The following is a 57,671-nucleotide window of genomic DNA, read 5'->3' as shown; positions in this document are numbered from 1 at the left end:
AGCGTGCTCGCAGCGGTGACAGCACCGACTCCTGCGGCGGTCTGCAGGAAGTGCCGACGGGAAAATTCAGATATATTTTTAGGTGAAGTTGCCATAGGCATCTACGTTAAGAAGCGCAGATTACCAGCTGGAAAATTGCGGTTTAAATTTCCTCAATAAACTGCTCTAGACGGTCAACCACAGCCTGTGGCTCACGCGCCCAGCGATTGTGGCCCAGCCGCTGCTCAATGAACTCGTACTTTGCCGAATTCGGCAGCATCCGTGCCAGCGCCTGTGCGGAAGCCTCCGGGCAGTCACGGTCACCACCACAGTTCAGCAGCAGCGCCGGGGTGGTCACCTTCGGCATCTCAGCGGCGTAGTCGATATCCGCACCGCGCGGTCGCAGAAGACCCGTGCGCGAGAACCGCGCCCACTCCACCACATGGTTACGAGCCTGGCGGCCATAGCCGGCCAAATCAAGCCTGCCCGCTGGCCAATAGCCCAGGATCTGGGACACCACCTGCATAAACGGTGCACCGTAGCGAAGCCGCTTGTACTCGTTGCCAGTAAAACAGTTGTAGTGCGGAGTACCGGAGCCGACCATCACTACGCCGGCCACGTCCGCTTCCGGTCGGGCCAGATACAGCGAGGCAATCTGACCGCCCATGGAATGACACAGCAAGTAGACGGGTAGCTTCTCCCCTGTGCTCTCCCCTGCCGCGAGGTGATCAAACTCCTTGCGAGCCCGCGCCACGGCCAGCGGGTAATCCACCGATGCGAGATCCTGGTAGCCCCAATTGTGACGGCGGGTGGCCACCGCAGTCTGGTTACCCTGGCCGCGCAACTCCGAGGTCAGGACGCAAAAACCTCGACGCTGTAACTCTTGGGCAATCGGCCGGTAGTAGCGAGCACCCATGCCAAAGCCCGGCCAAATAACGACAATGCCCCGAGGCGAACCTTCGGGAAACCGAAGCGCCATCGGGGTCACGGAGCCATCTGGCAAAGTCTCCTGCACAATACGTGGCTCGACTGGCGGTTCCCCGTTGACCATGCTTCCCCGAGTATCTTCCATTTCATAAACATTAATGGCTGAACTGAGGTTTTGTCAGGGGAACCGACAAGGCGAAAACTAAAACCAGGTACCGGCTTAAACGTCGAGGAAGCGAACGTCCTTCGCATTACGGGTGATGAACGAACGTCGTGAAGCGACGTCATCGCCCATCAGAATGGTGAACAGTTCATCGGCCTTCTGCGCGTCCTCGAGGGCGACCTTACGCAGCACGCGGTGATCCGGATCCATGGTGGTATCCCACAGCTCAGCGGCGTTCATCTCACCGAGACCCTTGTAACGCTGAACACCATCGTCCTTGTTGATCTTGCGGTTGGCAGCCAGCCCCTCTTCCAGCAGCTGATCGCGCTCAGCATCGGAGTAGGCGTAGCCCGGCTCACCCTTGGCCCACTTGAGCTTGTACAGCGGCGGCTGGGCGAGGTAGACGTGCCCTTCATCAATCAGCGGACGCATCAGACGGAACAGCAGCGTCAGTAGCAGCGTGGCAATGTGCTGACCATCGACGTCGGCGTCGGCCATCAGCACAATCTTGTGGTAGCGCAGCTTCTCGATGTCGAATTCGTCGTGAATACCGGTGCCCAGCGCCGTAATAATGGCCTGGACCTCGTTATTCTTCAGAGTCTTATCCAGGCGCGCCTTCTCGACGTTCAAGATCTTACCGCGCAGCGGCAAAATGGCCTGGAACAGCGAGTTTCGGCCTGCCTTTGCAGAACCACCTGCGGAGTCACCCTCCACGATGAACAGCTCGGACTGCTTCGGATCCTTCGAACGGCAGTCCGCCAACTTACCCGGAAGACCGCCAAGATCGGTCGCGGACTTACGACGTACCAGGTCACGGGCCTTACGAGCCGCCTGACGGGCATGCGCCGAAGCAATGGCCTTGTTAACAATGGCCTTGGCCTCAGCCGGATTGGCCTCCAGCCAGTGACCGATGTGTTCATTAGTCATGCGCTGGACGAAGGAACGCACCTCGGTGTTACCGAGCTTCGTCTTCGTCTGGCCCTCGAACTGCGGATCGGCGACCTTCACCGAAATCACGGCAGCGAGACCTTCACGGCAGTCCTCGCCGGAGAGGTTGTTTTCCTTCTCTTTCAACAGGCGGTGCTCACGCGCATAGCGGTTCATCAGCGATGTCAACGCAGAACGGAAGCCCTCTTCGTGCGTGCCACCCTCAATGGTGTTAATGGTGTTGGCGAAGGTGTGCACCGACTCGGAGTAACCCGAGTTCCACTGCATTGCAATCTCGACCTCGTGGCCGTCACCTGCAGCATCGAAGGAAATGATGGTCGGGTGGATGATGTTCTTCGACTTGTTCAGAGTCTCGACATAGTCCCGCAGACCATTCGGGTAGTGGAAGACCTTGCGGCGCTCCTTCGGCTTGGTGGTCTTCTCTGCCTTCTCCTTCTGCTCCTCAACCGCATCCTTGGCGATTTCAGCGGATTCGGTCTCCGCCTGCTCCGCCAGAGCCTCGGCCTCGAGCTCCTCCTCGGAGACACGCTTGTCCACCAACGTGATGGTCAGGCCCTTGTTCAAAAACGCCATCTCGCGCAGGCGGCGAGAAATGGTGTCGAACTTGAAATCGGTGGTCTCAAAAATCTCCGGGTCCGGCCAGAAACGCTGCGTGGTACCCGAACCGCGAGTCTTCTTACCTCGGATAATTTCTTCCGGAACAGCCTGGTCGAAGTTCTGGTACCAGGTGTAGCCATCGCGGATGACCTCGGTTTCCATGCGCGTCGACAGCGCGTTAACCACCGAAATACCCACACCGTGCAGACCACCGGAAACAGCGTAGGACTCGGAGTCAAACTTGCCGCCGGCGTGCAGCTGAGTCATAACCACCTGCACCGTCGGCATACCCGACGGGTGCATTTCGACAGGAATACCACGGCCGTTATCGCGGACCTGAACGCCGCCGTCTTCCAGCAGAGTGACCTCAACATCGGTGGCGTAACCCGCCATCGCCTCGTCGACGGAGTTGTCTACAACCTCCCACACCAGGTGGTGCAAACCACGCTCACCAGTCGAGCCAATGTACATACCCGGCCGCTTACGCACGGCCTCGAGGCCCTCGAGGATGGTAATCGATGAGGCGTCATATTGATGTTCGGTAGCAGCCACGGTTCGGCGCGTCTCCTATTCTTGGTTCTCTCCCCGCGCAACATTCGTCAGCGCGCGAAAAATAGGCCGGCGGTCAAGTGCTATCAGCGCCAGCCAGAACCACCTAGGACTACTAGATAGGTCTGGCTAGTTTGGAAGTCGATAACGTCTCAAGAACCGCCTGCCGGTTTTCTCCTGCCCATCTTACCCCAACGTAGTCCCCTACTGTGGATATAGCCGATGCGCTCAAAGGACCAAATTTCGCAGTTTTACGCATACCGACGGCTAATCGTAGACCGTTTACCGACCTTTACCCGTAAGTATCACGCGGTCCTCGGCCCTCGATGTGCAATTTGCCCTTGCGCCAATTCGGCGCTTTTGGCCCAAGCACCTTAATTTCCTCAACCACTCCATCCCCGACGCGTTCCGCAATCGACTTCAAAACCTGTCGCTGTGCTAGCCGCAGCTGTGTTGCCCATGCTGTCGATTGGCACTCGACCACCAAAGTGCCGTCCTTGAACTCCTTGACCTGGGAGTGTTCCGCGACAACCTTGCCGACCATCGAATCCCACTCCGTCATGATCACACCGTGGGCAATATGGATCTGCCAGCCGCGATCAACTACTGCCTTATTCAGCACCGCACCAATCGGCGCAGGTCGACGGTCATATTTCCGGTACAGCCGAATCCCCGCCTCCTTCAATAGGCTCGGCGAAATCACCGTACCGGCACGATCTCGTACCACTGCTTGCGCTGCCCGCTGCTTATCGACGTCCGCAACAATCCCCTCCGCGGCCTTCACAGGCACACGGCTATCGAGGCCAGACCACGAGCCCTTCTTCTTCGGTGGCCGCTGGAGATTCGGTAACTTGTGACCGCCCTCCTTAGCGGCATCGCGCATGCGGAAGAAAGCGTCGCTAATCAGGTCCTTTTCTTCTTCCGGTGAGTTATCCGGCTCCATGTTCTCGACCATACCCGTCACTCTTCCGCGACTGGGTTTTCATCCAGCAGTGAGATTCGCCCCTGCTCAGTCTGCGCCACCGTCACCGTGTGATGAGTGACAGAAGAATCCTCGACCAGTGCCTGAGGCAACTCCTCCCCCACCGCCGAGGTGATCAACACCTGCTCAGCCTGCTGCGCGATTTCCATGAGAGCTTCCCGACGATGCCGGTCGAGCTCCGCAAACACGTCGTCAAGCACCAAGATCGGGTCGGGTCCATCGGCCCGGAGCAAAAAGTACGCGCCGAGACGCAGCGCGAGTGCAAAAGACCAGGTCTCGCCGTGGCTAGCGAAGCCCTTGGCGGGGTCATTGCCGAGAATGAGGTTGAGATCATCGCGATGCGGACCAACGAGACAGGAACCGCGCTCAATCTCCGCGGTGCGGCGCTCCGCCATCTTCGTCAGCAGCAGTGCCTCGAGCAGCTCCGGTTCGCTGGGCAATGGCCCGCCATCCAGACTGTCGACCTTCGGCGCATAGGCAATCGTGGCTGGGCGCGAGTGCGGGGCAAGCGTGGCATAGGCCTCGCTGACGTGTTCCGACAGTTCGGCAATCAAATCCATGCGTGCAGCCATTAGTGCCGCTCCCACCTGCGCCAATTGCGCATCCCAGGTGTCCAGCGTGCTCAGTGCGGCCTGCCCCTCCGAGGAAGAATAGCCACGGCGCAGCGTCGAGCCCGCCGACTTCAGCAGCGCATTTTTCTGACGCAAGATCTTGTCATATTGAATGCGGATACCTGCGGACAGTGGCCGTCGTAAAGCGAGCAAATCATCGATGTAGCGGCGACGGGACGCGGGCTCGCCCTTGACCAACGTGAGATCCTCGGGCGAGAAAAAGACCGACTTGACGATCCCCAGCAGCTCCCGCGGAGACTTCAGCCGCGTGCGATTAATCTGCGCCTGATTCGCGCGATGCGGATTGATGAGCAGATGCGCCGTCAGCTCTCGGCCATCATTGACCGCCGTCGCCGAAATGCGTGCCGACGGGGTCCCCGAACGAACCAGCGGAGCATCCGTAGACACTCGATGCGAACCGAGCGTGGAGAGATACCCAACGGCCTCGACGATATTGGTCTTGCCGTAGCCATTTTGCCCGGTAAATACGGTAATTCCAGGCGTGAACTCGACTTCCAACTCCGGCCAGGAGCGGAAGTCCCGCAAGGACAAATACCGAATGTGCATAGCCGCAGACTAGCCCGGCAGGCGCACAGGCATCAGCAGGTAAGTGAAGTCGGTCTCCGGCGTTGGGTAGAAGCCGTCCTCACCGAGCTCCGGGATAGCTTCCGGCTCTGGAATGAGAATCGCGGGACGCGACGGCTGCGTAAAGCCCAGCAGAACGCGGTGGGAGCGAACAGCGCTGAGCCCCTCGAGCAGGTACTGCGGGTTGAAGGCGATCAGAAGTGGTTCCCCATAGAAGTTGCAGGCCACAGTCTCTTCTGCGTGACCGACCTCGTCGCCATGAGCGGAAAGGACAACCTGGCCGTCGGAGAAGTCCATGCGAATCTGCGCACCGTGATCCGCCATCAGAGACACACGACGGATGGCATCCTGCAGCTGGTCAACACGAGCAACAGCCATGGAGGAATGCTGCTTCGGCAGCAGCGGACGGAACTTCGGGAACTCGGCGTCCAGCAGTCGCGTGGTAGTGCGACGAGGATCGGCGAGGATAGCCAGCAGACCTTCGGAGCCGACCTCACGATCATCAGATCCGTCGCCGAATGCCAAGGTCACTGGCTCGCTGGAAGTGGTATCGAGAGTGCGGGCAGTCTCCGCGAAGGTCTTTGCCGGGATGAGCAGCTTGGTCTCCCCCTCCGGGATCTGCTCCCACTCGAAACTGCGAACCGCCAGGCGGAAACGGTCGGTGGCAGCGAGAGTGACCTCGTTACCTTCGGTTTCCATCCGGATGCCGGTCAGCATCGGCAGCGACTCATCCTTGCCGGCAGCGATAGCGACCTGACCAATAGCCTCAGCCAACAGAGCGGCATCGACAGTGCCGGTAGCAGCCGGAGCTTCTGGTAGCTGAGGGTAATCCTCCAAGGTCAGGCTTGGTAGCTCGAAGCGGGAAGAACCACAGCGAACGATGACCTTCGTGCCATCAAAGTGCATCTCTACCTGCTTATTCGGCAGCTTAGAGACAATGTCAGAAACCAACTTGCCATTGACGGCGAAGCGACCGGGCTCATCGACCTCTGCGCTAATACGAATCTGAGTCGAGACCTCGTAGTCATAGCCAGCGAGCTGCAGACCATTGTCATCCGCGAGAAAAATCATGCCACGCAGAATCGGCTGAGTCGGGCGTGCAGGCAGGTTACGAGCAACCCAGCTCACCGCACCCGCGAGATCGTCCTTAGCCGCGCGAATACGGACTTCGGTCTGCTCCATCGTTCCTCCACCGGTATTGGATGTCTGTTATTAGCCGTCTTTTGTGTTGTCAGCACGCTATGTCAGCGCACATGACTGGAGTTACAAAGATTCCATCGTACAACTCTACTGCAGACTGCCAAAGACCTCACTGGCATTCTTGTAGTCCGTCTAGTGCTTAATCCTAGTTCTTGCTCGTTCTTGGCATTTATGAAGTTGTGCGCGAGAGGTTGCTTGCCAGAGGTTGTGCGCTGGCCCCCTTTTATCTAGAAGTTTCTAGAGATTTTTAAAGTCGGGAGTAGTAATAGGGGGTGTGCACATTGTGAAATTACATGATTCCCGCTGGTCTTCACTGATTTCGCGCTGTGGATAACCAGTGCGTCTAACTGTGGATAACTTGGGGTGTCTGTGGATAGTGTTCGGGCTTCATCTTTCATCCACAAAATTTACGAGTTGTCCACAGCTCTGTGCACGGAAAAACCGCAGTTAATAACAAGAATTCCGCACGCCGAGCCCAAGGTTTTTAAGCCGTGCCGCGAGCTCGGTCTCGAATGCGTGTAGTCAGGTCGTTGACCTGGTCCTTTGAGGGCTTCTTCTCCTGAATTTCCTTAACAATCTTGCGTTCAGCGTGCAAAACCGTCGAATGGTCACGATTTCCGAACTCCCGGCCAATCGACGGCAACGAAAGCTCAGTGAAGGACCTTGTCAAGTACATCGCGATCTGGCGAGCATGAGCGACCGGGCGAGTCTTACCCGGGCCCACCAAATCCGCAACCGTTAGGTCGAAGTACTCAGCGGTGGTGGAGATGATGATCTCCGGGGTAATCTGCACCTCGATTTCGTCGGCACCGAGGATCTCCTGCGCAAACTTCAAGGTCACAGGCTCATGAATCATGGATGCGTGAGCGCTAATCTGCAGTAGACGCCCCTCGAGCTCACGAATAGAAGACGAGGTGTTCTCCGCGATGTACTGGAGTACATCATGCGGAACGACCAAATCAGACAGCTGTGCCTTCTTCGACAGAATTGCGATTCGCGTCTCCAAGTCCGGGTATTGCAGATCCGGATTGAGCCCCCACTGGAAGCGGGTACGAAGGCGATCCTCCAGGGTCTTAAGCTCGCGTGGTGGGCGGTCCGACGACAGCACAATTTGGTGATTGGACTGGTGCAGGGCATTGAACGTATGGAAGAACTCTTCCTGTGTACCTTCCTTGCCCTCCAAGAACTGGATGTCATCGATGATGAGCATGTCCAAATCGCGGTAGCGACGCTTGAAGGATTCCTGGGCGTCGTCACGCACGGAATTAATGAAGTCGTTGGTGAACTCTTCCGAAGAAACGTAACGAACCCGCAGGTTAGGGTACAAATGCTTGGCGTAGTGACCAATGCCGTGGAGCAGGTGCGTCTTGCCAAGACCCGAACCGCCGGAGATAAACAGCGGGTTGTAGGTGCGCCCCGGAGACTCTGCAACAGCGACGGCGGCTGCGGCGGCGAACTTATTCTGCGGACCAATAACAAAGGTTTCGAAGGTGTAGTTCGGGTTGAGGGTGGGCTCCTCGAAAGGCATGCTCATCTCGGTTGGAGTGCCGTGGCTCTCGGAGCGGAAAGGACTTGTGACCTGGCGCTGATCAGCAATAGTCATCGGATTCTCGGCAGATGAGTGCGAAAGCCCCTGCGCCATTGAATCCACTGCGTCCATCGATCGGTGCTGTGACTGGGCACTCTGCTGATTATGGACATTCTGCTGGTGTGTCTGCGGCACCTGTGGCGTCTGCGTCGATCCCTGGTGCTGCTCGTGGCGATTGAAGTCATTCGCATCTGCACTGGGGAACGGGTAGTTGCGGCCAGATTGCTGTTGGTGCTGCTGGTTTGGCTGTTGACGCTGAGCCTGCTGCGGACGCGAAGCTGCAGATGGCATCTGCCCCGAGTGCTGTGCAGATGGTTGAGTGGTCTCTGCTGCCTGGCTATCTTCAGCGTCGTCAGCAGGATCGGCAACGGTGATGACCGTTTCCAACTCCTCGCCGGTCAGCGAGGCTAAGACGGCCTCGATAATGCCCTTGAGCTCTTCTTTTACCAGTGCCTGCACCACTGGCGATTGAGTGCTGAGCAGGAAAAAACCTGGAAAGTCACCAGTGTGCGTCACTGACCGCAGCAGTGCCTTGTGTGGCGGGCGTAGTGGTGCAATGCCCAACTCCGGCGCACCTTCTGGTGAAGTCAGGATAGAAACGACCTGCTCCCAGAGTCCACCTGGCAATTCTGGTTGTTCGCTCACTGTGTGAATGTCCTTTTACATGTTTACGTTCATCAAATTTATCGAGGCGACCTGTTTTTGTGGAGTGTTTTTGGCATGGCGAGAGCGCCATATCTGCCCATTTGGGGGCTATTTCTTGTAATTCGCCCTGTGGGGTGTTTCTACACAAGGTGCTATACGCCCCGAGCAGGACTTCCACATGTTTGTCCACACCTGTGGATAAACCTTGTCGCTAATTGACTAACAGTTTATCCACAGTTTGCCCACAATGAAAAGTAGCCCCCTAGTCTGCGTTTACCTAGGTAAACACGTTATTTCCCCTGCTCGCTGTGATTCATGGTGTGGAAGTTATCCACAGCTGATGGGATAAACGCCCTGTGGATTGCAGTGCATAGGTTAGTATTTCCACAGGTCAACATCGGTACCGTCGGAAAACTTGGAAAATGATTCTCCAGGTAAATCCGGCGTGTTGATTTGAATTTCTCGCTCGATTCGACGTAACCTATCTGGGTGTTTCATATCCATTGAGATATGAGTCCGAGCTTGTGCTTGGACCCGACAGAACGCATGTAGCTTTCAATCTGTCGGTAAGTAATTTTTCCGTGCATCACGGGAATGCGTCAGACGCATCGCTGCCTCGCACTCGAAGCGAGGAGTTTACTGCGGTGTGTTCAGCGTGGACTCGTGGTCGTTTGAGTTTCAAGGAGTGTCAACCGTGTCGAAGCGGACGTTCCAGCCGAATAACCGCCGTCGTGCACGCGTGCACGGCTTCCGTACCCGTATGCGTACCCGTTCCGGTCGCGCCGTTGTGGCAGCACGCCGCAGCAAGGGCCGTGCCCGCCTGTCCGCTTAAGCAAGAGGACACCGATTTCGGTGCTCCCTCAGAGCAATAAGCTGCGTTCTTCGCGTGACTTCACGGTCACCGTACGACGTGGACGCCGAATCGGACGCAAGACCTTGGTCTTGCATATTCGTGACACCGCCGCTTCTGGCGGTGAAGATAAGACCGATACGCAGATTGCCAGGTTTGGTGGTCCGCGTGTCGGTCTTGTCGTATCTAAAGCTGTGGGCAACGCCGTGACTCGTCACGCTGTATCCCGCAGGCTCCGCCATGTTATGGCCGCGGCCGCGCAGAATCTTCCGTCCACCATGGACATTGTCGTTCGCGCGCTGCCTGCATCTGCCACAGCCACCAGCCAGGAGCTGTCCCACGATGTGCAATCGGCACTCGCCACATACGAACGTCGGCGCTAATTCGCTTGACGACGGCCCCCTCGCTCAGACCCCCGGCGCACGTGTGGCTGAGAGGGCGATTCTCTTCTACCGCCGTCGTATCTCTAATCTGAAGCCCACGAGCACATGTCGTTTTGAACCGACGTGCTCCGCATATGGTCTTGAGGCTGTGCGCCGTTTCGGAGCTATTCGTGGCCTGTGGCTGACTTTCTTGCGCATCTTCCGTTGCGCACCCTGGCATCCGGGTGGCTGGGATCCAGTTCCTGCCACATTCCCCGGCCTGGGTTCGTGGTTGAGGCGAATGCACAGGTAACCTCTAGTAATGCTTAGCCTTTGACGGGGCTTTGTAGACGAAGGCGCGAGTGCGCTGTCCCCTAAAGAACGGAGTGATCTTAGACCGTGCTCAATTTCGTGTATGTGCCGATTTCGGCCATCCTGTGGTTCTGGCATAAGGCCTCAGGTTTCCTATTCGATCCCTCCTCGGGTATCTCCTGGGTGCTGGCCATTATTTTGCTTGTGGTCACCATCCGTATCCTCCTGTTTAAGCCGATGCTGAACCAGCAGCGTTCTGCCATCAAGATGCAGCAGCTCGCTCCTGAGATGCAGGCCATCAAGGAGAAGTACAAGAACGATCAGCAGGCTCAGGCTCTTGCTATGCGCCAGCTACAGAAGGAAATGGGTGTCAACCCGCTCGGCGGCTGTCTGCCGATTCTGGTTCAGATGCCTGTGTTCATTGGCCTTTTCCACGTGCTGCGTTCGTTCAACCGAACGGGTACGACGGGCAATGCGCTCGGCATGTCGGTGGAGCAGAACTGGAATACGCCTAACTACGTCTTCGGTGTAGATGAGGTGCGGTCCTTCCTGCTGGCTCGTGTGCTCAATGCTCCACTGTCCAGTTCGGTTGGTATGGGTGAGGATCAATACGCAGCCTTTACTGTGCCTGGTACGCCTGCGGACTTCACCCGCATGGACATCATGATCGTTGCCATTCCGCTGATTGTTATCGCGGCACTTGCAACGCACTTCAACGCTCGCATGTCTGTTGACCGCACGCGTGCCCGCCAGGAAGCCGGTCTGGTGAAGCGCCAGGAAGGCGTTATGGGTCAGCAGATGGACATGATGAACAAGATGATGCTTTGGTTCTTCCCAATCATGATTCTTGTTACCGGTGCTTTCTGGCACATCGGCCTTCTTGTCTACATGGTGACTAACAACGTCTGGACCTACTTCCAGCAGCGCTACATCTTCGGCAAGCTGGATGAGGAAGAGAAGGAAGCTGTCGCAGCTAAGAAGGCTGCCAAGCGCGAGGCACAGGAGAAGCTCGCTCCGAAGGTTGGCCAGAAGCCAATCAATCCGAAGAAGGGTGGCAAGCGTCAGGCAGCGCAGAATGCGCAGCAGGCGCAGTCCGGTCAGGCCTCTGCAGCGAACAAGGCTTCTAGCCATCTTCCGGATGGTAATTCGGGGAAGGGACAGCAGGGCCCAGTCTCGAAGCCAGCGCCAGGACAGAAACCCGCAAATCGGAAGAACCGGAAGCGGAAAAAGAAATAGCTGAAGTGGAATCGCCCTTCGTCTACATAAGTTAATTAATCGAAACGCCCCGCAGTTGATGCGGGGCGTTTTTGCTTGCCTTGGTACTCTATCGCGCAGACAACGTCGCTGTTATTACAGGCATGTAATTTTCTGTGGGGCCTGGAGTTTGGCATCCAACTCCGGTCAATGTTTCACGTGAAACATGGCTGTTGCACTGTCGTACACTAGGGGTAATGAAAAGCTCGACGGGTGACGGCACAGCTGCCCCATTGGAAAGGTTAGTGGAACTGTTGAGTAACTCCGCGAAAGACGTCGATAATCAAGAAGCCTCCGCAGGTTTGGTCGATCCGGATCTGCGTTCGGTGATAGATACCGTGTTTGGAGGGAATGCCGATCGAGCATACCGCTACCATTCATGGTTGGCTGAGGAGGCTACAGTCCGAGGTTTGATTGGGCCACGTGAAACTCCAAAGCTGTGGGATCGGCACATTATCAATTCTGCGGTAGTTGGAGAAGCGATAGGCAAAGGGCTTCTAGTTGCGGACATTGGTTCGGGGGCAGGCTTGCCCGGGATTCCGCTTGCTCTTGCACGACCAGATTTGAAGGTGGTTCTTGTGGAACCATTGCTGCGCCGTACGACTTTCTTGAACGAGGTTGTGGAAGATCTCGAGCTGGACAATGTGACCGTGGTTCGCGGCCGCGCTGAGGAGAAAGTGGTTCGCGCTGAGGTTGGCCAAGTAGATGTCGTCACTTCTCGCGCTGTTGCCCCTCTTGGGAAATTGGCGGGCTGGTCGCTTCCTTTAGTTAAATCCGGAGGCGCGATGGTTGCACTGAAGGGTGGAACTGCGCAAGAGGAGATTGATCGGGACGCAAAGCTTATTGCCAAGGCGAAGGGAACTAATCCCCGCGTTGTAGAGGTTGGCGGTTCCGTGTTGGGAACTTCGACGTACGCCGTGATTATTCAGAAGAAGTAGGTTGTAAGTCCCCCTCCCCTACTCCACTGCCGGTTCGCTTGTGTTTTGGTTTCGACATTGAGGCGCGTAGTGCCGTCGGGCTAGAGTGGGATAAGTATCGCGGTATGGCAAAGTCCTACCGGCCAAGGTGGATGTTTCACGTGAAACATTTCCACAATCGTCGGCGTCTAACGCTTGTTGGGGCTTGATGATTACGCTTTTGCAGATAGTTACTAAGTTTTTATTCGCACTCCAGTGGCCATGATTGGTGATTGCTGTGCTTGTAAGGGGAATAGTTAATGAGCCGGAAGTCCTGGCAAGACACACCCATCGCTGCGGCAGCTCAACGGGCAGCGCAAGTTAAGGCCCCGAACCGTTTATCGCTTCCACGCCCCGAACGCCCGCGCCGTATTACTATCGCCAACCAGAAGGGTGGCGTGGGCAAGACCACTTCGGCAGTCAACATCGCGTCGGCGCTCGCGCGGCATGGTCTCAAGGTGCTAGTCATCGATAATGACCCGCAGGGAAATGCTTCTACGGCCCTGGGGATTGAGCATGTTTCCGGGACCCCGTCGACGTATGAGCTTCTAATTGGCGAACTACAGATTGACGATGTCATCCAGCGTTCCCCTGAATCTGAGAATCTCTTTTGTGTGCCAGCGACATTGGACTTGGCGGGCTCCGAGATTGAGCTGGTCTCGCTCCTGAACCGTGAGCGCCGACTTCTCGATGCAGTGTCAGATCAGTACCTGATTGACAACGGCTTTGACTTTCTCATTATTGACTGCCCTCCTTCGCTCGGTCTGTTGACTCTGAATTCGATGACTGCCGCCAACGAGGTTTTGATCCCGATTCAGTGTGAGTTTTACGCCTTGGAGGGTGTGACTCAGCTGATGAATAACGTGCAGATGATTCGTCAGCATCTCAATCCGGAGCTACATATTTCTGCTGTGCTGCTCACTATGTTCGATGGCCGCACCAAGCTTTCGGAAGAAGTTGCCAATGAGGTTCGTAACTACTTCGGTGAGGTTGTGCTACGTAATCTCATCCCTCGATCTGTGAAGGTATCGGAGGCGCCGGGATATTCGCAGACCGTAATTTCCTACGATCCAGGGTCTCGGGGCGCAGTTGCTTATCTTGACGCCGCGAAGGAATTGGCAACGCGTGGCGACTATTCAGCAGTTTCGGGTGGAAGTGCGATTGGGCAAAAACCAGCTTCCTCCCCTACCCCGTCCAATTCCACTGAGACAAATTAAAGCCACTAGGAGTAGTTACCGATGTCGAATCAAAAAAAGGAGAACCGCAAGGGAGGGCTCGGTCGCGGTATCGCCGCGCTGATCCCAACTGCTCCGGCGGCTAACCCCTCGGTAGGTGAGAGTGCCGCGGATATTATCTTCGGTCCCCGCCGTACCCAGGGGACGAAGCAGCCTGGAAGTAGCGGAGTTGCCGACGTACTGGGGGCAGCCGCGACGGGATCCGGCACCTCGTTGACTGAAGGGAAAAACGCCGGAAAATCTGCAAAATCCGGCCAGAGCAAACCTCATACCAATGAGGCGCAGAAACGTCACAGTGACAATAAGACTATTGGTAAGTGTAGCGATGTTTCACGTGAAACATCGCCCTCGACGACATCGGGAGTAGCGGACCATAGCGGCGCCAAGCCGACCGATGTTGACACTTCGGCCGCAAACGAGTTTGGCGCGACCTATCGCGAAATCAACTTGAAGCTGATCACGCCGAACCCGAAGCAGCCACGAGAGGTCTTCGATGAGGAGCCCCTAAATGAGCTCGCTCACTCTATTCGTGAGTTCGGTCTATTGCAGCCGATTATCGTACGACCAATCTCTGAGGATAGTCGTGCGGCCGCACTCGAGGCAGCGCGCAAGGAAGATCCGAACGCGCCGCAACCCGAGTTTGAAATCATCATGGGTGAACGGCGCTGGCGTGCTTCTCAGCGAGCTGGGGTCGACACGATTCCCGCCATCGTTCGCGATACTCCAAACCAGGACATGCTTCGCGATGCCCTACTAGAGAACATCCATCGCGTTCAGCTGAACCCACTCGAAGAGGCCGCTGCGTACCAGCAGCTACTCGAAGAGTTTGGTGTAACTCAGGCAGAGCTGGCGGATCGAATCGGTCGCTCGCGGCCCGTTATTACCAACATGATTCGACTCTTGCAGTTGCCGGTGGAGGTACAGCGACGAGTAGCGGTCGGTGTTCTGTCGGCTGGTCACGCACGTGCCTTGCTTGGAGTTAAGGCAGGTAAGGAAGAACAGCAGCGCCTCGCCGAGCGAATTGTTGCTGAAGGACTATCCGTCCGTGCGACCGAAGAAGCAGTGACATTACTCAATGCCGGCGAGCGACCGAAAAAGCAGCACCGCGAGCCCACTCCGCAGCCGGAGGTCCTTCACAATTGGGCTGACCGCCTGTCCAATTCTTTTGATACGAAGGTGACTGCCCAGATGGGCAAGCGTAAGGGCAAAATCGTTATCGAATTCGGCAACCTCGAGGACTTTGATCGCATCATGTCACTGATGCATCTCGACGAAGAGTAAACCCGGTTACTGTGACTGAAGTATTCATCGAGAAAATTTCGCTGGCCGACATCGAAGGAATCTATCCAGAGACGATGTTAAGCCTGTTTTGGGAACAGGGCATGGAGCATATCCGTACAGCAACTGCCCTACCCCAGTTCTCGACTGAGCCGCGCGAACCTAATTTGGACCCCAGCACGCCAGAAGAGGATGAAGCGCTCAACGGTGATTTAAAGCATTCGGACGGCCAACCCCCTACTCGGCCAGGCGGAGCTAGTGAAAGCCTCTTAAATGGCGATTTAAGCCCTGATTTAGCCGCCCAGGTGCGCTTGGAGAAGGAAGCATGGCTCAATACCGTCTACCTTTCCTGGGGACCGTGCGGATATTCACTACGACGAAAGCCACCGGCATCACTTATCGATGGGAAACTTGAGACCGTCGGCACGCTGCTCTTTGCTCCGCCACGCTTCTGCCCGACGACATTTTCCATGCCTTCCGGACCAATATCGCCGGATGCGATTGCGCTGACGAGTCTGCATTACAACGCTTTAGAGGTTGACGATGACATGCTCCGCGTGCTCATTGTGACCGCTCTGCACAAGCTCGCGCTGCGCGGGATTTCAGCGGTAGAAGCGTTTGGTTGCAGTGGCACGGCGGATTCTATGTCGGCATCCACGCCGTCGTCGCCAACGCCTGACGACGGTACGGAGAATCTAATCGCTGATTTCGAAGCGCAACTCGAAGAAAAGCTGAATCCAAAGCCGTGTATTTCAGATTCGTTGGCGGCGATTAACCATAACGCCGGTGATTTGATTCGTACGCGAACCCTTCTTGACTCCGGGTTTCGGGTGGTGACTCCACATCCGATTCATCCGAAACTCCGTATCGAGTTGGATGCGGAATTGGACTGGGACGAAGAAATCGGCCATGCGTTGGATCTAAGTGCGAAAGAACCCTTTATGCGCTCAAAGCTGTTCAGTCTTTAGCGCTGGGTTTCATTGGTCAGCCGTGTTTAGGCTTTTTCCTCTTCAATCAGCTGCGCAAAGCTGTAAGCGCCGGTCATTGGCTGCTGCTCTTCATCGCCCAGGTACAGACGCTTTACAGCGACAACGATAGATTCGGCAATTACGTCCCGCTGATCTGGGGAAGAAAGAATTGCGACGTCATCCTCGTTGGTCAGGTAACCAACGGCGACTTCCACCGTGGGCATCCTGGTCAGACGGAGGAGATCCCAGGTACGGGCGTGCGAGCGGCAGTCTACCAGGCTCGTACGGGCAACAATCTCTCGCTGGATAAGGCCAGAGAGCTGTTCGCCCAGAATGGAGTTGGAGCCCTTCATCGAGCCAAAGTAAAAGGTCGCAATACCGCTGGCGCGGTTGTTGTGATAGTGGTCAGCCTGCAGGGAGATGAAGACGTCAGCGCCAAATGCGTTGGCCATCTCAGCGCGATCCTCGATGGACGGATTGTCGGTACGAGGACGAGACAGAATAGTCTCTGCACCTGCCGCGACAAGGCGACCCTCAATGCGAGAGGCCAAATCCCAAAGAATCTCTTCTTCAGAAATCTGACCGTAAGGGCCGTCGACCACAATGCCGGGCTCCCCTGCCCCAAGACCTGGATCAATGACAATGCGCTTTCCAGAGAGCTTCGGCCCCATCGTGCGCAGTATTTCCTTCTCGTGGAAGGCGTTTACAGAGCCACCAGTAACCCTCCTGCCCAAGTAGCTGAGCGCCCGGAGAGTAACGGGACCACAGATACCGTCGGGCTCCAGCCCGTAATTGAGCTGGTATTCACGTACAGAGGCATCGGTCTTCGGGCCAAAGTGGCCGTCTACTCGGGCATCGTGGAAGCCGAGTTCCTGCAAGGTAGCTTGGAGAACGCCTACGTCCTCACCGGTCATTTGTGACAGTGGATCGTAGGACAGTACGCGGGTGCCCAGAGTGTACGAGGCTTCTCGCAGTAGGCGCAGGGTGCTGTCGCGGATAATCCCGTCGGCATAGACACCGCGGGACTGTTGGAACGCCAGAAGAGCGTTGCGCATGTCCTCATCAAAGAGGTCATCGTCACCAGACCACTGAGGCGAGTTCTCCTCCGCGGCTGAGCCCTCCCAATTGGGCAGAAGCCCAAGACGAGCCAGGGTAGAACGTACCTCGGCTACACGAGGTGACCTATCGCCCACCTTCAGAAACTCTGGCACGAAAACTCCCTTCCGAACTCCACAATTATGTTTAGGCCGTTGTGGGTCCTCACAACACTTAATCAGTATTACTGGCCAGTGAGCTAAACGAAACTTCAGTTAAGAAATCCCGCGCACTCTCAGAGGATATGGTCAGCAATACCTCTCAAGTTGGCGGCAACCTGGTTCCTTCACGGTATTAAGGAAGACGTAAACCGCCATTTCCAGCAAGATTACCAGGTCGCAGGCGCGAATTGATTGTTACGAGGGCGCGTCGGCTAGCCCGACGGCAGAACCCCAGGACTAACTCTAAATCACAACCACAACTTCAGTCACATCATAATGGGGTGTGTCCAACGAAGGTGGCAGTGGCGAAGTGACGGGTGGGCAGTCGTAACCTCGTATCGGATAAGGAGCAACCCCAAGTTCTTTTAAAGGTGCTTTTCGATGAGCGACGTGATTTCGCCCTTCGGGCGGACTCCGCGAATCTCTTCGACCTTCTTGCCGTCCTTGAATAGGAGCAGGCTTGGGATGGACATAATCTGGAACATGCCAGCCAGTGCACGCTCCTCATCGACGTTGACCTTGGCGATGACGGCCTTGCCATCGAGCTCGGTCGCAACCTCGTCCAAAACGGGAGCAATCTTCTTACACGGGCCACACCACTCTGCCCAGAAATCAACAAGCACCGGCTTATCGGATTCGAGGACATCGGACTTAAAGGTGTTGGCGGTGACGGTTACCGGAGCCATGAAATTCTTCTCCTTAGAATGAGCTCGTTTGAGTTCTTAGTGGTTTTGTTTTGTGGTCTTGATTCTAATTTTTCAACCTAGCTTCTTCAGCCTCGCGTACGGATTTGGCGCTCAAGGCGTCAAAAATTAGGGCTTCCGGTGGTGCGAGTGAAGTACTAAATTGTTAATTAATGGTGTTCTTGAGAACGCTGCAAGTGCTCGATGAGTACGGGGCGTACCGGGCTATAACACGTCCCGCTGCACCCTGATTGAGCTACAGCTAACAACAATTGGGCTTACCGACTATCGGATATTCCCCATAGTTGGATATCTGCAATCGTAGGGCTTATCCAACAATTGCGATACCCCAACTATTAGGTGTTTATCCAGCTAGTGCGACTGCCCTGCTGTCATCTACCGAGTAACAGTTTCCAAGTAGTGCTCAGCATCCAGCGCAGCCTTGCAGCCAGAACCAGCGGCGGTAATTGCCTGCTGGTAATGCGAGTCAACAACATCGCCCGCCGCAAAGACGCCCTTGAGAGAGGTCTGGGTGCTCGGAGCGGCTACCTGAATGTAGCCATTCTCATCGCAATCCAGCTGATTGCGAACCATCTGCGAACGTGGCTCGTGGCCAATTGCTACGAACATGGCAGTCACATCCAGGACGGACTTCTCACCAGTGACGGTGTCTTCCAGCTCGAGACCGGTAACCGAACCCTTGTCCTCACCAAGAACCTGGGACACAACCTTGTTCGTCGCAAAGCGAATCTTGTCATTGTTCTGCGCGCGCTCGACCATGATCTTCGACGCACGGAACTCATCGCGGCGATGGACAATCGTCACCGAGCGGGCGAACTTGGTAAGGAAGGTTGCCTCTTCCATTGCGGAGTCACCGCCGCCGATGACGGCGATATCGTGGTCGCGGAAGAAGAAACCATCACAGGTGGCACAGGCGCTGACACCATGACCAAGCAGCGCCTGCTCACCCGGAGCACCGACATAACGCGGAGCGGCACCGGTTGCCAGGATGACAGCGTGAGCCTTGTGCTCTTCTTCGCCAACCCAGACAGACTTGATATCGCCGGTGAGATCCATGCGATCGACAATCTCCATGCGCAGGTCAGCGCCGAAGCGCTCTGCCTGTGCGCGCATCTGATCCATCAGCTCTGGGCCCATGATGCCCTCGGAGAAACCTGGGTAGTTCTCCACATCGGTAGTCGTCATAAGCAGGCCGCCAAACTCGATGCCCTCGAACACCACAGGCTTCAGGTCGGCACGGGCTGCGTAGGTGGCAGCCGTGTAACCGGCGGGACCGGAACCGACGATGATCAGGTCGTGAACGATATCGCTCATGAAGACTCCTATAATTTTTATCTCTCACATCACATGGCGCACAGTGATGCTCAGTAGTAAGCAAATTTTTCAGCTCCGGGAAAGAAATTACCGGAACCAGCCACCTCAACCAACGTGAGGTTAGCCATCTCTATTCCCCCAGCCTCTCCCCTGCTCCGCAGTTGTTAGGCCACCTGCACTTCTTCCAATTGTCGCCGAAGCGTACGACGCGCCCGCGCCCGCCGAGACTTCAACGTCCCGCTCGGCTGCCCAATACTGCGAGAGGTCTCCTGCAGCGAATATCCAAAGATGTCCAAGTACAGCAGGGCATCCCGTTGATCCGTTGGCAGCTGCTCCAATGCGGCGGCCATAGTCACACGTAGCGGAACATCCGGGCAGGGAATCGGCTGTGAACTCATAAACGTCTCAAAATCCTCCTCCTTATCGCAGAGAGGGATCTCCCCGAAACGACCGCGGTTGTGGTCAATACACGCATTCTTCACGATGCACGTCAGCCACGTCGCCACCGTCGAACGCCCGCGAAAATTCGCCGCCCCCGCAATTGCCCGCGCCAGCCCCTCCTGTACCCCATCCAAGGGATCGAAATCATCCCGACGATAGCGCCGCGCCATCGCTACCAACTGCGGATAATAACGCCGTGCCAACACCGCGAACGCGCGACGATCCCCCGCCAGGTGCGCCTTCAATAATTCACGATCGACCTCGTCCGCAGATGCATGCTTTTGCATACCGACGACGCCACAATCCCCCAGTCGCCGACCCATGCGGGCCTTACGGTGACTGTCCCCAATTCGATTTCTTCCCCCAAAGTTCATGGCTCCTATGCAAACACGAAACCCGCGCTCTCCGCTTGGCAAAACTGCCGTGGAGACCGCGGGCTGTGGATGAATTTCAAAACGTCCCAGTAGCTGTGGATAACTTGGGACAACTTGAACTGTTGCCACCTAAGGCAAGCTCAGAGCGTTATTCCGTACCACGCACCTGAATGTCGCCAATAGCAACTGGCAGCAACGAATCCGGAGATTGCTCAGCCAGATTGCGGTCGCCGACAAGTGGGTTGTCCGCATCGGAATTCTGCGACTCAGCATCTGTATCAGCATCTGTATCAGCGTCAGTGTCTGAGTCGCTGTCGGCTACCGCTTCCGCAGCCGTCGGCAAGCCGGAGATCCAGACAACAAGGTTCTTCCACTCAGTGTCGCGGCTATCGATTTCGATGGTCGTCGTACCTGAGGTGGCAGTAGCGCTTCCGAGAACCGTTGTGTCATCCAAGTTCGTCGAGTCAGCATCTCGTAGGCCGCGAACTTCAATGTGTGCGCCCGGGGTCGCCGCGACCTTAAGCTCTCGAATGGTTGCCGGTTCATCGAGAGTGACCCGAATACCAACGCCAGGTTTGAAGTCCTCTGGGCGATTGCCGAACTGGCTGAGGTAAGTAGAAGTTACCCAGAAGCTTTCCTCGTCATTATCGATGGTCAGCTCAGCCATGTCCGGATTGTCCGGACCTGCTGCAGGGTTGTCGGTGTCGGCTTGCCACTCGCTAGCGTCGGCAAGCGAGAGCGTCGTGACCGGAGCCGGACCGCGTCGTACGGACTCGGAGTTAATCGGTGCGTCCGAGGAACGGTTAACCAGACCAAAGATGCCCGCGGCGACGAGTGCACCGACAATGACTACGCCGACAACGACTGCGCCGGTGCTGAATGCGCGGGTGCGATTCTTGGTGTGATGAGCGTTTGATTGGGCTGCACCGCCGGCATCGACGGATTCGCGCGCACCGGTGTCGGGGTCGATTGCGAGAAACTCCGAAGAATCGGGGCCCAGCGCTGCGGCGCGCAAGTCCTCGGCGAGCGTGCGAGCTGGCGACTCCTGCCCATTGAAGTCCTCCGGGCGTGTTTGCTTCGCGCGGTCGATAGCAGCAGAAATATCGGAGGGGATGTTCGTCACGCTGTAGAACAGCTCGTCGATGACAGAAAGCAACGCGCTGTAGTCCGAACGTTGCGAGCTATCGGGCAAAACGACGGGGAAAGCGTCGTAGATGTGGCCGTCGCTGCTGATGCGCAATTGTCCAGGCTTGTTTGTCAGGCCAAGGCAGCGCCCAGATTCGTGGGCGTCGGCGATTGTCTCGGCAAGTGATGCTATTGCGAGTGCCAGGGCATCCGGGTGGGCGGCCTGATCGAACCGCTCAATACCGATACTGCTGGTCCAGTCGGCGACGATGAGCACCTCGGTGCGTGTCTTCGCCACACTATGAATGCGGGACATCCCGGTGCCAGCCAGGTCACGCAGCTCATTGGTCGTCGTGGCAATCTTCTGGGCGGCAACCGATGGCGAAGTGTCGTAGTACGGCAGTGCAATCGTGTCGACGAAGACAAGTGCGACATCTGAGTTGTCGGGATCTCCCATATCCATGGCGCGCCACAGGCGCAGACCTGGGTAGGTCGCGACTTCAGAACGCAGACGGAAACGACCACCTGAGACCATCTCGCCGGGTACATAGCGGGTCGGGCGAGAACCCTGCGTCGGCATCGGCGGCAACAGCGGCGAAGCGGTGAAGCCCTCGTTTGCCAGACCCGTGGCCTCGCCAATCAGGTTCGACGGGGCAATCGAGAAAGCATCAGCGGCGAAGCCACGTTCGCGCTCCATATCCTCACGGTCGGCGACGGCATTGTCGGCTGCATGAGGCTGCGGAGCAAAGCGACGTAGACCCGGAATGCGGCCGAGGAAGCCACCCAGAACGCGGACCTCTTCCAATGGAGCCTGAGCGAGCACCAGGCCGGTACCGATGAGGAAGACCACGCCGGTGACGATGGTCTGCAGTAGCACACCGAAGGAACCGAAGAAATCGAACAGCACAAGGTCGGTCAATGCGAATGCGCCCCAAGCAACGGCGACACCGACAAGCGACGCCCCCAGTGCCCACAGCACGGTGTGGACGGTCGCCTTACTGTCCAAGTGTCCGAGAGTGCGGCGCAAGAGCAAGAAGCCAATTATTGCGCCGGCGACGAAACCGAAACCGTTGGCGGCACCGAGCAACACGACGACGGTCTCATCGTCAGAAGCCAGACGAGGAGCGAAGAACGACAGAATCACCTTGACGGTGGTAATGCCGAGGATGATGAAAGTCGGGGTCCAGGCCTCTTCACGGGCGTAGAAAACACGCAAGTGCAAAAGCACAATGGCGTATGGAATAAGCGAGAACGCCGAGAAGGACAGCGTCCAGCCGAGAATCTCTGCGGTTTCGCGGGGGAACTCCAGATACGCGAAAAGACCGACGGCGATGGGGCGGCCGAATGCGGTGAAGAAGGCAACGATCGGCACCAGCGCAATCATGGTCAGGCGGGTACCGATGGACAGATCTCGGACCACTGCCCCATCGTTGCCGTCGGCTGCATTGCGGGACAGTCGCGGCATGATGGCGGTCAGCAAGGTAACGCCGATGATGCCGTAGGGCACCTGCAACAGCAGCCAAGCCTGCTGGTAAATCGTCGGCGCTGCCTTGGAGGCAGTCGAGGCAATATTGGTGGTGATGAAGTAACCAGCCTGGGAAATTGCCACGTAGGTGATAATCGCGACACCCATGCCGGTGAACTGTTTGATGCGGTCGTCGATACCCCACAGCGGACGCAAATCAATGCCCGCGCGCTTGAGGTAGGGAATCATGATGGCTGCCTGAATGACGACACCCAGGGTGGTACCAAGACCCAAAAGCAGGATGTGCGGATCGGAGAGTGAACCGTCCGAATCCGGACTCAACTGGCCGGGCAGGAACAGATATAGCAAGAGCGTGGCAATGGCCACGACGTTGTTAGCGACAGGTGCCCACGCACCGGGTTTAAAGATTCCCTTGGTGTTTAGCACCGCCATGAGCAGCGCAAATATGCCGTAGAAGATAATCTGCGGCAATAGTAAGAACGCAAATGACGTTGCCAGCGGAACGTTGACCTTACCGGCCTCGTTAAGGCTCAATCTGGTCAACAGTGGCGCACCTATCACCGCCAGCACCGTCACCACTGCCAACAGCGTCATAGAGACAGTCAAGAGACGTCTAATGAAGGCGGCACCGTGATCTGGATCCTCCTTCTCCGCGCGCACCAACACTGGCACCACCAGAGAAGTCAGCACTGCGCCGAGGACGATTTCCGTAATCAGGTTCGGCAGTGTGTTGGCGACGTTGAAGGCTGAAGCCACAGCCGGACCCAGCGTCGCGCCGATGAGCAGGTTTCGCAAAAAACCCGTAATGCGCGAAATCAGGGTAGCGATTGCCATCGAGCCCGTGGAGGCGACGATGTCCGAGTTCGACTGTCCCTGATTTGCGTCCGCCGTCGAGCCTGCGGAGGAATCGCTGGAAGCGGTTGCTGTCGCAGTTGCCGCCTTTGCTGGCGATGGTGATGCCGATTCCGTCATCGCGTCAGCGGCGGTATCGGCATTTGCCTTATGGCCGGATACGCGAGTTAGGTCCGGGGCCGCTTCGGCCGGCTGAGATTCAGCCGTTGGCCGCGCCGCCGGAACTGGGGCCGGTGGCGCGGGGCGACGAATGCGGCCTCGAAGTCCAGATTTATGCGCGTCTGAGTCAGTCACATGTCCTATTGTTGCTTAAAAGGGGGTCTATTTCCGAAAGTACTGAGACCGTTTTGCGGCAAAAAACCCACCAACAGTGACGATGACGAGGGTCACGATAGCCAAAACCCCAACCGAAGCGCCCGATTGCACGGAAATACTCACTGATCGAGAAATCGGCGTGCCGCCAGGTGATTCGAGCCACAGCAACAGGTTGTGGGAGTTGTCTCCACTATCCCGTGGCCGGTCTCCCTCTGGAGCATTGGTCGCCGGAGTGGATTCTGCATCATCACCCGACTTCGGAGTGAACTGAACAGTCACCGACCCCTTGGCGGGGATGGCGGCCTCATACTTCTCCTCCAACACCGAATCTCCAGCGCCGACGCGCACGAACGCGGGAACCGGCAGCGGCAGGCCATTACGAGCCAGCACCGCAATCGGCGACAGCTGCGTTGCGCGGGTGTAGACACCGCCGGGAGCTACCAACGTCACCGAATTGCGCAGGCGTCGATTCATAATCAGTGCCTGGTCGCTGAGTTCTTCGCTCCGCCGCTGCACGTCAGTTGACTGCAGCTGATTTCGCCGGCCGAGAGTTGTAAACGAGCGCAGCAAGTCGTGCCGCAGGGGACGGGTGAATTCATACCGCGTCAGCGCGACATTGGGATCGTTGGACATGATTGTGGTCAGGTCGGTGATCTCGCGGGAGGCCGTCTGAGCCTTCTCCACGAGCGTCTCACTCACTGGCGCGGGATCGGCAAGCTTGTCAATTGGAGTAACCGAGCCCGCATCCAGGTCGTGAGCTGAAGCGGTGATGGAGTCCATCAGCGGAGTCAGCTCAGCCAGGTTATCGTCCACGGCTTTCCTGACCGCAGCCATGAAATCTTCAGCGTCGCTAGCGCGTGGATCCCAACCGGACGGCGGTGCTGCCACCACAGCCGCGCGAGGGTCATCCGAATCAGTCAATGATTGGAACAGAGTGCCAATCGCTGTCTGCATCCGTGCAGCTTCGGAGTCGATTCGGAAATCGTAGCGTCCGAGCAGATTCGAATACGCCACAGTCTGGGGAGACCGTCCTGTTGCAGCCAGAGAGGTTGTCAGTGCCCCAGGGAGGGCGAAGGCGCGGCTACCGTCGGCAAGCACGCCACTATGGCCGGGGCGCAGTGTCTGACCATCGGCGGTGACGGCGGTGTTGTCTGCGACTAACACGGTGGTGTCGTGCGCGGCTTCGGGTGGAGTGGGCGACGGTGGCATCGCCTCGCCGGTATCTACGCGGTCTTCGAATGCGCGCTCCGGGGCGGTCCCGCTCAGGGCCGTCGCCGCCGAGTACAGCGGGGCGCTTTCCGACGTCACGTATCCCTCGGCCGGCAAATAGAGGCCCGGCAGTGCCTGAACGTCCAAATGCTTGGCGATAGTCTGCCGACCAGCGGCGAGTGCCTCCATCGAAAGCTCGTGATCCCCCACGCGAGCCACGGCGCTGGCATCGGTGCCGCCCCACGGCAGTGACAGTGTGCAGGTGTCCTGTGTGAGATCGTGCAGCCGATTGAGCCAGGCGGCAGCATTGTCACTGGCGGGCATATGCGTGAGATTGGTGTCATCCGCGTTTCCCCAGGAATCCCGCAGTCGCGGAGAGGACTCCACAGGACTTGGGCGGCTGGTGCCAATCCAGTAGTCGCGGGTCATCCTGGAGATTGCGTCGAGGGTCTCCGGGTCGATGGCGATGCAGGTTGATTCCCGCAACCTCTGCCCATCCGGGCCGGCAAAGCCCTTTTCCAACGAGGTGAGCAAACCGTCGAGGCGGCCACCGCGTTCGAGAGACTCGGCCAAAGAATTGTCGGTGAGGATGAGATTCGGCGACGAGGGTGCGTCACCGGTCTCACCGCCGACCAGTGGCACTGGCTGGCTGATGGGCCAAATCAGCGAAAACGGCACTGGGTCGCGGCGGGTGGGCGCATCGGAATTGTCGGTCTCATCGTTGTCGTTCTGATCACCGGCAGGCGGTTCCGGCTCATCACCTTCCGCTTGCGGATCCGTCACCGGAAGCAGTGCGCGTGTTTCCGCCAGCAGGCGGTCGATGTCATCTGCCGGTTGCCCGTTAGCATTGATGAGCAGCGGAAACGTGCCGGCTTCCGTGATGTCGAGTCCTTCTGGAGCCGGTGCGGAGATAGGAACACTTAGCGTAACCTCACGCTTCTCCCCCGCTTTCAGCTCGATGGGGGCACTGAAGGTCCCAGCCACATCAAACACCGATTCAGGCTCAGCGAGAATCGTCCGCGCATCTGCAGAGGAAGCCAGTGCGCCGGCCCGCTGTGGGCGCAGCGCAACATTGCTGATATCCGCATCGGAGGTGTTGTGCACCTGCACCTTGATGGTCAGCGTCGAATGTAGAGCCGCGACATGCGGAGTGAAGCTGGTTATCGAAAGCCGAAGGGGGCCCTGTTCACCGACACGATTGGTGCCACTGCCCCACAACTGCTCATCTTGCGCAAAAGCTGGGGGCGCAACGGTCGTCGGCAAGCACAGTATGAGCGCTGCGGTGGCGGCCGTGACTTTACGAACAACATTTCTTGGCAACTGCAACCTGAACATGCGCAATCACCTCGGCGTCTGCCGGCCTGCTCGCTTTTCCGCGCGGGCGAGATCGGGCAGCAGATTGTGCGCGCGCCGGGCCAGTTTGCGTTCGTCAGCGTAGGCCAACCGTTCCACCAGGGTATCCACAGGAACCCACATGACTTGGGTGACCTCGGGGTCTTCGTCGTTCAGATCGCCATCGACGTAGCGCAGAAGGTGATGGTGCACGGTCTTGTGAATTCGCGTGCCATCGGAGACAAACCAGTAGTCAATCACACCGAGCTCTTCGATGACCTCGCCGCGAATGCCCGTTTCTTCCCACACCTCACGTTCGGCGGTGGAATCGAAAGCTTCGCCGGGTTCGACATGGCCCTTAGGCATCGACCACAGCAGGCGCCCGCGACGATCGTGCCGACCAATGAGCGCGACATAAATCCGTGACAGGTTGACCTTGCCGCCATCTCCGACCGCCTCGGCAAGCCCCGAGACGACCAGTCCGCCCGCCGAAGTCTCAATCGAGGTCTGCATCGGCGCTGCATTTTGCGCGCGCGACGAGTGCGCGCGGCGATTGTTCGTGCGCTTCGTCTGTGCGTGACGACGGCGATTGTTCCTATCCTGACCGTTCTTACGGCCACCGCGGTTGTTCGACTGCTTCGAGGGTCGTGCCGACTTCGGTGATTTGGAATTTTTCTTGGCGCCACCGGAGTTTGGCTTGGCCTTTTGGGGGCCATTGGCACCGGAGCCACTACGTTTTGCAGAATTTCCGCTGGTAGTAGCGTTGCTCGTGTTGGTGGACGAGGAAACGCCACCTCTTCTGCGCGGTCGCCGACGACGTCGACGGCTCTTCGCCGCCGAGTTGTCATTGCGTACCACGTTGTTCATTCCACTTAGACTACCGGGTTTATAGGTATAAGCGGGTATTGTGTCGGTCGTGACACAATCGACTCCTTCAACGACAAATGGTGACCAGCCCGGGGGGACTACACCTCCCGGTGCTACTCCGGCGGCTGCTGACGCGGACCCAAAGGTGCGCAGGACGGCAATGCTGGCAGTGGCGGATCAGGCGATCGCCAAGGAGTCTGAGATCCTCGATTCGCTGGCAGCTGCGTTTAGTGCAGCCGGCCATCGCCTGTACCTCGTGGGCGGTTCTGTGCGCGATGCTCTCTTAGGGCGACTGGGCGTGGATCTCGATTTCACCACCGACGCGCGCCCGGAAGTGACGCGCGCGATCCTCGATGACTGGGCGGATATTGTCTGGGATACCGGCATTGAATTCGGCACACTCTCCGCGGAACGGCATGGCCGTCAGGTGGAGATCACCACATTCCGTGCGGATACGTATGACCAGGTCAGCCGCAATCCGGAGGTCACTTTCGGTGACACGCTGGAGGGCGATCTAATTCGCCGTGACTTCCGCTGTAACGCCATCGCCGTGGAGCTCCATGGTGACGGCACCCGCACCTTCCTCGACCCGCTCGGAGGTTTCGAGGATCTTGTCGCGGGTGTGTTGGACACCCCGGGGGCGCCGGAGGTCAGTTTTGGCGACGACCCCCTGCGGATGCTGCGTGCCTGCCGCTTCGCATCCCAGCTGGGGTTCGACGTGGCACCGCGTGTGCTCAAGGCGTTGAAGGAAATGTCCAGCGAAATTGACCGCATCACGGTCGAGCGCATCTCCACCGAGCTGAACAAGCTCATCCTGGGTGCGGACCCAAGCCGAGGTATCGACCTGATGGTGGAATCGGGGTTGGCCGACCGCGTGCTGCCGGAGATCTCCGACATGCGCATGACGCAGGATGAACACCGCCAGCACAAGGATGTCTACCAACACTCTCTGCAGGTCATGCGGCAAGCTATTGACCAGGAAGAACCCGGTGAACCGGACCTCGTACTGCGCTGGGCGGCACTGCTGCACGACTGCGGCAAACCCGCTACCCGTGCCTACAACGAGCAGGGAAACGTCACCTTTTACCAGCACGAAGTTGTCGGCGCGAAGCTGGTGCGACGCCGCCTTCGGAAACTGAAGTTCCCGAAGAAGACCAACCACGAAATCTCGCAGTTGGTCTACCTGCACATGCGCTTCCACGGCTACGGCGAAGGCAAGTGGACGGACTCGGCGGTGCGACGTTATGTCAACGATGCCGGAGATTTGTTGGAACGACTCAACAAAATCGTGCGGGCCGACTGTACGACAAGAAACCGTCGTAAAGCAGCACGCCTCGCACGCGCCTGCGACAGCCTGGAAGCGCGAATCAAGGAGCTCGCTGAGCAGGAGGACCTCGCACGCGTCCGCCCCGACCTGGATGGCAACGAAATCATGGAAATTCTGGACCTGAAGCCCGGCAAGGAAGTCGGACAGGCCTGGAATTACCTGAAAGAGCTGCGATTGGAGTCCGGTCCGTTGGAGCGTGAGGATGCTATCTTGGCGCTGAAGAAATGGTGGTACGAGCAGTCCGGTGAGCAGGCTGAAAGCGAAAGTGAGAGCTAATGGCATCGATTAATCCGGAAAATCTCTACGGCGACCGGCTTTTTACCAGCCTTGAGCGCAACGACCCGGCTGCCGGGATGCTGCTGCTCGCAGCACCCGGCATGCTCTCGCCGGAGTTTTCCCGCTCGGTGATTTTCCTTATTGAGCACGATGAACACGGCACCCTTGGTGTCGATCTCACACAGCGTTCGCAGACGCCGGTGCACAATGTGCTCGAGCCTTGGGCGCCGCTGATGGCCAAGCCGCCGGTGCTCTACGTCGGGGGTCCGGTCAACCAGACACAGCCAATCTGCATTGGTGTGGTGCGAAATGGTGCCACCCTCCCAGAGGAGACCGACAGTATTACCGGTGCCCCGCTGATGGAACGCATCGCTCACAGGTTTGCGCTGGTCAACCTCGGTGCGGAGCCGGAGGGCGTACGCGACCGCATAGATGGCGCACGCATCTTCGCCGGTTACGCAGGCTGGGATCCGGGGCAGCTGGAAGACGAGCTCGAGCGCGGTGACTGGTACGTCGCCCCTGCCCTGCCCTCAGATGTACTCGCGCCTGCTGCCGCGGACATCTGGGGTGATTGCATGCGCCGTCAGCCCTGGCCGCTGCCACTGTATGGCACCTATCCCGTAGATGTACGTGACAACTAGATGAGTGAGCACATCAATACCGAAGGAAACAGGGCTGAAGGAAGTAGCGCCACAGGAAACAGCGACCGCAGCGACATAGCTGCCGGCATCCGGCAGACACTGCCTGTGGGCATGGGCCTCATTCCGCTGGGGCTCGCATTCGGCCTGCTTATTGCACAAACTGGCTTTAGCTGGTGGTGGGCACCCATCTTCTCCTTCGTGGTCTACGCGGGGTCGATGGAATTCCTCGCTGTCGGCCTGGTTATGGCGCATACGGGTCTGCTCGGCTGTGCCGTGACGTCCTTTATGGTCAACTTCCGCCACGTCTTCTATGGGCTGACGTTCCCACGCGACCGGATACAGTCTCGTCTCGGTCGCGCATACTCCACATACGCGCTTACCGACGAGTCGTATGCCATCGTCTCTGCGGCAAATGCGGACGAAAAGATGTCGGGCCACCGACTGCTGACGATTCAGATTCTCTGTCAGTTACTGTGGGTGGGCTCCGGTATTGTCGGGGCTCTAACCGGCGCAGCACTGCCCGAGGGTATCCGCGGTGCCGAGTTCGCACTGGTGGCGCTCTTTACGGTGCTGGCCATGGACGCGTTTGAGACTTCCAAGGATTGGTCACTGCCCCTGTCCGCTATCGTCTGCACGCTGGTGGGCTGGCTGATTAACCCGAACCAGATGCTGGTTATCGGACTGCTGATGTACTTCGGCCTGCTGCTGTTGCGCGTGTGGTCACCGCGGGTGGATCGGGTGATGCGCATGGCGTCGGCAAGCAAGCCGCGTACGACGGAGGGAGAGCGAGCATGACTGCGTTGCCCGATTCCGGCTATGTGCTTGCCGCGCTCTTTGCGATGGGAGCGGTGACAGTTGCGCTGCGTGCGCTGCCGTTTGCGTTCGTGCGCACTCTGAAGGGGTCTCCCCTGTTCGAGTTCCTCGGCACGACCATGCCGGTTGGAGTCATGGTGGCGTTGGTTGCCTACACCGTCTTCGGGCGGCTAGGACTCAGCGGTGAGAGTGGCGACCCCGGCGCTGCCTGGGCCGTGCCCGTAGCGCTGGCCGTCACCGTTGGCCTGCACTGGTGGCGGCGCAACACCGTGATTTCGATTTTTGTAGGCACGGCGCTGTATATGGTCCTCGTGAACCTTGTCGCGTGAGGTGCGCTGTGTGTGGGACGGTGCCAGCGGACCAGTGGCTAGCGGCAGTGGCTAGAACTGTGCCGGTACCTGACCAGTGAAGTCCGGTAGTCCCGGAATCTGGGGCAGCTGCGGGGATTCCGGCAGATTCAGTAGTTCGCCGAGATTTGGGCTCTCGGGCAGGTTCGGGACGCCTGGGATGTCCGGCAGCGATGGAGTGCCCAGCGTGCCGTCGAAGGCATTCTGAACATCGCTGGTGTGAGTTTCCTTCGTGCCGTAGGTGTTAGCAGCGACGCTGAAGTCAGGTCCAATGGATGCCGAGGCGTGAACGCTCTGGCGGTCATCGGACCAACCCCACTTTGTGCCAATAACACCCGGCAGCGTGGCGGTGCCGTAATCCTGACGGTAGTCATCCGCTGCCACAGGTGACGCGGTGCTCATAGCAACCAGAACCGGGTCAGAAGTGTTCTCACGCTTCTTGGCCTCCAGGAACTTCACAGTGTCCGCGCTGGACGTAGTTGAATTTCCCCAGTGACCTGCATCGTGGGTGTTGCTGAGGCCGTATTCACGCGCAGTGGCGTTGATGGAATCCGGGTAACGGCCATAGAGCTCACTGGCGATATTGTCATCGGAGTAGCGAATCATCTCTGTGGCCTTCGCCTTGTCCGCTTCTGTGCCATGTTTGAAGACGTAGTCCGCAATGTAGAGCTTGACAATCGAAAGCCCCGGACGAGCTTCATTCTCGTTCGCCGTACCGTAGTGCGTGCCACTTGGGGTGTGGGTAAAGCTGATCTGGGTTCGCCCCGGAGCATCAATAGTGCCCTGCGGAGTCAGTTTTGGCTGCGGAGCCGCAGCGACGTTTCCAGCTGCCAGCGGAAGGCTGGTGACAGCGATGACACCGGTAAGACCCATGCGAATCGCGCGGGAAGGCCGTGGAGTAAGACGATGACGAGCGTTCATAACAAAAAACCAATCTACACGCGCAGGTGGCCGACGCGCTGCCAAGCTGGATCGTAAGCGGTGTCGACAACGTGCTCTCCGTCGGTCCACGTCTGCGCAACAGCTCGCAGACCCGCCTCCGCATCAGATGCCGGGTCAATAAAGAAGTGCAGCAGAGCCATACCGTCGGACTGCTCAGTTGCGACAAAAATACCCTTGTCCTCAGCGATGGCTTCAGCGGCAGCGGTATTGAACTCGGAGAGGGATTCCTTCGACTCGTCCGTCGGCAAGCCCTTGTCGTCAATGTGAGCGAGCATGAGCTGAATCAGCACATGCTGCGTCATAGTCGGGCTCACCAGCTGCGTAATCGGAGCGCGAGTAGCGACGACGAGCGGCTGGCCGTTGGCTTCGGCATCAATGGTGAGCCACTCCGGGCACTCTTCCGCGAGCTGCTCGACGACACCGCCCAGCTCCGGTAGCGGGATAGCATCTTCCGGCTCCTCGCCAGCGAAGGCGAAACCGCGCAGCCACAGGCCGAAGTCCTCCTCTCCCAGAGCCAGCTGCAGCAGTGTGAAACCTAGCTGAGCTACCAAGCGCTCACCGTCCTCCAACTGAGCAATTGCCGGGAACAGCGGGTGGAATAGGCGAACGTCCACTGCCCCATGACCACTGCTAACAGCCACGCGGGCGTCTGCCGGATCGACCTCGGCGGGAGCATCGGCCTCGAGAGCACCCTGTGCAACCAACGTAGCTGCGACATCCCCCAGCGACAGCTTCATCGCCGGATCCGCCTGGCGGAGGTCGGTGAAAGACCACACCGCGCCGTCGTCAGGCGCGGCCTCCAGCCAACGGCGAGCGACCGGGCGCAGCTCCGGATCGCCGGCAGCGCTCACAGTCAGAAGATGGCGAGAATACGGAGCGCCAGCCTCAAACCCCCAGATGAGCCGGTCATTAATAGCGGCGATGCGGCCGCCGACCTCCTTCTGGACATCAATAATGTCCACATCGGCGGCGTTCGGGGCACCATCGATACCGAGCTGGACACTAAACATCGAGTCGAGCGCATCGGCGCCAAAAGAGTTCCACCACGACCAGAACTCATTGATCGCGGTCTCTTCTGCGGCGCGCTGTTCCGGGGAGAACGGAGCCGGATTCTCGTTAGCCATGCTGAATCTCACACTTTCGTTTGCTCGTTTAAAACCGAACCTTATGTTGTGCGCCCCAGTATATGTGCCAAGCCGGATTCGCCCCTCGGGTCCATGCGCTAGACCGCGTTAAGCGGGTTGTGGCTCCGGCTCAGCTTCTGCTTCCTTGCCCCAGCGAGCGGCGTAGACCGCACAGATCATCAGCTGAATCTGGTGGAAAATCATCAGCGGCAAAATGTAGAGGCTGGCATCGGCACCGAAGATAACGGCAGCCATGGGCAGACCGGTGGCCAGGGACTTCTTCGAACCGCAGAACTGAATCGCAATGCGGTCCTTGCGGTCGAAGCCCATCTTATTTGCGATGAATCCGGACAACCGCAAAACGAATTCCACCAGCACGACCGAAAGCACACACAGGATGACAATGTCCCCTGCCGGCACCTTCGACCAGATGCCCTGCACCATGCCCTCGGAGAAGGCTGCGTAAACGACCATTGCGATGGATAGGCGGTCAACGTTCTTAGTCGTCTTCGCGGCGGCAAACTTCAGGGTCCAACGGCGAGTGAGCTGGCCGATTGCGAATGGCAGCAGCAACTGCAGCGAAATATCCAAGAACACCGACGAATCCACATGAATGCCGCCACCGGTGGCCATCAACAGCATCACCAGCACCGGTGTGACCACAATGCCCAGCAGGTTAGATGCCGAGGCACTGACGATGGCGCCGGCGACATTGCCCTTGGCGATGGACGTGAAGTTCACACTCGACTGCACCGTCGACGGTGCCAGCGTCATGTACAAAATGCCCAGGTAGAGGCCAGGAGAAAGAATCCAATCCAGGGGTTTCATCAGCAGGCCGAGGATTGGGAACAGCACGAATGTGAAAGCCAGAATGGTTATGTGCAGCCGCCAATGCTTAACACCGGCCAACGCATCCTGCGGGCTCAGGCGCGCGCCATAGAGGAAGAACAAGAAGCCAATGGCGATCTTTGTGGCCCAGCTGAAAACCTCAGCGGTAGTGCCGCTTGCAGGAAAAATAATCGCCAGTATCGCTGCAGCAACGATACCGACGATGAGGGGATCTGGACGCCAATTCACAATTCGTTGCCACATGGACAAATAGCTTAGTGGGCAACCAGATGTTGTCTTACTATTTTGCAGAAGCTTTTCTCTGCAATAATTTTTTACTTCTTCTGCTCAGCTGCCTTGCGCAGCGCATCCTTGTCCACAGGCTTGAAAGTGGCATTCGCGGATGAGCCCTTGTCCGTGCACAGTCCTTCCAGGCCACAGGAGCTGCAGCCACCGGAGACACCGCAGTCTGCTGCCGGGTTGTCGGAGCAGCAGGCATCATCAGCCGCAGTGTCGGCGGCATCAGTGGCGGCGGAGTCACAGCCACAGCCGCTGTCACCGTCACCGCACCCACAACCGGAGCCGGACTCGGCGGAGACCTTGGCGTCGTAAAGCGCGATGGTGTGCGAGCCGATAGCCGCACCAATGCCGAGCATGGCGATACCGGCGAGCAGAGCGACGGCGTACCACAGCCACATCCAACCAGAGGCCTCCGGGCGGATGGCGAGGAAGCCGAGCATGGTGGCACCGAGGAAAGCGACAGCGGACACAGCCCACGGCGGGCCGGCAACGCGGTGCGTAATATCCCAGTTTTCCTGGGACTTTCGAGCCTCAGGCGCACGAATTCCGATCCAGTTATTACCCGGTAGCTTCGCCGACCATGCCAAACCAGCGACAACGGCTATGCAAACAGCCAGAACCAGGGTAATTACAGGGATGACAATCATGCTTCCAATTTATATAGGTGGTTGAGCACGTGCCAAACGCACCTATTAGACTGTGAGACCATGACCAACAGCGAAAAGTCCTCGTCCTCGGCAGAAGCCACCGACTACCGCTACTCCCCCGAGCTGGCGACTCAGCTAGAGGGAAAGTGGCAGGCGTATTGGAAAGATAACGGCACCTTCTACGCCCCCAACCCGGTGGGCGATTTGGCAGCTGCCGACGGCTCGACTCCGCCGAAGGACAAGCTTTTCGTCCAGGACATGTTCCCGTACCCGTCCGGTGTCGGTCTGCACGTAGGCCACCCGCTGGGATACATCGCCACCGACGTCTTCGCGCGCTTCCACCGCATGCAGGGCGCAAACGTGCTGCACACCCTGGGCTACGACGCCTTCGGTCTGCCGGCGGAGCAGTTCGCAATCCAGACCGGTACGCACCCGCGCGTGACGACGGAAACGAATATCGCCAACATGGAGCGACAGCTGGGCCGCCTGGGACTTGGCCATGACCGCCGCCGTGTTTTCGCGACCACTGACCAGGACTACTACAAGTGGACGCAGTGGATTTTCCTGCAGATTTACAACGCCTGGTTCGATGAGGATCAGAAGAAGGCCCGTCGCATCGATGAGCTGATTCCACTGTTGGAGTCGGGCGAGATGGCTACCAAGGACGGTCGCGTCTACGCTGAGCTCAGCGAGACCGAGCAGCGCGAAGCAGTCGACGAATTCCGTCTGGTTTACCAGTCGAATTCGATGGTCAACTGGTGTCCGGGCCTCGGCACTGTGCTGTCCAACGAAGAAGTGACCGCCGAGGGCCGTTCGGAGCGCGGTAACTTCCCGGTGTTCCGCAAGCGGCTGGGCCAGTGGATGATGCGCATCACCGCATACGCTGACCGCCTGGTCGACGACCTGGAGCTGCTGGACTGGCCGGACAAGGTCAAGTCCATGCAGCGCAACTGGATCGGCCGCTCCCGCGGTGCCGAGGTCGACTTCACAGCCGAGGTCGGCCCGAAGGTCTCCACCAAGATCAGGGTCTTCACCACTCGTCCGGACACTCTCTTCGGAGCCTCTTACATGGTGCTCGCTCCTGAGCGCGAGCTGGTGGATCAGCTGGTTGAAGCCGGCAGCGGTTCCTACGAGGGCGTGGATGAGCGCTGGACCTTCGGCAAGGAAACCCCAGCCGAGGCCGTCGCCGCTTACCGCGCCGCAATTGCCTCCAAGTCCGACCTGGAACGCCAGGAGAACAAGGAAAAGACCGGTGTCTTCCTGGGCGCTTACGCCACCAACCCGGTGAGCGGTGAGCAGGTGCCGGTATTCATTTCCGACTACGTCCTGATTGGCTACGGCACCGGTGCCATCATGGCTGTCCCGGCCCACGATGAGCGCGACTACGAGTTCGCCACTGCCTTCGGTCTGCCAATCCGCGAGGTCGTCGCAGGTGGTGACATTGCAAAGGAGGCGTACGTCGGTAACGGTACGTGCGTGAACTCCGCCAATGATTCCGGCCTGGACATCAATGGCCTGGACAAGGACACCGCCATCGCCACCGTCATTGAGTGGTTGGAGAAGGAAGGTGCGGGTCACGAGAAGGTCCAGTACAAGCTGCGCGACTGGCTGTTCGCCCGCCAGCGCTACTGGGGCGAGCCCTTCCCCATCGTCTACGACGAGGACGGTCACGCCCACGCGCTGCCCGAGTCCATGCTTCCGGTCGAGCTGCCAGAGGTCGAGGACTACAAGCCGGTCACCTTCGACCCGGACGATGCTGACACCGAGCCAAAGGCTCCACTGGACAAGGCCACTGACTGGGTCAATGTCGAGCTCGATCTCGGCGATGGCAAGAAGAAGTACCGCCGTGACACCAATGTCATGCCGAACTGGGCAGGTTCCTCCTGGTACCAGCTGCGTTACATCGACCCGAATAACGCTGAGGAGTTCGTTGACCTGGAAAACGAGCGCTACTGGACCGGCCCTCGCCCGGAGACTCACGGTAAGGACGACCCAGGCGGCGTCGACCTCTACGTCGGTGGCGTCGAGCACGCAGTGCTGCACCTGCTCTACTCCCGCTTCTGGCACAAGGTCCTCTTCGACCTCGGCTACGTGACCTCCAAGGAGCCGTATCGCCGTCTGTTCAACCAGGGCTACATCCAGGCTTACGCATACACCGATGCCCGTGGTGTCTACCAGCCGGCGGATCAGGTTGTTGAGCGCGATGGTAAGTTCCTCATCCCAGGCGGTGCCGAAGACGGCTCTGACCTGGAGGTCTTCCAGGAGTACGGCAAGATGGGCAAGTCCCTGAAGAACGCCGTCTCCCCCGACGAGGTCTGCGACAACTACGGCGCTGACACCCTGCGCGTCTACGAGATGGCCATGGGTCCGCTGGACACCTCCCGCCCGTGGGCGACGAAGGATCTGGTCGGCTCGCAGCGCTTCCTCCAGCGCGCTTGGCGCCTGGTGGTCAATGAGGACTCCGGTGAGCTCGCCGTCACGGACGCAGCGCTTTCCGACGACGACCTCAAGGCGCTCAACCGCACCGTGGAAGGGGTTACCTCTGACTACGCAGAGCTGCGTGACAACACGGCCGTCGCAAAGCTCATTGAGTACGTCAACTACCTGACTAAGACCTACGGTTCGACCGGTGCCCCGCGCGCCGCCGTGGAACCGCTGGCCCTCATGCTTGGCCCTGTGGCACCGCACATCGCGGAGGAACTGTGGAGCCGTCTCGGCCACACCGAGTCCCTGGCACACGGTCCGTGGCCGGCAGTTGACGAAAAGTGGCTGGTCGACGACACCGTTGAGCTGCCAGTTCAGATCAACGGCAAGGTTCGCGCTCGCATTGACGTGGCTACCGATGCTTCCCGCGAGGACATCGAGGCCGCCGCGCGTGCCGACGAAAAGGTTGTCGCAGCTGTGGAGAACGCCGGTGGCAATATCGTGAAGGTCATTGTCGTTCCGGGCAAGATGGTCAATCTAGTTGTGAAGAAGTAGCCGGGAGGCTAATGCCTACAAGAAAGTGTCTGGGTTTATGTCAGTTTGAAGCCTAAAATCGGCTCAAATTTGACATAAACCCAGACACTTTCTCGCTTGAGACTTTCTCGCAAAAGCCTCAAGGGGTGGCTCCGAGGCTGGCCGCCTCTTACCCCTACTTAACGCCCAGAATCAGGACGCCGAATGTGGAGAGCATCCACATCAAAGTGAAGGGCATGAGCACCCAGCACATAGCGAGCCACGCGCGCCAGTTGCGGAAGTTCTTCCACTCCACGTAGGTCTGCCAAAAGCCCAAAAGGCAGCCGACCAGGGAGATTACGCCCGGGACAACGGGGAAAAGGATCTCCCAAGTGCGGGAGCAGAGGAAGCTGGACTTACCCGCATCACAGGTGGGGCCACCGACAATGGCGCCGGCGATGCCAATAATGAGGCCCGCGAGCAGCGTCGTAAGAATCACACCCGCGGTGTAGATGTAGGCGCGCTTGCCGGAATACATCTTGCGCTCAAGCTCGTCGAAGATTTCATCCTCATTGCGCTCTGGTGTACTGCGCTTCGGTGAATTATCCACCATCTGCTCCCCTCGCCTCTAAATGCCGTCTGATGTGCCTGCCATACTAGGCCGGAGTAATCAGCATTGGCACCGGGCTGTGGCGAACGATGTGGTTAGTCGACGAGCCGATGAAAATTCGCCCGAATGGGCCAAGAGTAGACGAACCCAAAACGAGCAAGTCTCCCTTTTTCCACTTGATGGACTGAATGGCCTCTTCCCAACCGTTGCCGGAGGCTACTTCCGCATCAATGGAAAGGTCTGGGTAACGGGTATGCGCGCGGTCCATACCGCGGTCGAGCAGGCCCATAGCCTGCTCGCGCCACTCAATCATCAGGTCAGAGGAGGGGCCGTAGCCGTTCTCCGTCGGGTACATGGTCGCACCACGCGGCGTAAACGAGACCAAACGCAGGGGAACTTCCCAGCGATATGCCAGGTCAGCAGCCTTATTCAATGCATGGTGGGACTGCGGGGTGTCAATGTAGCAAATGCTGACACGGGTCACACCGTGCTTAGAAAGCTTCGCGCCGGGGATAGCCAATCCCAGCGGGATTGGCGAGTAATGCAGCAGCGCATCCGAGGTCGATCCCGCAGTAAAGCGACTGCGGTTCTTGGCGGTCCAGTCCTTGGTATTGCTTCGGCGCGTGCCAAGCAAAACCACATCGGCTTCGAATTCTTCGGCTTCGTTGCAGATAGTTGTGGATTCGCTGGAGGATTCGATAATCCGCACGGCATCGTCGTCAAGCATGCCCTTGCGCAGGCCAGCGAGCTTTAGCTCATCCTTGATGATTTTTTCAAGAGACTCGGTTTCGTGGGAAACCCAGGAGTCATTGGTGCTCAACCGAGCCAGTGAGGTCAGCGGCCAGCCGCGCGACAGTGCGCTGACAACGCGAATCTGCACCTTCGTGGTGCGAGCTAACCAAGCGGCGTAAGCAAGCGTTTCGGTGCCGTACTCGCCTGGACGCCACGCAATCATGATACGAAGCGGGCGGGAAGCCATCGCTAATCCTCCTGTGATTACTCAGAAATATCCAAGTGGTGCTTCTGGGTAATAGCCTACGTGGATAGGCGGGCATATTTAAAACGGCACCGAGGACGTGTAAAAGCTATGTATCCTGCCTGTGGGCTTAAAGAGGGCAGGGCTAGCTGGAAAAGAGACTAGACGCTTGGGTTTGTCTTTGGGTGCTCCGGGTAGTTTTCGAGGATCTTGGACAGAATCGTCTCAAGACCAGCGCCAAATTCCAGCTCTTCCTGGCTCAGCGTGCTGAACATCTCAGCCATCTGCTGATTGCGCTCTTCAGAAACACGGTGCAGCTCTTCACGGCCGCGGTCGGTCAGTTCAACGCGGACGCCACGGCGGTCTTTGCTGTCGCGGACGCGCTCCACCATGCCGGCGACCTCCAAGTGGTGCACGGCGTTGGAGGCGGTGGGCATGCGGATGGCCTCGGCCTCAGCCAACTGGCTGATACGGCAGGCGCCCAGTGCCTCCAGGGTCATCATGATGGACAGCTGCGCGCGGCTGAGCTGGGACTCCGAGGAGCGGCGGCTGTAGAGCAGCTCAGCGCGAGTCAGGAGAGGGCGAATGCGCTTAGCGAGCGACAGAGGAGTAACGGCATCAGGATTGCCAATCGAGCCCGAAGATAATGTCATAGCGACGATGTTATATGCGAACAGTGCTAGTTGCCAATACGAAATTTATTTGGGGTGCTATTTATTTTTCTACAACTGGTGATTTCGGCAATGAAATCACCAGGAATTTTCCACCAAACATCTAAAACACCAGCACAAAGTATTAAACCCATCTGCGTATAAGGTTTTTTCGGTGCTGGCAGAAACCCCCTAAAGTGTCACTTCTTCTGTACTTAGAACGTTGGGTTGGAGGTAGCCATACGGCTACTCTCGCGAACCCTTTCGGCTTGTGATATATCTCGCGGATCAACCCTCGCGGGTGTATTGCTGTCAGCTTTACGACGACTGCAGCGCACGCATCCATGGCGGGGACGAGATGGGCGCAGCAGCGAGTAGGGCGAGAAGGCGTGGAAGAGACGCGGGGAGGATAGGGGAGAGAGAAGCACAAAAGCGCCAGCGGCTACCGCATGGGTAACCGGCTGACGCTTTTCAAGGAACATGCTCTCGGAGCTGCTGGCTTATACCTTTGAGTGCTTGTGCTTTTTAGTCTTCGCCCTTGATGAACGCTTCGAGCTGTGCTCGCGCAACATCGTCGGCAAGCTGCTTCGGCGGGGACTTCATCAGGTAGGAAGAAGCGGCGTAGACCGGGCCGCCGATGCCGCGATCCTTGGCGATCTTGGCAGCGCGAACAGCATCGATGATGATGCCAGCGGAGTTCGGGGAGTCCCAGACCTCGAGCTTGTACTCAAGGTTCAGCGGCACCTCGCCGAAGGCCTTGCCCTCGAGTCGGACGTAGGCCCACTTGCGGTCGTCCAGCCAGTCCACCCAGTCGGACGGGCCGATGTGGACGTTGCGGTCATCGATCTTGCCGGCCAGTGGACCGGTGAGATTGGAGGTGACAGCCTGGGTCTTGGAGATCTTCTTGGACTCGAGGCGGTCGCGCTCGAGCATGTTCTTGAAGTCCATGTTGCCGCCGACGTTGAGCTGCAGGGTGCGCTCGAGGCGAACACCGCGGTCCTCAAATAGCTTGGCCATGACGCGGTGGGTGATGGTTGCGCCCACCTGGCTCTTGATGTCGTCGCCGACAATCGGAACCCCTGCGTCTTCGAACTTCTTGGCCCACTCCGGGTCGGAAGCGATGAAGACCGGCAGGGCGTTGACGAAGGCTACACCAGCGTCAATGGCGCACTGTGCGTAGAACTTATCGGCCTGCTCGGAACCGACTGGCAGGTAGGAGACCAGGACATCGACCTTGGCGTCCTTCAGCGCCTGAACTACGTCGACCGGTTCAGCTGGGGATTCGTCGATGGTGTCCGCGTAGTACTTGCCAACGCCGTCCAGGGTCGGGCCGCGCTGAACCTCAACGCCGAGAGTCGGGACATCGGCAATCTTGATGGTGCAGTTTTCAGAGGAAACGATGGCCTCGGAGAGGTCCTTGCCGACCTTCTTGTCGTCAACATCGAAAGCTGCGACGAACTCGACATCGGAGACGTGGTAGTCGCCGAAGACGACGTGCATGAGGCCAGGAATGGTCTCATCGGGCTTTGCATCGCGGTAGAACTCGACACCCTGCACCAGGGAGGAGGCGCAGTTGCCGACGCCGACGATAGCGACGCGAATTGAACTCATTTGGTAATTCTCCTTGAAACTATGTGCTCGGAGGCTTTGACCTCGCGCCGGGAACTCACACCGGGAACTCGCAGAAGGACCTAGCATCAGGACCCCGCGCCAGGGCCTTACGCCAGCGGTGCGGCCGTGAGTGGGTGCACGCATTGAGGTAACGAGCGTGACGTTATACCTTTATGCGTTTTTTGCCGATGCCCGAACCGTGAGGGGGCATGTGTTTACCGATAAAGCGGGGGTGAAATCAGCCCGCACGCGCCTGCTAATCTGTCTTCGTGATGACATGGCAGGGCGAGATCGATCACTCCTTGCTCAAGAAGCAGTTATTGGAGCAGTGGCGTGCAGGGGAGATTTCACGGAAATCACTCTGTGATGCCGATGCTCGGCTGGTCGCTGCCGCGCGTTTTCACGGCAGAAAGCCCCAGGAAGAGTGCCCAGTATGTCGCAAATTCGACCTCCGACTCGTATTCTGGGTGTTCGGAGAAAACTTGGGCCGTCGTTCCGGCTCTGCTTGTACTGAAAACGAATTATCCGCAATAGTTAATGAATATGGTTCGTGCACCGTCAAAGAAGTTGAGGTGTGCCCCGACTGCAAGTGGAGTTTCCTGACCCGGACACTTCAGGCAGCTCGAGAAGAGTCAGAAAACTAGGGAGAGCACCCGTGAGCAATGATCGACCCGATAGCCCAGGCGGTCCTAACAGCCCTCACGAGGGCCAGGGTTCTAATTCATCAGGCGAGTGGTGGGATCAGCCGGATGCTGATTCCTTCAATACGCACGCACGCTCCGATGACGCATCGCTTGACGACGATTCCAGCGACAGCATTGATGCTGTTTCGGTCGGTGGCAGTGACGAGGGTCTGGCTACCGATTCAGAGATGACGTCGGCAAGCGAGCCGGACCCGGAGAAGGGGCAGTACGCCCCAGATGACCATGAACCAGATGACCATGAAGAGGAAAGCTCGATGGCGCAAGAAGAACAGCCGACTGATAATAAGCGGCGAATTTTAGCGTGGCTCGGTCTAGCCGTGGCGCTGGTCGTGCTGTTGCCGGTAGTTGTGTTCGGTGTTGCTTATGCGACAACGGACGTGCCGGAGCCAGAGGAGTTGGCCAATAGCCAGATTGCGGTGATTTATGACCGCAGTGGTGAAAAGGAAATCACGCGCATCGTCCCCGAGGGCGGTAACCGAAGCAACATCACTATCGACAAGGTGCCGGATGCTGTACGCAATGCAGTGCTGGCAGCTGAGGATCGTGATTTCTATACCAACCCGGGTTTTTCCTTGACTGGTTATGCCCGTGCGGCTCTGGGAGTCGTGACTGGTAATTCCAGTGCCGGTGGCGGCTCGACCATTACGCAGCAGTACGTCAAGAATGCTGTGGTGGGCAATGAGCGCACGCTGACCCGTAAGGCCAAGGAACTGGTCATGTCGGCGAAGATGGCGCGGGAGTGGACTAAGGACGAAATCCTTGAGGCCTACCTCAACACGATTTACTTTGGTCGTAACGCATACGGTATCGCGGCAGCGTCGAAGGCCTACTTCGGTAAGGAAGTCGGTGAGCTGAATGCCGAAGAGGGTGCTGTGCTGGCAGCCTCGATTCAGCGTCCATCTGCACTGGATCCGTGGACTAACCGCCCGGAGGCTGAGCAGCGTTGGAACTACGTCCTCGATGGCCTGGTGGAGATGAACATCGTCTCGCCGCAGGACCGCGCGGGAATGCAGTACCCGGAGACCATCGATCCGGCGTTGGCGCCGAAGCAGGCTCCGGAGCCCGGCCCGGCTGCCATGATTAAGAATCAGGTTCTGGCTGAGTTGGAGCGCGAAGGTATCTCCGAGCAGGAGGTCAACACTGGCGGTCTACGCATTACGACGACCATTGACCCGACGGTGCAGCAGGCTGCCCTGGATGCGATGGAAAACTACGTCGATCAGTCAACGGGTTTGCGTGCCGCCATCGTTTCGGTGGAGCCGAAGACCGGTGCTGTCCGCGCCTACTACGGTGGCGACGATCCGACTGGTTGGGACTACGCAAACAGCGGTCTGCAGACCGGCTCTACTTTCAAGATTTTTGCGCTGGCAGCAGCTCTCGATCAAGGTATTCCACTGACCGCGCAGTACTCTTCGGCACCTGTGCAGTCCGGTAACGTCACTCTGCACAACGACGGCGGTGCCGGCGGTGGCGTGCTTCCGCTTTATGAGTCCCTGAAGCAGTCGCTGAACACCCCGTTTATTCGCCTGCAGCGCGACCTGAAGAATGGTCCGGATGACACCGCCAAAATGGCTCATCGTCTGGGCGTGGCTGAGTCCATCCCGGGTATTGAAAAGACTCTGATGGACGACAACGGTCACTCGCAGGACGGTATCGCCCTGGGTCAGTACCTCTCACGTCCGCTGGATATGGCCGTTGGTCTGGCTACCCTGACTAACGATGGCGTCTATCAGCAGACTCACTTCGTAGAGAAGGTCGAAAACTCCAAGGGCGAGATTGTTTACGAGTCCAACGCTGACAAGGGCGACCGTCGAGTTTCCAAGGCAGTGGCCACCAATATGATATCGGCCATGGAGCCTATTGCCGGTTACAGCAACAAGCCCTTGAGTGGTGGTCGCCCGTCGGCCGCCAAGACCGGTACTACGCAGTTGGGTGACACCGGCCAGAACAAGGATGCGTGGATGATCGGTTCGACACCGCAGCTGTCGACTGCAGTGTGGGTTGGCAACGTCGATGGTTCGGCGCTCTACAACTCCTATGGTGGCATCATGTACGGCTCGCAAACCCCGGGTGATCTGTGGAAGTACACCATGGATAACGCACTGTCTAACGAGGACTTTGAGTACTTCACCAAGCCGGAGCCAATCGGTGGTGTCGCAGGTGCGCCGCAGTACCAGGCGCCGTCGACCTCTGACTCTGGCTATGACCAGGGCTATGCCCCGGAGACCACAGAAGAGGAGTCGGCCGAGGAGTCGACCTCTGAGTCCTCCGAGGAGCAGCCTGCACCGCTTCCGGTTCCGGGTGGCGATGGCGGAGGCGGTGGCGGCGGAATCGCTGACCTACTGCCCATCCCGATTCCGGGAGGCGGTGGTTTCGGCGGTGGCAATGAAGGCGGCGGAGACCCCGGTAACCCTGGAGGTGGACAGTAAGTGGACACGTGGGTGATTTTCACCATCGTCTGCGTCGCGATTGGCTTCCTGATGTTCGGCACGGCCTTTTGGGGCTTCATGCAGAAGTGGAAACCGGCAATCATTTGGGCTCTGTGCCTGGCAGCTTTCCTATTCGCGACAGTCATTCCGGTGATTATTGCGTTGGCACATGCTTCCTCGACATCAATGTAGGACGCAGGCCAGGTAGTCAGTTGCTAGAGCGTTAACTGCCCACCAAGCACGCGACAACTTCACAATTCAAAGAGGCGCACGCAGTAGCTCTGTGTGCGTCTCTTTCTATTCGGCGCCCTGACACCGCTTGCCAGTACTGCTTGCCGATGGCGCCTGCGATTAGGACATATACCTCTGCCTGCGGTACCCTGGCAGGGTTGCTTGACGCAACGATCCTCCTGCTGCATAGCGGTTGGCATGAAAGACAGTGCCAGCGCACCACGCTGTGTAGCCGAAATACAAGAACTAGACCATAGGAGGTGATGAGGTCCGTGCGTCACTACGAAGTAATGATTATTATCGATCCGTCTCAGGATGAGCGCACCGTAGGCCCGTCCCTGGAGAAGTACCTCGACGTTGTCCGCAAGGAGAACGGCAAGGTGGAGAAGGTGGACATCTGGGGTAAGCGCCACCTCGCCTACCCGATCGAGAAGAAGGAAGACGGCATCTACGTTGTCGTCGACCTCACCTGCGAGTCCGCAACCGTGCTGGAACTCGACCGTCGTCTGAATCTGAACGACAGCATCCTGCGCACCAAGGTGCTGCGGGTTGATCGTTAATCTGCGTCATATTTGCGTAACCAGAGTGCTCGAATGGGACACACCGGTAATGCGAAAGTCGTAGGATAGCGGGCGAAAGCCCCATCATCAGCTCGACAGAATACAACCGAGGAGAAGAAGCATGGCTCAGGGAGACGTACAAATCACGGTGGTTGGCAACTTGGTTGCTGACCCGGAGCTTAAGTACACCCAGAATGGCACCGCCGTGGCGAATTTCCGCGTTGCGTCGACTCCGCGGGTGTACCGAGATGGCCAGTGGGTTGACGGCGAGGGCATGTTCCTCACCTGCAGCCTGTGGCGTGAGGCAGCGGAGAACGCTGTCGAAAGTCTCTCCAAGGGCATGCGCGTCATCGTCCAGGGTCGTCTGCGCCAGCGCAGTTACGAGACCCGCGAGGGCGAGCGTCGTACCGTCTTTGAGGTTGAGGTCGATGAGGTGGGCCCGTCCCTGAAGTTCGCTCGAGCTCAGGTCACGCGCACTCCACGCAACGGCGGTGGAAACTTTGGCGGCGGCAACCGCGGCCAGGGTGGAAATGCCGGTGGTGGTTTCGGCGGTGGCTTTGGTGGAAACCAGGGCAACCAGGGTGGACAGAGCGATCGCGGTTTTGGTGGCGGAGCTCCTGCGGAAGATCCGTGGAACTCAGCTCCTCCGGCCGGTGGCGGCTTCGGCGGCGATGAGCCTCCGTTCTAAACTCCTTCCAGCCACGGCACTACGTGACTAGTTTGCAGCAGATTTAGCATCCACAATTCTCAAAATCTTTTAAAGACATATCCAGCGAAAGGCAGGGATCATGAAGCTGATCCTCACCGCCGACGTTGACAAGCTCGGTGTCGCAGGCGACATCGTTGAGGTCAAGGCCGGCTACGGACGTAACTACCTGCTTCCTCGCGGACTGGCAATTGTTGCCACCCGCGGCGCAGAAAAGCAGATCGAGGGCATTCGTCGTGCCCAGGAGGCTCGCGCTATCCGCGACCTCGACCATGCACGTGAAGTCAAGCAGAAGATTGATTCGCTCGACAACGTCTCCGTTGCTGTGAAGGCTTCGGAAAATGGCAAGCTGTTCGGTTCTGTCACCAAGGGTGACATCGCCGATGCAGTTCGTAAGGCTTCCGGTCAGGCTATCGACAAGCGCGCAGTCGTGCTTGCTCCGAGCCAGATCAAGTCCCTTGGTAAGCACACCGTTGACATCGCGCTGCACCCGCAGATTACCGCGCATGTTTCCGTACAGGTCGTCGCCGCGTAAGTTCGCGGTTTAGAGTTTTTACTTTGACGGCGGCTGACGAGCACCGCGTTTAAAGACTGCGCGGGCTCTGAGGCCCAATGACAACAGCACACGTGAAGCTCTGATCTTTCGTAGTGAAAGGTCGGGGCTTTTCGTGGTTTAAGGCTGGTTTAAAGCCTTTTACGCAGGTGCTGGAAAGAGCGTCTACGACTTGTCCACAGGCTAACGACGATTGCTGTGGATAGACCTGTGGGTAACTTGCCTGGCTGCCGTGGATAACTTTTCTGGAGAGCGCGAGATTTTTATTAATTCATCGTTAATAATCTCCGCATGAGCAGCATCGATGCTAAAGGGGTAGCAGAGGATTACATTTGTGCAGGATTAAGGCAAATACGCACTGACCTGCGTAGATAGAATATTTTCGGATTGAAACTCCGCTACCCCCGTTAACATTCAAGCGGCGGTTTAGGGTTACGGACCGTTCACCTGGACTTTTCTTGATTGTGCACATGTTCTCCCCAGGCTTATCCACAGGTGCTGTGGATAACTTCGGGGATAAACACCGTAGAAGATTGTTTTCTGGGGACTCCAAGGGTACTTTTACAGGTCCATCAATCCGCTCGAACAGGTATAACTGCGGTAGGTAGTCAGGTGTCCACTGCTGGCGGTCGGAACAGACATATTGAGTGTGACGGTCAGTCAGCAACAGGGTTGAAAAGGCACCTAAGTGGTCCAGAAGGGGAGGAGCTGCTCACGATGAGTCAGCCTGTAGGTGATGGTGGTCATTCCGGAGCAGGGGACGAGGCGTCCTCCTACTCGGTAAATTCCCACGATGATTCCTTCGATGACGTTCCGCTGCCCCCGGAACCGCCGGTAGAGGATGCGCCACCGGAGGAGTATTCCTTCTCGCAGAGCTCGGGCAACGGATCGTCGGCAAGCGGATCTGGGGCGCGGGACTGGGAGCGAGACCGTGGTCGTGGCGCTCGTGCGAGTGCGGTCGCGGGCGCGACTTTTGAGCGCACCCCGCCGCACAATATCGAGGCGGAGCAGAGTGTGCTCGGCGCGATGCTGCTGAACTCAGAGGTCGTTGCGGATGTGTACGAGCAGCTGACGCCGGAGGATTTCTACCGGCCAGCGCACCAGACGATTTACTCGGCGATTTTGCACCTCTACGGTGAGTCCTCGGAAATTGACCCCATTTTGCTGGCAGGTCGTCTGGATCGAACTGGAGACCTGGAGCGCATCGGTGGTCCGCTGTACCTGCACACCTTGGCCTCCCTGGTGCCAACGGCGGCGAATGCGCAGTTCTATGCCCGCATTGTTGCGGAGAAGGCGACAATCCGTCGCCTGGTAGAGGCCGGCACGAAAATCGCCCAGATTGGCTATGCGGGCGCGGAGGACACGGAGCCGGAGCAGCTGGTGGATGAGGCGCAGCAGCTCATTTTCAGCGTTGGACGTGAGAACACGAAGAATGACTACGTTCCCATCGCCGATGTCCTGGATGACACGCTGGAGGAACTGGATCTTATTACCCAAAACGGCGGTCTGGCGCAGGGTGTGCCGACGGGGATTACCAACCTGGACAAGCTGACAAATGGCCTTCACCCAGGTCAGATGGTGATTATTGCGGCCCGTCCGGGTGTGGGTAAGTCCACGCTTGCAATGGACTTCATGCGTTCGGCCTCGATTCGCAACGGCATGACCAGCGCAATTTTCTCGTTGGAAATGTCGCGCAACGAAATCATGATGCGCATCATGTCCGCAGAGGCGAAGATCAACATGGCATCTTTGCGCTCCGGTGACCTGGATGAGCGGGACTGGACAAAGCTGGTCGAGGTCGGCGACAAGATTCGTGATGCTCCGCTGTTTATTGATGACTCGCCGAACCTGACCATGATGGAAATTCGCGCGAAGGCACGTCAGCTGAAGCAGAAGCACGATCTGAAGATGATCGTGGTCGACTACCTGCAGCTGATGAGCTCGGGTAAAAAAGTCGAGTCCAGGCAGCAAGAGGTCTCGGAGTTCTCCCGTCAGCTCAAGTTGTTGGCGAAGGAGCTCGAGGTACCGCTGATTGCAATTTCGCAGCTGAATCGTGGTCCGGAAGCTCGCACAGATAAGAAGCCACAGGTCTCGGACCTGCGTGAGTCGGGTTCGCTGGAGCAGGATGCCGATATCGTCATGCTGATTTACCGGCCGGACTCGCAGGAGGCTGACCATGAACGTGCTGGTGAGGCGGATATTATCGTCGCAAAGCACCGTGGTGGACCGACCGGAAGCATTGCTGTGGCCCACCAGCTGCATTACTCCAGGTTCGCCAACCTGGCGGAGGAGCCCAGCGGTTCTCTCTAGGTGCCTGGCCTAGCCACCCAGAATTAGTGCAATCCGGGTGGCTAGGTAAGGTGAGTGACAGTCAATAGGGCGAGTTTTCGTGCGTTGATGGTTTTGAAGGTTTTGAGGGTTACGCGGAGTCGTCGGGAAGCGGGGAAGCACTATGTCACCAACTGCCGCTCCCGTGGCAGCGGAGGCCAAAGCGAAAAGGCAGAAGAGTGCGCCGAAACAGCGCGTCGGTTGGGTAGATGCGGCTAAGGGGCTGTGCATTCTTTTAGTTGTGCTTGGCCATGCCATCACAGAGCTGCAAGCGCACGGTTACTACACGGCGCAGTGGGCGGGGATTAACTTCTTCCTCGGACCAATCCGTATGCCGCTGTTTTTCCTGCTATCTGGGCTGTTCGCCGGCAAGGCACTTAAGGAGTCGTGGCATAAGTTAGCCAATCGCCGAATCTGGGTGATGGTCTATCTCTACGTGATTTGGGTTCCACTGCGTGACTTCGTGCTTTTCCTCATGCCGTATACGCACGTGGATGCCGATGGCATAGTATCTCCGCCGCCGATCACGGACCACAGCGCGTGGGGGCCGCGAATTTACAACACGCTTCACGCGATCATCGAACCAACTTCCTACCTTTGGTTCCTGTGGGCGCTGGCGCTGTTCGCAATTCTCACACGAGCATTTCGCTGGGTACATCCGGTGATTCAGCTCATCGTTACAGGCCTCATTAGTGCATGGGCACCTTTTGCCTCGTCCAGCTGGTCGTGGGACTTTGTCACCAAGATGCTGTTCTTCTACGTGCTGGGCATGTACGGTGCGCCCTGGATTTTCCGGATGGCACAGCGTCGCAGCGGCCTCTCACTGCTAGTGACGCTGACGGCGTTCCTGTCGGTGGCGATCTGGGTGCAGGCGACCTACTCGAGCTTTAACGAAGGCAACGTCGGCTTCACCCGCGTGTACCTGTCCACCACTGGCGCACTGGCTGCAATCAATATTATGGCGATGCTGCAGAACACTCGCCTAGTTGTGCCCTTTGAAAAGGTTGGCGGCCGAACGCTGCCTATCTTCCTCATGCACATTCCAATGTTGGTTGTGGTCATGATTATTTGTGACCTCATTCTGCCGAAGGACCCACATTTGGTCATCATGACGCCGCTGGTGACTATCATTGCGGCGATGCTGTGTCTTGGTCTGCACAGGTTGCTGCTTGCCATCGGTGCCGGGTGGCTCTTTGTCCGTCCTGCGTGGGTAGTGCGCATGACTACGCCGGGGCAGCGTGCCCTTCAGCGCAGTCAGAATCCTTCTTCCCTGCCTGAAGGCGAGGCTCCGCGGCAGCCTAAGAGCGAACCTGCTTCCTAATTCAGCTCAACAAGGCGGTAGCGTGGAACCGGGAGCCGATCAGGCGGCAGAAGTGACACAGAGAATAGCCATGAAGAAATGAGAAAGCCATGCGTCTAGCAACGTTGCGATACCAGGGTGCAACCCGCGCCGCTGTTCTCGGCGACGGCGTAGCGGTCCTTTTTGATGACCACTGTCTCGGAGATGTGTTAGCGCGGCCAACGTGGCGTCGTGAAGCGGAAGAACTCTTGGCGGAGGCGGGGAACAACCCTGACAACGTCATGGCGGAGAGCGCGTGGGCGTTCGCACCGCTGATTACGCGGCCGGGCAAAATCGTCTGCGTCGGCTTGAACTATGCCGCGCACATCGACGAGATGGGGCACCAGCGCCCCGAGGTGCCAACGTTATTTGCGAAGTTTGCCGATGCCGTCGCCGGTGCGAAGGATGATATCCGAGTGCCGGAGGCCTGCGCGGAGAAGCTCGATTACGAAGGCGAGCTCGCGGTTATCGTCGGCGAGACCTGCCTGCGGGTGTCGGAGGAGCAGGCACAGGACGCTATCGCTGGGTACGCGATTATGAATGACTTCACTCAGCGCGATTTCCAGTACGCTACCGCGCAGTGGCTACAGGGGAAGACGTTGCAGCGCGCCAGTGCTTTCGGGCCGTGGATGCTCACGGCCGATGCTTTCGATGCGGACTCCGCGCGGGTGCGCACATACGTCGACGGAGAGCTGCGCCAGGATGCACCGATTGCGGACCTTGTTTTCTCCCCGGCGAAGTTGATCGCCTACATCTCACAGTTCGTGCAGCTGAACCCGGGCGATGTCATCTCCACGGGAACGCCGGCGGGTGTTGGACACGGCATGAGCCCGCAGACCTACCTTCAGGATGGTCAGGAAATGGTCATCACCATCGATGGCCTGGGTAAACAGGCCAACACTGTCCGCATCAACCACTAGCTCGCGCCGCTTTACGACGTTCCCGCGAACCCGGCGGGAATGAATCGACCCCCGCGTGCGTTGTGGGAGACTAACGGGTAAAAACCTACGTAAAGAACGTGAAGTTAGAACACGACGTTAAAGAGTAAGAGGAGTTAGACCCATGGCAACTGTTGATATTACGAACGAGACTTTCGCTGAGACTATTCAGAACAACGACATCGTGCTCGTTGATGCCTGGGCATCCTGGTGCGGTCCGTGCCGCCAGTTCGCCCCGATTTATGAGAAGGCTTCCGAGAAGCACTCAGAGGTAGTGTTCGCAAAGCTGGACACCGATGCCAACCAGGAGGTTTCGGCAGCCATGGGCATTCAGTCGATTCCGACGCTGTTTGTTTTCCGCGAGGGAATCCTGCTGTTCCAGCACTCTGGTGTGCTGCCGGAGGCCGCCCTGAGCGATCTGGTTGGCCAGGCTTCGGAGCTGAACATGGATGATGTCCGTGCGCAAATTGCCGAGCAGGCCGCACAGGATAGCGCTACCGAGTAAACTCTGCGGTTCAGCCCGCATACTGTGCGTTTTCCGACTTGGAGCACTTCCGCGTAAGCCCCCGCGCCTGAACTAGCCCTCAAGCGCGCGGGGGCTTTTTGTATCTAGTCCGCGCGCTGGCCACGAATGAGCCAGCCAATACCAAAGCCAGCGAGTGCTGCTACTAGCGCCCACAGGGCTGGAGCGACTTTGTTTGAGTCCTCCTCAATCGACAGTGGTGCGCTGGTGCGGGCGTGCTTTGTCTCCTTCTCACCTGTTGGCAGAACCTGCCCGTCTGGGAACACGTGCTTGACAGCTTCGGTGAGTTCGTTGGCGGTCAGGTTTTTGCCCAGAACCGCGATAGCGTAACGGTCATCGTCGCCAAGGAATCCGGCAGTGGTGTGCTGCTCTTCGTACCAACCGGACTTGTTGGCAATCGTTTCCTTCGGTAGCGCTGCACGCAGACCGAAGTTCTGGTCTGCATCGCCGTAGGAGTAGCGCGGCAGTGAGTACATCAGCTGACGCATGTATTTGGTCTCCGTGTCGCTCAGCCCGCCTTCTTCGCTCAGCATCCGGTCAAAGTAGGCAACCATGTCGGCTGGCGTACTGGTGGTGGCTCCCCACATAGGTGAGCCGACAGTCTTATCCGAGAGGCCGTAGCGCTGTCGGACATTGTCAACGATGCGTACACCGCCGTAGGAATCCCACAGCTCGTCAGTTGCTTCGTTGTTGGAGTATCGAATCATGTCGTCGCGCAGCATGGCGTCGGGGTTGCCCTCAACCGGCATATCACCCTGGCCAGCGACAATCTCGCCCTTCTTCGGCTGCGTGTAGTTGGAATAGGCCACAACGTCGGCGACGAATACCTTCATCAGGCTGGCGAGGCGAAAAACATCATCACAGTGTGAGTTGCAGATGAACTCACCGGTCTGGCGATCCAGAATGCCCATGCCGAGCATGCCGCCCTTAGCGTCGAACTTCTCAGTCACTTCGTCGAGACGAGTTTGCACGCCAAGGCCCCACTGGGTCTTCGCCCCTGGCACAAGTGGGGGAAACTCCTTCGGCTCACTTTTCACAGTGCTTTCCGACGGCTCCGTCGAGGACGTTTCCGATGTCGGTGAAGAGGTTTTCTCGGTCGACTTCTCAGCCGACTGTTCCGCCGACTTCTCTGCGGTTCGCCCTGTGCTCTTCTCGGGAGCCTTTTCAGTTGGCTTTTCGGTGGTCTTCTTGGTTTTTGCGTCGGAGGGCTTAGCCGGCTCCGTTGACGATGGAGCTGCTACGACTACCTGCGAAAATGCACCGGTATCGGTGGAGTCAGCAGTTGCGGTGACTGTCGCGTTAGCCAGCGGCGCAGTTGCTGACAGAGTAATTACCGCGGCGAGACTCGCGGCCAGTCCGCGGTACGTGCGTTGAGGGCAATGAACCATGTTTAGAGAGTTTACAACTCTGGGGGAGTCTTGCTTGTCGGTAACCAGCTCTTTCCGTTTGCCGAGAGAGAGCGAGCTAGCTCACGTACAATTTTTTAAGAGATGGAATCTTCTCGGTTCCGATTAGTTATTCCGCATATGTTGAGGAAGGTTGGATTTGCATGGCTAATCCATTTGCCAAGGGCTGGAAGTACATGATGTCTTCGTTCGATAAGAAGATCGAGGACAATGCGGATCCTAAGGTTCAGATTGCACAGGCAGCTGAGGCCGAGCGTCAGCGCCATCAGGAGATTCAGCGTCAGGCTGCGGCTATCATCGGCAACCGCAATCAGCTGGAAATGCAGCTGGGGCGGTTGACCTCTGAGCGTGACAAGATTACCGAGAACACCCGGCAGGCACTCGCCAATGCGGATCAAGCTCGTGCCAAGGGCGATGAGGCCACTGCACAGAAGATGGAAAGCACTGCTGAGGTGTTTGCCACCCAGCTGGTGAATGTTGAAAAGGAGCTGGAAAATACTACGCAGCTCCACCAGCAGGCCGTATCTGCTGCTGAGGAGGCACAGCGTCAGGCGCAGCAGTCGCAGGCTCGCTACGAGCAGATTAAGCAGGATATCCGCAAGCTGGAGTCGCAGGCCGATCAGGCCAAGATGCAAGAGACCGCGTCGAAGACTCTCCAGAGCATGCAGGGTATTTCCGAGGATCCGAATGTGCCGACTTTGGATTCGGTCCGTGAGAAGATTGAAGGCCGCTACGCCAATGCGTTGGGCGCTCAGGAGCTCGCGGAATCCTCACAGGCAGGTCGTATGGCTGAGATCGAGACTTCGACTCGCGATGCCGCTGCTGACATGCGTCTGGCCGAAATTCGTGCCCAGATGAATAATGAAAACGCTGCTCTCGAATCCGGTTCTGCCGCGAAGGATAACGCCGGCGAGCTGGAGGCCGCCGAGTCCGCCGAGTCCGTTGAGGCCGTTGAGGACACCACAACGGACGCAGACGAAGCGAAGTAGCGTTCACCAGTTGCCAACAATCGTCAACAAGAAAGTGTCGGGGTTTATGTCAGTTTGAGCGGGAAAAACCACCCTAAACTGACATAAACCCCGACACTTTCTCGCACCAGCAGCGCCAGCAGCGACAGTAGCGCCAGCAGCGACAGTAGCGCCAGCAGTGCTGAAGCCACCGAAACTGCCGAATCCGTGAGGCGCGCTATTACTCCAATTCGCCGTTCTTCCGCGCGAGCAGCACTCCGCGGATACCGGCGTGGAAACCATCGCGCAGATTGACGCGCTGCGTCTCCGTCAGCGTGTATTCGTGCAGGGTTTCGCACGCAAACTGCAGCAGCGGACGATCAATGTCCGGTGGCAGCCCACCACCAGAGAGCAAGTGGGCACTATCGCGCGCCTGCTCGTTTGCAATATTCTCGTACCACCAGTTCGCGTACTGCTGTCCCACATCGAACGGCGTCTGAAAACCCGCGGATGCCCACACCTCGTTCGGCAGGGGCACGTATCGACTACGCAGCTTCCTCCTTGGCGCCATCATCGAAGGATTCGGCCGCGGGCTTGGTTTCGGCGTACTCGTGTTGGCACCGTCTTCGCTTGTCGACGACTCCGTCGCCGACTCCCCACTGCCGGTTGCAGTCGACGACGCGGAATCGGAGGCAGACGCGCCTGCATGCTCGGCTCCGGTGTTGTTCACAGTGTCGTTACCAGCCCCACTGCCAGTGTTGACTGTCGCGCCGGGCATGGTCGCTGGAGAAGGCTGTGCTGGCTGCGTTGGCTGCGTTGGTGAGGCAGCCGAAACGCCCGAAGCAGCGGAATCCACCCGTGTAGCTTCCGAACCGCCGGTGCGCTCTACCTCAGCGCGGTGCTCAGCCTGCGCCGGGATTTCCCGGGCACCCATCTTGGCCGCGTGCTCGACCTCGTTGAACTTCGGCGAGTCGGCCTTGGCCGTCGGCGTGGCTGCGGCATTGTCTTCGCTGCGACAGTCGGAGTCGCTGTCAGCCGTGGGGGATGGCACAACGCGCTGGTCCTGCGGAACCTCCGGAGTGCCGGCCTCCGGCGAAGCAGCGTCACCGTCGGCAGCGGAGGGAGTGTTCTCCGTGCCGTCGTCAAGCGAGCCCTCGCCCGGAGGAGTGATGCGCGTATCCGGCACGCAGGTGGCGCCGAGATCCTCGATTGGTTCGGCATCGCCCAGCGGCTTATTCGTGCGGACGACCGGTGGGATTGGGCCTTCAAGGACGTTGAGCTGCATGGCGTCGGCGAAGTCCTCGCGGGGATCGAGGATTGTCGTCGAATCGCAGGCATGGCGAAGTGCACCGGACATGGAGTCCCAGCCGAAGCCGTAGAGATGCACACGCACACCGGCAGCCGAAGCCTCAGCGACGCCGGGCAGCATGTCCGCATCGCCCGAGACCAGCACGATATCGGAAACTTGGTTGCGCAGGCCGGCGACGACCATGTCTGCGACGAGTCGCGTATCGACGGCCTTCTGAGTCCGTCGGTCACCCCATTCAATGAGCTGACCTGCGCGCAGCTGCACACCATCAATCGTGCGCAGTGAGCGCTGGTAACGATGCGGCCCCGACTCCGGGATGCCGTCGTACCAAAGTTGCCGCTGAACTGGCTGGTTCAGCTGCTGGTTAATCATTCGGTCAAGGACACTAACTACTTCTCTAAGGTCGATTTCTAATTGCCCGCGGGCTCCGGTTTCCCACGAGTTGTAAAAGCTCGCCAATAAATATGACGTATCGACGAACACCAATGTGCGTTCAAGCATGGCTCCTAATTCCTGATTCTTTATTAACTAAATAAGCAAACCGGTTACATCGACAAGGATGCCCGAATAATTCATTCTATGCGCTAAACATGTTTAACTTCAGGGACTATTCTTAATAAGCCGCATCACTTTGACCGCCCTTCGCGGGTTGGCAGGAGTGCGAGTCGACGAGAAGGCACCGATCAATTTAGGTATTGACGTGCAAAGAAATCGCCCCGCGAAGAGTACGACCACACAGGAGAAGGGGAGTTACAAACAGGTATGAGACGCTGGTTCGGCCTATTGGTTCTCATTACTGTGTTGGGACAAGCGGTTTTCAACGGCGGTCGCGTGCTGCTTTCTTGGCGAGTCCTCGATTTTGGCGGTTCCGCCGCCACCGTCGGCTGGTTCACTGCCGCATTTTCACTTGTACCTCTTATTATTGCGCTTCCCGCCGGCAAGCTTGTCGACAGTCATCGCGCCACCGAAGTCATGTACTCCGGTCTCGTCGCCACCGTCATCGCGGCAGCAGTAATGGCGCTCTCGCCGAACCTACCTATTCTTCTGCTCGGCTACGTGGCCCTGGGTTTTGCCCACATGACCACGCTCATCGCCGCTCAAGGCATGGTTTCGCACCTGCGTGGCGGCGTCGCCGGGCTCGATAGCCTCTTTGCTTATTTCACGCTCGGAATTTCCGTCGGGCAGTTCCTCGGCATTGTCGGTGCAGGTCTGCTCACTCCCAACCACGACGGCAGCGCCATGACCGCCACCACTTCTGCGCTCTGGGCGATGACGGGAATCGGCGCGGTCGCCCTGGTCATCGGCTGGCCGGTCGCAACTGCTTATCGACGGCACGAAGCGAATGCAGCCGCCGAAGTGCAAGCTGCTAGCTCAACTGAGCAATCCCCGGCGTCGACTGTTAGCGACCGCAGCCGGATGGACAAGAGGCGGCCGGCGCAGGCCGAAGCCAGCGGCGCATCGGTCCTAAGCATCCTGCGTATCGACGGCATGTCCAGCGCCATGGCTGTATCAATTGCGGTCATCGTAGCCATTGACCTGTTGACGGCATATGTGCCGGTGCTGGGACGCGAACTGGGCTTTAGTGTTGCCGAGGTGACGGCAATCCTTGGTGCGCGTAGTGGCCTCGCGATTATTTCCCGAGCCCTCATGCCGACTGTTTTGAACCGAGCTAATCGCAATCGAGTCCTTATCATTGCAGTTTGTGCCGGTGTCCTGCCGCTTTTGGCAATGCCGTGGCTACAGAGTGCGTGGCTGATGGTTGTCGCAGTTGGTATCTGTGGCTTGGCGTGGGGTTTTGTCATGCCCATGTCAATGACGTGGGTGAGCTCCCTGGTGGATGCCGAGGTGCGCGCTCAGGCGCTATCCATCCGACTGATGGGTAACCGCTTGGCGCAGGTCATCCTGCCGCCGGTTGCTGGTTTGGGTGCTACCGCGATGGGTGCAGGCAGCGTGTTTCTGGGTGCGGGTGCGCTGATGGGGGTCGCGTCTGCCACTGCTTGGCGACGACTCGCAGGTGACAAGGCGGCTCTGACTAAGTAATTGGTCGATTGCTGAGTTGCTGAAAAGTAGCGCCCGAGCCGTAGGAAGGCTCAAATCTGGCGTACAGAGTTAACTAAAGTGATTCGTTTTCCAGGTTCTACCAGCGGATTCGCTTAAATAGGGGCATGTGTGTAATGTATCTGGAGGTCAGCGTGGCCAGGCAGTTTATGTGTTTGGTTGGTTGATGTGGGGGAAATGTTTTCGTGCGGTTAGCCGCTGGGAGTCGTTGGTTTGACTTTCTGGTTAATTGTTTGTTAATGTTTTCTCTCGCTGCTCACGTGGTGGTTGCCCTGGTTGGGGTGGTTGTCTTCGTGGGTGTGTGTTGTGTGAGAACTCAATAGTGTGCCGATGTACTAACTAATACT

At 58.1% G+C, this 57,671-nt stretch carries 50 protein-coding genes (1 of these 50 running past the window's edge); 25 read left to right on the top strand and 25 right to left on the bottom strand.

Translation table 11 applies throughout. The features are described 5' to 3' along the window. The 7 genes from CRD18_RS07685 to dnaA form a co-directional block, all read right to left on the bottom strand. On the bottom strand, positions 1-95 hold the start of the coding sequence (locus tag CRD18_RS07685; protein ID WP_049189409.1) for an alkaline phosphatase family protein. It extends 1,858 nt beyond the left edge of the window; the window shows 95 of its 1,953 coding nt (coding positions 1-95); it begins with the start codon at positions 93-95; its stop codon lies beyond the left edge, outside the window. A 47-nt stretch (positions 96-142) separates the two neighbouring features. Continuing rightward, the gene (locus CRD18_RS07680) at positions 143-1,030 is read right to left on the bottom strand and encodes an alpha/beta fold hydrolase (RefSeq protein ID WP_049189410.1); all 888 of its coding nucleotides are present in this window, start codon (positions 1,028-1,030) and stop codon (positions 143-145) included. A gap of 96 nt (positions 1,031-1,126) precedes the next feature. Next, on the bottom strand, positions 1,127-3,166 hold the full coding sequence (gene gyrB, locus CRD18_RS07675) for a DNA topoisomerase (ATP-hydrolyzing) subunit B (protein ID WP_016421743.1): 2,040 nt from the start codon (positions 3,164-3,166) through the stop codon (positions 1,127-1,129). Positions 3,167-3,455: 289 nt separating this feature from the next. Continuing rightward, positions 3,456-4,118, bottom strand: coding sequence for a DUF721 domain-containing protein (locus CRD18_RS07670; protein WP_049170117.1), 663 nt, complete (start codon positions 4,116-4,118; stop codon positions 3,456-3,458). A 5-nt stretch (positions 4,119-4,123) separates the two neighbouring features. Then, the gene (gene recF, locus CRD18_RS07665) at positions 4,124-5,323 is read right to left on the bottom strand and encodes a DNA replication/repair protein RecF (protein ID WP_048731375.1); all 1,200 of its coding nucleotides are present in this window, start codon (positions 5,321-5,323) and stop codon (positions 4,124-4,126) included. A 9-nt stretch (positions 5,324-5,332) separates the two neighbouring features. Next, positions 5,333-6,523, bottom strand: a complete 1,191-nt coding sequence (gene dnaN / locus CRD18_RS07660) for a DNA polymerase III subunit beta (RefSeq protein ID WP_048731377.1) — start codon at positions 6,521-6,523, stop codon at positions 5,333-5,335. A gap of 502 nt (positions 6,524-7,025) precedes the next feature. Beyond that, positions 7,026-8,774, bottom strand: coding sequence for a chromosomal replication initiator protein DnaA (dnaA, locus tag CRD18_RS07655; protein ID WP_049170112.1), 1,749 nt, complete (start codon positions 8,772-8,774; stop codon positions 7,026-7,028). A 694-nt stretch (positions 8,775-9,468) separates the two neighbouring features. On the opposite strand from dnaA, the gene rpmH reads away from it, so the two are divergent. From rpmH to CRD18_RS07615, 8 genes are all read left to right on the top strand, one after another. Then, complete coding sequence (gene rpmH, locus CRD18_RS07650; RefSeq protein WP_005511646.1) at positions 9,469-9,606, top strand: 50S ribosomal protein L34; 138 nt, start codon at positions 9,469-9,471, stop codon at positions 9,604-9,606. Positions 9,607-9,626: 20 nt separating this feature from the next. Beyond that, entirely contained in the window at positions 9,627-10,007 is a 381-nt protein-coding gene (gene rnpA, locus CRD18_RS07645; RefSeq protein WP_049170110.1) for a ribonuclease P protein component, read from the top strand. Next, complete coding sequence (yidD, locus tag CRD18_RS07640) at positions 9,967-10,299, top strand: membrane protein insertion efficiency factor YidD (RefSeq protein WP_080969543.1); 333 nt, start codon at positions 9,967-9,969, stop codon at positions 10,297-10,299. Before rnpA ends, yidD begins: the two co-directional genes overlap by 41 nt. Before the next feature lie 86 nt (positions 10,300-10,385). Further along, a complete protein-coding gene (gene yidC, locus CRD18_RS07635; protein WP_048731382.1) occupies positions 10,386-11,534 on the top strand; it encodes a membrane protein insertase YidC in 1,149 nt (382 codons plus the stop codon). 320 nt (positions 11,535-11,854) lie between these two features. Further along, positions 11,855-12,490, top strand: a complete 636-nt coding sequence (rsmG, locus tag CRD18_RS07630; protein WP_224783766.1) for a 16S rRNA (guanine(527)-N(7))-methyltransferase RsmG — start codon at positions 11,855-11,857, stop codon at positions 12,488-12,490. A 278-nt stretch (positions 12,491-12,768) separates the two neighbouring features. After that, positions 12,769-13,725 (top strand): ParA family protein, encoded by a 957-nt coding sequence (locus CRD18_RS07625; RefSeq protein WP_048733133.1) that lies wholly within the window; start codon positions 12,769-12,771, stop codon positions 13,723-13,725. A gap of 21 nt (positions 13,726-13,746) precedes the next feature. Continuing rightward, positions 13,747-15,024 carry a ParB/RepB/Spo0J family partition protein gene (locus CRD18_RS07620; RefSeq protein ID WP_049170106.1) on the top strand — a complete coding sequence of 426 codons (1,278 nt, stop codon included), beginning with the start codon at positions 13,747-13,749 and terminating at the stop codon, positions 15,022-15,024. A gap of 11 nt (positions 15,025-15,035) precedes the next feature. Next, positions 15,036-15,989 carry a hypothetical protein gene (locus tag CRD18_RS07615; protein WP_049170104.1) on the top strand — a complete coding sequence of 318 codons (954 nt, stop codon included), beginning with the start codon at positions 15,036-15,038 and terminating at the stop codon, positions 15,987-15,989. 26 nt (positions 15,990-16,015) lie between these two features. On the opposite strand, the gene CRD18_RS07610 is transcribed toward CRD18_RS07615, so the two are convergent. The 7 genes from CRD18_RS07610 to CRD18_RS07580 all read right to left on the bottom strand — a co-directional run bounded on the left by CRD18_RS07610 (position 16,016) and on the right by CRD18_RS07580 (position 27,264). Continuing rightward, positions 16,016-17,200 (bottom strand): N-acetylmuramoyl-L-alanine amidase, encoded by a 1,185-nt coding sequence (locus CRD18_RS07610; RefSeq protein ID WP_048733139.1) that lies wholly within the window; start codon positions 17,198-17,200, stop codon positions 16,016-16,018. Positions 17,201-17,610: 410 nt separating this feature from the next. Continuing rightward, positions 17,611-17,931 carry a thioredoxin gene (trxA, locus tag CRD18_RS07605; protein ID WP_016421730.1) on the bottom strand — a complete coding sequence of 107 codons (321 nt, stop codon included), beginning with the start codon at positions 17,929-17,931 and terminating at the stop codon, positions 17,611-17,613. Positions 17,932-18,324: 393 nt separating this feature from the next. Next, positions 18,325-19,263: a thioredoxin-disulfide reductase gene (trxB, locus tag CRD18_RS07600; protein ID WP_049170102.1), complete on the bottom strand. Its 939-nt coding sequence runs from the start codon at positions 19,261-19,263 to the stop codon at positions 18,325-18,327. 164 nt (positions 19,264-19,427) lie between these two features. Beyond that, positions 19,428-19,991 (bottom strand): sigma-70 family RNA polymerase sigma factor, encoded by a 564-nt coding sequence (locus CRD18_RS07595; protein ID WP_224783764.1) that lies wholly within the window; start codon positions 19,989-19,991, stop codon positions 19,428-19,430. A gap of 235 nt (positions 19,992-20,226) precedes the next feature. Then, positions 20,227-23,835 (bottom strand): murein biosynthesis integral membrane protein MurJ, encoded by a 3,609-nt coding sequence (locus tag CRD18_RS07590; protein WP_049170098.1) that lies wholly within the window; start codon positions 23,833-23,835, stop codon positions 20,227-20,229. Between the two features lie 27 nt (positions 23,836-23,862). Next, positions 23,863-26,400 (bottom strand): hypothetical protein, encoded by a 2,538-nt coding sequence (locus tag CRD18_RS07585; RefSeq protein ID WP_049170095.1) that lies wholly within the window; start codon positions 26,398-26,400, stop codon positions 23,863-23,865. A gap of 6 nt (positions 26,401-26,406) precedes the next feature. Then, on the bottom strand, positions 26,407-27,264 hold the full coding sequence (locus CRD18_RS07580; RefSeq protein ID WP_172954592.1) for an NUDIX domain-containing protein: 858 nt from the start codon (positions 27,262-27,264) through the stop codon (positions 26,407-26,409). Positions 27,265-27,424: 160 nt separating this feature from the next. Here CRD18_RS07580 and CRD18_RS07575 point away from each other — a divergent pair, with 160 nt between their 5' ends. The 4 genes from CRD18_RS07575 (at position 27,425) to CRD18_RS07560 (ending at position 30,650) form a co-directional block, all read left to right on the top strand. Next, positions 27,425-28,867: a CCA tRNA nucleotidyltransferase gene (locus tag CRD18_RS07575; protein ID WP_016421726.1), complete on the top strand. Its 1,443-nt coding sequence runs from the start codon at positions 27,425-27,427 to the stop codon at positions 28,865-28,867. Next, entirely contained in the window at positions 28,867-29,508 is a 642-nt protein-coding gene (locus CRD18_RS07570) for a YqgE/AlgH family protein (protein ID WP_016421725.1), read from the top strand. The genes CRD18_RS07575 and CRD18_RS07570 overlap by 1 nt, the downstream gene beginning before the upstream one ends. Positions 29,509-29,619: 111 nt before the next feature. Next, positions 29,620-30,303: an AzlC family ABC transporter permease gene (locus CRD18_RS07565; RefSeq protein WP_187406621.1), complete on the top strand. Its 684-nt coding sequence runs from the start codon at positions 29,620-29,622 to the stop codon at positions 30,301-30,303. Further along, on the top strand, positions 30,300-30,650 hold the full coding sequence (locus CRD18_RS07560) for a branched-chain amino acid transporter permease (RefSeq protein WP_070767131.1): 351 nt from the start codon (positions 30,300-30,302) through the stop codon (positions 30,648-30,650). The genes CRD18_RS07565 and CRD18_RS07560 overlap by 4 nt, the downstream gene beginning before the upstream one ends. A 51-nt stretch (positions 30,651-30,701) precedes the next feature. Here the strand turns inward: CRD18_RS07560 and CRD18_RS07555 are convergent, their stop codons facing one another. The 4 genes from CRD18_RS07555 to CRD18_RS07540 all read right to left on the bottom strand — a co-directional run bounded on the left by CRD18_RS07555 (position 30,702) and on the right by CRD18_RS07540 (position 34,509). Further along, entirely contained in the window at positions 30,702-31,589 is an 888-nt protein-coding gene (locus CRD18_RS07555) for a hypothetical protein (protein ID WP_049170092.1), read from the bottom strand. A gap of 14 nt (positions 31,590-31,603) precedes the next feature. Next, on the bottom strand, positions 31,604-32,734 hold the full coding sequence (locus tag CRD18_RS07550; protein WP_016421714.1) for a DUF695 domain-containing protein: 1,131 nt from the start codon (positions 32,732-32,734) through the stop codon (positions 31,604-31,606). 108 nt (positions 32,735-32,842) lie between these two features. Further along, a complete protein-coding gene (locus tag CRD18_RS07545) occupies positions 32,843-33,826 on the bottom strand; it encodes a bile acid:sodium symporter family protein (protein ID WP_016421713.1) in 984 nt (327 codons plus the stop codon). A gap of 71 nt (positions 33,827-33,897) precedes the next feature. Further along, complete coding sequence (locus CRD18_RS07540; protein ID WP_016421712.1) at positions 33,898-34,509, bottom strand: SdpI family protein; 612 nt, start codon at positions 34,507-34,509, stop codon at positions 33,898-33,900. 60 nt (positions 34,510-34,569) lie between these two features. Between CRD18_RS07540 and leuS the strand changes: the two genes are divergently transcribed. Next, complete coding sequence (leuS, locus tag CRD18_RS07535; protein WP_070866341.1) at positions 34,570-37,488, top strand: leucine--tRNA ligase; 2,919 nt, start codon at positions 34,570-34,572, stop codon at positions 37,486-37,488. A 154-nt stretch (positions 37,489-37,642) separates the two neighbouring features. Here leuS and CRD18_RS07530 read toward each other — a convergent pair whose 3' ends face one another. From CRD18_RS07530 to CRD18_RS07515, 4 genes are all read right to left on the bottom strand, one after another. Then, entirely contained in the window at positions 37,643-38,059 is a 417-nt protein-coding gene (locus tag CRD18_RS07530) for a hypothetical protein (protein WP_048733161.1), read from the bottom strand. Positions 38,060-38,102: 43 nt separating this feature from the next. Beyond that, positions 38,103-39,035: a universal stress protein gene (locus tag CRD18_RS07525; protein WP_069358890.1), complete on the bottom strand. Its 933-nt coding sequence runs from the start codon at positions 39,033-39,035 to the stop codon at positions 38,103-38,105. 158 nt (positions 39,036-39,193) lie between these two features. Then, positions 39,194-39,685, bottom strand: coding sequence for a MarR family winged helix-turn-helix transcriptional regulator (locus CRD18_RS07520; RefSeq protein WP_048733166.1), 492 nt, complete (start codon positions 39,683-39,685; stop codon positions 39,194-39,196). A 522-nt stretch (positions 39,686-40,207) separates the two neighbouring features. Further along, positions 40,208-41,293, bottom strand: coding sequence for an inositol-3-phosphate synthase (locus tag CRD18_RS07515; RefSeq protein ID WP_016421706.1), 1,086 nt, complete (start codon positions 41,291-41,293; stop codon positions 40,208-40,210). A gap of 272 nt (positions 41,294-41,565) precedes the next feature. Here CRD18_RS07515 and CRD18_RS07510 point away from each other — a divergent pair, with 272 nt between their 5' ends. From CRD18_RS07510 to trxA (CRD18_RS07465), 10 genes are all read left to right on the top strand, one after another. Continuing rightward, positions 41,566-41,937, top strand: a complete 372-nt coding sequence (locus tag CRD18_RS07510) for a DUF5318 family protein (protein WP_224433683.1) — start codon at positions 41,566-41,568, stop codon at positions 41,935-41,937. Between the two features lie 11 nt (positions 41,938-41,948). After that, complete coding sequence (locus CRD18_RS07505; protein ID WP_016421705.1) at positions 41,949-44,426, top strand: transglycosylase domain-containing protein; 2,478 nt, start codon at positions 41,949-41,951, stop codon at positions 44,424-44,426. Next, on the top strand, positions 44,427-44,618 hold the full coding sequence (locus CRD18_RS07500; RefSeq protein WP_016421704.1) for a hypothetical protein: 192 nt from the start codon (positions 44,427-44,429) through the stop codon (positions 44,616-44,618). Between the two features lie 311 nt (positions 44,619-44,929). Continuing rightward, positions 44,930-45,217 carry a 30S ribosomal protein S6 gene (gene rpsF, locus CRD18_RS07495; protein ID WP_005511978.1) on the top strand — a complete coding sequence of 96 codons (288 nt, stop codon included), beginning with the start codon at positions 44,930-44,932 and terminating at the stop codon, positions 45,215-45,217. A gap of 121 nt (positions 45,218-45,338) precedes the next feature. Continuing rightward, the gene (locus CRD18_RS07490) at positions 45,339-45,905 is read left to right on the top strand and encodes a single-stranded DNA-binding protein (protein WP_005511984.1); all 567 of its coding nucleotides are present in this window, start codon (positions 45,339-45,341) and stop codon (positions 45,903-45,905) included. Positions 45,906-46,005: 100 nt separating this feature from the next. Further along, positions 46,006-46,458 carry a 50S ribosomal protein L9 gene (rplI, locus tag CRD18_RS07485; protein WP_005511982.1) on the top strand — a complete coding sequence of 151 codons (453 nt, stop codon included), beginning with the start codon at positions 46,006-46,008 and terminating at the stop codon, positions 46,456-46,458. A 735-nt stretch (positions 46,459-47,193) separates the two neighbouring features. Next, positions 47,194-48,786, top strand: coding sequence for a replicative DNA helicase (gene dnaB / locus CRD18_RS07480; protein WP_049170075.1), 1,593 nt, complete (start codon positions 47,194-47,196; stop codon positions 48,784-48,786). A gap of 142 nt (positions 48,787-48,928) precedes the next feature. Beyond that, positions 48,929-50,125, top strand: a complete 1,197-nt coding sequence (locus CRD18_RS07475) for an acyltransferase family protein (RefSeq protein WP_049189420.1) — start codon at positions 48,929-48,931, stop codon at positions 50,123-50,125. A gap of 89 nt (positions 50,126-50,214) precedes the next feature. Beyond that, a complete protein-coding gene (locus CRD18_RS07470; protein WP_016421701.1) occupies positions 50,215-51,063 on the top strand; it encodes a fumarylacetoacetate hydrolase family protein in 849 nt (282 codons plus the stop codon). A gap of 142 nt (positions 51,064-51,205) precedes the next feature. Then, positions 51,206-51,586: a thioredoxin gene (gene trxA / locus CRD18_RS07465; protein ID WP_070866426.1), complete on the top strand. Its 381-nt coding sequence runs from the start codon at positions 51,206-51,208 to the stop codon at positions 51,584-51,586. 104 nt (positions 51,587-51,690) lie between these two features. On the opposite strand, the gene CRD18_RS07460 is transcribed toward trxA (CRD18_RS07465), so the two are convergent. Beyond that, positions 51,691-52,992 carry a serine hydrolase gene (locus tag CRD18_RS07460; RefSeq protein ID WP_070549571.1) on the bottom strand — a complete coding sequence of 434 codons (1,302 nt, stop codon included), beginning with the start codon at positions 52,990-52,992 and terminating at the stop codon, positions 51,691-51,693. A 161-nt stretch (positions 52,993-53,153) separates the two neighbouring features. Here CRD18_RS07460 and CRD18_RS07455 point away from each other — a divergent pair, with 161 nt between their 5' ends. Further along, a complete protein-coding gene (locus tag CRD18_RS07455) occupies positions 53,154-53,999 on the top strand; it encodes a PspA/IM30 family protein (protein ID WP_070429053.1) in 846 nt (281 codons plus the stop codon). 44 nt (positions 54,000-54,043) lie between these two features. Here the strand turns inward: CRD18_RS07455 and CRD18_RS11160 are convergent, their stop codons facing one another. Both CRD18_RS11160 and CRD18_RS07450 read right to left on the bottom strand, forming a co-directional pair. Then, the gene (locus tag CRD18_RS11160) at positions 54,044-54,169 is read right to left on the bottom strand and encodes a hypothetical protein (RefSeq protein ID WP_255456202.1); all 126 of its coding nucleotides are present in this window, start codon (positions 54,167-54,169) and stop codon (positions 54,044-54,046) included. A 29-nt stretch (positions 54,170-54,198) separates the two neighbouring features. Then, positions 54,199-55,767, bottom strand: a complete 1,569-nt coding sequence (locus tag CRD18_RS07450) for an NYN domain-containing protein (protein ID WP_070866427.1) — start codon at positions 55,765-55,767, stop codon at positions 54,199-54,201. Positions 55,768-56,028: 261 nt separating this feature from the next. Here CRD18_RS07450 and CRD18_RS07445 point away from each other — a divergent pair, with 261 nt between their 5' ends. Continuing rightward, a complete protein-coding gene (locus CRD18_RS07445; RefSeq protein ID WP_048732259.1) occupies positions 56,029-57,306 on the top strand; it encodes an MFS transporter in 1,278 nt (425 codons plus the stop codon). Positions 57,307-57,671: the final 365 nt, after the last annotated feature.

The sequence above is a fragment of the Corynebacterium sp. LK31 genome, from assembly GCF_014335015.1.
In the GTDB taxonomy this organism is placed as follows: Bacteria; Actinomycetota; Actinomycetes; order Mycobacteriales; family Mycobacteriaceae; genus Corynebacterium; species Corynebacterium jeikeium_D.
This window is presented reverse-complemented; position numbering and strand designations above follow the sequence as displayed.

Bases quoted from the DNA above. Each gene is read 5' to 3' on its own strand.
- CRD18_RS07455 (WP_070429053.1), top strand. From the start codon at position 53,154: ATGGCTAATCCATTTGCCAAGGGCTGGAAGTACATGATGTCTTCGTTC.
- CRD18_RS07680 (WP_049189410.1), bottom strand. From the start codon at position 1,030: ATGGTCAACGGGGAACCGCCAGTCGAGCCACGTATTGTGCAGGAGACT.
- CRD18_RS07595 (WP_224783764.1), bottom strand. From the start codon at position 19,991: ATGCAAAAGCATGCATCTGCGGACGAGGTCGATCGTGAATTATTGAAG.
- CRD18_RS07490 (WP_005511984.1), top strand. From the start codon at position 45,339: ATGGCTCAGGGAGACGTACAAATCACGGTGGTTGGCAACTTGGTTGCT.
- CRD18_RS07525 (WP_069358890.1), bottom strand. From the start codon at position 39,035: ATGGCTTCCCGCCCGCTTCGTATCATGATTGCGTGGCGTCCAGGCGAG.
- trxA (WP_070866426.1), top strand. From the start codon at position 51,206: ATGGCAACTGTTGATATTACGAACGAGACTTTCGCTGAGACTATTCAG.
- CRD18_RS07575 (WP_016421726.1), top strand. From the start codon at position 27,425: ATGCTGGCAGTGGCGGATCAGGCGATCGCCAAGGAGTCTGAGATCCTC.
- recF (WP_048731375.1), bottom strand. From the start codon at position 5,323: ATGCACATTCGGTATTTGTCCTTGCGGGACTTCCGCTCCTGGCCGGAG.
- CRD18_RS07560 (WP_070767131.1), top strand. From the start codon at position 30,300: ATGACTGCGTTGCCCGATTCCGGCTATGTGCTTGCCGCGCTCTTTGCG.
- CRD18_RS07625 (WP_048733133.1), top strand. From the start codon at position 12,769: ATGAGCCGGAAGTCCTGGCAAGACACACCCATCGCTGCGGCAGCTCAA.
- CRD18_RS07565 (WP_187406621.1), top strand. From the start codon at position 29,620: ATGGGCCTCATTCCGCTGGGGCTCGCATTCGGCCTGCTTATTGCACAA.
- CRD18_RS07545 (WP_016421713.1), bottom strand. From the start codon at position 33,826: ATGTGGCAACGAATTGTGAATTGGCGTCCAGATCCCCTCATCGTCGGT.
- CRD18_RS07580 (WP_172954592.1), bottom strand. From the start codon at position 27,264: ATGAACAACGTGGTACGCAATGACAACTCGGCGGCGAAGAGCCGTCGA.
- trxA (WP_016421730.1), bottom strand. From the start codon at position 17,931: ATGGCTCCGGTAACCGTCACCGCCAACACCTTTAAGTCCGATGTCCTC.
- CRD18_RS07475 (WP_049189420.1), top strand. From the start codon at position 48,929: ATGTCACCAACTGCCGCTCCCGTGGCAGCGGAGGCCAAAGCGAAAAGG.
- CRD18_RS07570 (WP_016421725.1), top strand. From the start codon at position 28,867: ATGGCATCGATTAATCCGGAAAATCTCTACGGCGACCGGCTTTTTACC.
- dnaB (WP_049170075.1), top strand. From the start codon at position 47,194: ATGAGTCAGCCTGTAGGTGATGGTGGTCATTCCGGAGCAGGGGACGAG.
- CRD18_RS07670 (WP_049170117.1), bottom strand. From the start codon at position 4,118: ATGGTCGAGAACATGGAGCCGGATAACTCACCGGAAGAAGAAAAGGAC.
- CRD18_RS07450 (WP_070866427.1), bottom strand. From the start codon at position 55,767: ATGCTTGAACGCACATTGGTGTTCGTCGATACGTCATATTTATTGGCG.
- leuS (WP_070866341.1), top strand. From the start codon at position 34,570: ATGACCAACAGCGAAAAGTCCTCGTCCTCGGCAGAAGCCACCGACTAC.
- CRD18_RS07460 (WP_070549571.1), bottom strand. From the start codon at position 52,992: ATGGTTCATTGCCCTCAACGCACGTACCGCGGACTGGCCGCGAGTCTC.
- CRD18_RS07540 (WP_016421712.1), bottom strand. From the start codon at position 34,509: ATGATTGTCATCCCTGTAATTACCCTGGTTCTGGCTGTTTGCATAGCC.
- yidD (WP_080969543.1), top strand. From the start codon at position 9,967: ATGTGCAATCGGCACTCGCCACATACGAACGTCGGCGCTAATTCGCTT.
- CRD18_RS07470 (WP_016421701.1), top strand. From the start codon at position 50,215: ATGCGTCTAGCAACGTTGCGATACCAGGGTGCAACCCGCGCCGCTGTT.
- CRD18_RS07620 (WP_049170106.1), top strand. From the start codon at position 13,747: ATGTCGAATCAAAAAAAGGAGAACCGCAAGGGAGGGCTCGGTCGCGGT.
- CRD18_RS07555 (WP_049170092.1), bottom strand. From the start codon at position 31,589: ATGAACGCTCGTCATCGTCTTACTCCACGGCCTTCCCGCGCGATTCGC.
- rplI (WP_005511982.1), top strand. From the start codon at position 46,006: ATGAAGCTGATCCTCACCGCCGACGTTGACAAGCTCGGTGTCGCAGGC.
- CRD18_RS07445 (WP_048732259.1), top strand. From the start codon at position 56,029: ATGAGACGCTGGTTCGGCCTATTGGTTCTCATTACTGTGTTGGGACAA.
- CRD18_RS07515 (WP_016421706.1), bottom strand. From the start codon at position 41,293: ATGAGTTCAATTCGCGTCGCTATCGTCGGCGTCGGCAACTGCGCCTCC.
- CRD18_RS07530 (WP_048733161.1), bottom strand. From the start codon at position 38,059: ATGGTGGATAATTCACCGAAGCGCAGTACACCAGAGCGCAATGAGGAT.
- CRD18_RS07550 (WP_016421714.1), bottom strand. From the start codon at position 32,734: ATGGCTAACGAGAATCCGGCTCCGTTCTCCCCGGAACAGCGCGCCGCA.
- dnaN (WP_048731377.1), bottom strand. From the start codon at position 6,523: ATGGAGCAGACCGAAGTCCGTATTCGCGCGGCTAAGGACGATCTCGCG.
- CRD18_RS07585 (WP_049170095.1), bottom strand. From the start codon at position 26,400: ATGTTCAGGTTGCAGTTGCCAAGAAATGTTGTTCGTAAAGTCACGGCC.
- CRD18_RS07520 (WP_048733166.1), bottom strand. From the start codon at position 39,685: ATGACATTATCTTCGGGCTCGATTGGCAATCCTGATGCCGTTACTCCT.
- trxB (WP_049170102.1), bottom strand. From the start codon at position 19,263: ATGAGCGATATCGTTCACGACCTGATCATCGTCGGTTCCGGTCCCGCC.
- CRD18_RS07510 (WP_224433683.1), top strand. From the start codon at position 41,566: ATGACATGGCAGGGCGAGATCGATCACTCCTTGCTCAAGAAGCAGTTA.